Raw genomic sequence first — 57,671 nt, 5'->3', positions numbered from 1 at the left:
CCGGTTTTGCAAGTCACTTCCCACCTTTCTTGTCCATATGAATGCCTTCAATGTAACAAAGCGTGACCACCAAGTCAAAACCTGGTGGTCACGCTTTTTATTGTTGATTTAATGCCGCACTATCTGGCTGTCCAACCACCATCAGCTTTAATTACGTCACCGTTAACAAAATTGGAGTCTTCGGAGCCTAAGAACACCGCCACTGCGGCGATCTGTTCCGGTTGGCCCATTGGTGAGTCGTTCGCACCAGTGGCCGCAATTGCTTGGCCGCCTAACGGATCCGGATCGGTAATGCTGTTCCCAATGTTTGTGGCAACGCTCCCCGGTGCAATGGCGTTGGCACGAATATTGCCGAAGGTGCCATAAGTTGCTGCAATATTCTTCGTTAATCCTAATAGGCCATGCTTAGAAGCGGCGTATGCTGCCCCACCGCGGGCGCCAAACAAACCACCGACCGACGCATTGTTGATAATCACGCCGCCGTGCTCCTGGTCCTTCATGACATTGATGGCTTCCCGGCTAGCTAAAAACGGCCCTGTCAGGTTAATGGCGATGACTTTATTCCAGAGATCATCTGAAACATTGCCCACCGTCTTAAAGTTGTCCATGATACCGGCGTTATTGACAAGAATGTCTAGGGAACCGTAAGTGTCAACAGCCTCTTTGACAAGGTTTTTGATATCATCTTCCTTCGACATATCTGCCGTGACACTGGTTGCGGTGTCCCCCGCTTCTGTGATTGCCTTTTCTACTTTATTTAAGGTCTCCGCGTTAATATCCGCCAGCACAACTTTGGCGCCTTCATGCGCGTAGGCTGTCGCGATGGCCAGTCCCATTCCAGAACCTGCACCGGTAACAATCGCAACTTTATCCTGTAATTTTCCCATAATGAGTTAACCTCCTAAGGTAGCCGATAACAGCAATGTATTCGTTTTCATAATCTCACAATACCATTTTTACACGCCAAAGTGGACCAACATGCACTTAAATCTGTGATGTTAAACCACAGTTCACGAATCATGTTGGTTAATCTGGGTAAGTCCCCACCATATTGTTTCACGTGAAACACATTATTTAAGACAACTTTTAGGACTATTACTCTTTTTTTAACGTACACTAGACATAATAAGTATCGATAGTAAGGGGAGAACACCATGGAAAAAACAGTACTGTTGGTTGAGGATGAGCGTGGATTGGTCGCTTCACTGACCGAAGAATTTCAATTTGAGGACTACAACGTCATGACCGCATACGATGGCGAGGAAGCCGTCGAAACTTTTCACGACAACCTCAGTCAGATTGATCTCGTCATTCTGGATTGGATGCTGCCAAAGTTAGACGGGCTCGGCGTTCTGCGTCGAATTCGCCGGGAAAGTGATGTGCCGATCATCATGCTGACCGCCCGTGACTACACTGGTGACAAGGTAGCCGGACTGACTTCTGGTGCGGACGACTACGTCACGAAACCCTTTGACATCGAAGAACTGTTAGCACGCATGCAAGTTGTTTTACGCCGCCCACGCCAATTAGCCGGCAGCGGCACCGATGACGTTTACCAGTTAGACGATCTGGTCGTTGACACCACCAAGCTGCAGGTCACTCGCGGTGATCACAATATTCAACTGACCCAGCGTGAATTCAATCTGCTTTTGGAGTTAATGAAAAATGTTGGCAAAACATTCACCCGCGACGAGCTGCTCGATGCTATCTGGGGTGTCAATTTTGACGGTCAGTCAAACATCGTGGACGTCTATATTCGGTACCTTCGTAACAAAATTGACCGGTTCCCAGATAAGACAAAACTGATTCACACGGTTCGCGGCGTGGGTTACGTGCTATCCGTAAACGATTAAGCGAGGTGTCGCCCATGACAAAATTCAAACAAAACAGTTCCGCCATTATGCTGCGAAGCTTTCTGTTTTTAGTCACGCTGATCATTCTGTTGTCCAGTTTGACCACCGTTGTCGCAGTGGGTCACGAATTGTTAGAAACAAGTGCGTTGAACTCGCAACACATTATTAATAGTTTAAAAAACACGGTCATTGATGGCGACGATGATTGGGAAAACTGGCGCCTCAACAGCACACTGGATACCAGTACCAGTCACGTCCGGGTCCACAATATGCGCAAGGATGCGGACGCCAAATATTACTACTCTCCCGGCACCAAAAATTTATTGGCCCACAAACGCCTCAGGATCCCGCTGACACGCCACCTGTATTACGTTGGCGATAGCGGTTTTGAATACTACAACAGCGGTCACGCCAAAGGCATTGATTACCAATTGTGGGTCAGCCTGGATACTCAATTTGTATTGCTGGCAAGGGTCATCTTGGTTGCCATTTTCATTTTAATTTTGACACTGATCATTACCCCCATTTATATTAAAGTCGTCTCACAGCGAATTACTAAGCCGCTGAGTGCCCTAACAGATAGTGCTGGCGCCGCTTCAACGGGCGATCACCAATCATCGTTTCAGCTTCCAGTACCCAACCGGCCAACGGAGGTCACGGACTTGGCGAATAGTTTCAACCGCTTGCTTGGCCGTCTGTACAAACAATCAGAGCAAGAAAAGCTCTTCATATCCAACGCGGCTCACGAACTGCGAACGCCCATCGCCACTATCCGCAGTCACGCGCAGTTGATTCAGCGGCGTGGGAAAGAACACCCCGAGGTCATCGCCAAATCGGTCAACTATATCAACGATGAGTCGCATCAAATGCAGTCCCTGGTTGAGGAACTTTTGACGTTGTCTCGGGCCGACAGAGCGGTACTTCCGCTGACATCGTATAATTTTAGCGAGGCGCTCAACGATATTGCCGATAAAATGCGGCCACAGTTAAAACAGCCCCTCAACACAACTATCCCAGCTGGCATCCACATCACCGCCCACGCCGACAGCATTGAACAGATCATCATTAACCTGCTCAATAACGCGGGCAAGTATACACCAGCCACCGAACCGATCCAGCTGGTACTCTCAGCCTCGGAAAAGCAAGTCCGCGTCCAAGTCATCGACCAGGGCACCGGGATTACTGACGAGGATAAAGCCCATATTTTTGAGCGGTTCTATCGCAGCAGCGACATCCGCGGCACGATTGCCGGCACTGGCCTAGGGTTGGCCATTGCCCGTCAATTAGCCGAATTGAACCACGCCCAGTTAACGGTGATGGATAACGTTCCGCACGGCAGCATTTTCTCGCTGATATTTGATTACGGTAAGGAACCTCACAGTGAAGAACAAAAATTAGAATAAAACGCAAAAAGGAACCGTTACGGGTTCCTTTTTTTGCGCTCTTCTTCTGTTGTGGACCTGTTTGTTGACCCATTTAGCTGGAATGGCGGCAACTTATTGATGTGTTGCAGGTTTTTGACTTGGTGCCTTTGTTTGGTGCCTTGTTTTGGTGCTTCGTTATAACCTAGCCGAAATGTGCTTCGCAAGGCAGGCGGCTACTTCAGAAGCGACTCTGGGCACAAAAGTCAGGCCCGGACTTTTCTGCCCAGAGTTGCTTCTGCCCCGCCCCCTTGGCGCCTTGCTTTGCACGCTACAACTTTATCGGTGCCGTCGCGTACTTCTGTTCCAACGCATTAATATCATCCAAACCAATAAACTTGTTGAACTGCGGAAACGTGACCATTTGATCCATTTGGTTCTTAGTCGTTCCAAGGGTGACCATATCCTTTAACAACCGTTCTGTGGCAAAGGTTTCCGTGTAGACCAGGACGTTCGGGTGCACGGCGATTGAGAAGCCCATTTCATGAATTTCTTCGTTGGTCATCAACGGCGTCTTCCCGTTTTCGATCATGTTTGCCATCACCGGCACGTCTGGGAAACTGTCGGCAACTTTTTGCATATCTGCCTTGGTTTTCGGTGCTTCGACAAACACGAGGTCGGCGCCCGCTTCGTGGTAGTGGCGGGAACGGTCGATAGCGCTTTGCAGGCCCGTAACCGCGTAGGCATCCGTCCGTGACATAATCAAGAAATCATCGTGCTGACGGGCGTCAACAGCGGCCTTGAGTTTGTTGATCATAACGTCTTCGGGCACGATGGTCTTACCGTCCATGTGACCACAGCGTTTTGGCCAGGTCTGATCTTCAATAAACAAACCGGCTGCACCCATGCTTTCATAAACACGTACCAGACGGGCAATGTTTTGTTCATCGCCATAACCAGTGTCAGCATCAATGAACACGGGAATATTAACGGCGTTGATAATTTCCCGGGCACTGTTGCTCATGAGGCCGAAGTCAGCGATACCGCGATCAGGCTGGGCTAACTTATTAGCTGAGGTTGCGTAACCGGCTTGAAAAATCGCTTTAAAGCCTGTCCGCTCAGCAATTTTTGCGCTCAAGGCATCCGGTGCCACCACCAAATTGACCAAGTCGCCACTGAAACACATTTGTTTAAACGCTGCTCTCATTCGATCTGCTTTTGTCATTAGTTAGCCTCCACTTCTGCGTTAAATGCTTGAACTGCTTGCTGTTCCGCCTGCTTACGAGCTGCTGAAACGGTCCCAGTATGGAAGACCGTTGTAAAATGGGTCTCCTGTTGCGCGTCAAAATAGCTGTCACGCACATCGTTGATCACAGCGCCAATGGACTGGGTCACTGCCAGGGCATCAACGTCGGCAAACGCTTCTTCGCTGACGTGGCCCACCACAATAACATCGGCGAGCTGGTGTTGTTTCAAATAAGCCACGCGCTTTGCTAAACCGTCAGCACCGTAATCTTTAACCCCATCGAGTTCCGCAAACAACAGTGTGTCTGGGTCGTCGAAAGCGTCCTTGGCCGCCTTTAACTTCGCCACAAAATCACTGAATTCAATGCTTTCCGCTTCGTCATTTGCCGTGTGCGCTGGGAAAATCTGGTCGTTGATCACGATGCCGGCCGCGCCAGAACGTTCCAGATCCTGAACCACGAAATAGGTGGTCAATTGATTCCCAAATCCAGATTGAGCGTCCACGATAACCGGACCAGCAACGTTTTCCTTCACGTGGCGCAATACGTCGCTGACCTCTGATGGTGAGGTCAACCCTTCGTTTGTTTGGGCTATTTGCGCCTGCACAACGTCATAGCCGTTGAGGTATGCGGCTTCAAAGCCGGCTTCTTGCACCGTCTGTGCAGACTGTGCATCCGCAACTCCGGGAACGATGACTTGTTGCTTACTAGTAAAACTTGCTGCTGAAATTGTCATATGTATGCCTCCGTTTATTAAAAACAAATTAGTGATTGTCTGCAATTCTAACGAGTAATCCACGCACAAAAAAGGTCACTCTTTCATCATGACGTGATGAAAAAATGACCCTTCAAAGTCGAAATGTCTTTAGTGTCGCCCAATCACGGCGATTCGGCGGTGTATTGATTGAAATTAACGGTTGACTGACGGCCATATCTAAGTTAGAAATCACAAGCTCACTATCCGCGCGCCGAGCAACAAACCGCACCGCATATTGGTCAGCAAGCTGGGTCATGATTTCTTTTTCCAGCCAAACCCGGTAAGCCGAGGTCGCATCCAGTGCCAGAAAAATGTTAAGTGTCGGATTTAAGACGCTTGTATCAAAATAGCGCAGCACTAGCGGCACCAGGGTAACGAGCAGGTACGATTGGTTTTGAAACGCCGGATTACCAGTCGTTTGCAGTTCATTCAGCAGTGTGGTTAATTCAGCCACCAGCCACGGTCGCCGCTGTTTCAGTGTTTGCACCAGCGTGTCACGTTCTAAAATCAGGCCACCTGTTTGAAAAATCAAACTGTAACTGTGGTTCAAATTAAGTTGCGTCATCATCGTTTCTGCGGCTACAGGATTCAGTCCTTTACCAAACAGGCTCTCCAATTTTTGCAGTGTCTGCCGGGAAGCCGCCTGAACCTGCTGACCCACCTTAAGCACGACCGGCTGTTGGTGAATACAGAAGAACGCCCAGCAATAGCTCAGGAAAACAGCTTCCTGACCCGTCGCAGCCAATGGTGCCATCCACTGGGCAATCGACTGGTCCTGAACCTGCGCCTCTAAAACGGGTTGCGGCAGCTCAATTTGATGCCCCTGGCGTTGACGCTGAGTCATGATCACCCACCAATAGGCCAGTTGAAGCTGAGCCGCTTTGCCTAAGTGAATGCGACGAGCATGCAGCCAATTTTGAATTTTGTCAATAATTGCAGTCTGTGAATACTGTGGAAAAGGCCACTCAAAGTGTGAATAAGTCTCCCAATAAACCCGATAATAGCACAACCGCACCATCGCCTCATCTCCCACCAGTTCATGACTGGCGGGGGAATAGTGCAACCCAAACAACGCCAGATGGGACTGCAGGTCCTTTACATGGCGCTTCGCTGTCGAGTCACTCACAAAGTTCAAATCATTGAACTGGCCAAGACTGTGAAGAACACCGTCAAACGTTGATTTCACAAGTTTCGTCATTAACGATTCATCCGTTAGTAATAGCATGATCTGATTGAGATTAACGGTCGCCCGTCGCTGAAATTGTACGCCAGCCTGTGCTGAAAAGGTCAGTGTCATATCGGTTGTGGAAAAGTGTTGCTGAATCAACGTTTGCAGCTCAGCAATGTGGGTCTTCACCGTATTGCGATCAATCGATAGAGCCTGCGCAACCTGCCCAAGCGGGACAGCCTCTAGTTGATCATCCAAATACCGAATCAGTTTCACATTTATGGTGTCGCGGCTCATAAACGGCTGCATGGCAACACTTCCTTCCTGTATCCAGAGACACTTTTGCCACTATTATACTTGATGTGAACGCTACTCGAAAGTCAGTACAGGTTAGATCCTATTAATTAGCATCAGCACCCTCAAGCTGTTTCACCGTGACAATGTGCTGAAACGGCTCACAGCGGTGACGTTTCAGTGACGATTTCAACACCATACCAAATCGCCCAACACGATTAAAGCCAAACCGATATCACAGAATAATTTGTACACGAAATGAGAATATAATTAGAAAAAGGTTGACTTTTCTAATTGAAAACTAGTAGAATAACCCCAGTTAAGTTAATAGTTCGTGATGAAATGTGATTCATGGAGTAACGATGAGCGTCATGCTAAGCGAGCGCCGGTGGTGAAAAGGCGTCATGACCTTGTTGTCAAAGATGAGTGACAAAATTAGCTTTTTCGAGAGCTAGTGGTTGGACCGCCACTATCAGGTCGGAGTATGAGTACGTACTCGATGAGGCAACTCGTGTGAACGGGCTGCGAACTAAGGTGGTCACCACGCGGAAGCGTCCTTGAACGATTTAATCGTTCAGGGGCGCTTTTCTTTTTTCATCACACATTTACATTAAGGAGGAATAATACATATGTCAGATCGCGCAATGTCAGCACCAAGCTCTACCGACGCTTACCAGCCAAAGGTGGCCGGTGAATTATTACATAGAATGAACGCTATCCAAACTACAAAGACGTTCCGCCGCATCTTCTTTTTAACAGCAGCTGGGCTCTTCTTGGACGCCATGGATATTTATCTTGCCAGTGGGACGATGAGTTCGTTTACAGCAACACGGTTTGCGACCACTGCCCAAACCTCAGTCTTTTTGTCACTTGGGTTTTTAGGCCTGTTTATTGGGTCAGTGGCCGCCGGCGTCATCGGCGATACCAAGGGCCGAATGAAGGCCTTCCAGTGGAACCTTTTACTGTTTGGAGTCTTTACCTTTATCGGGGCCTTTGCGCCAAACATGACCATCTTGATTATCAGCCGGTTTATCAGCGAAATTGGTTTGGGTGCCGAACTGGTTACCAGCTTCTCCATTATTAATGAATTCGCACCCGTTAAAACCCGTGGAAAATGGTGCACCACAGCCTCGTTCATCGCCAATATTGGGGCGCCAGTCGCCATGGTATTGTGCCTGGTCATCATCCCCCACTTCACTTGGCGTGGTATGTTTTTCATTAGTGGCATCGCCGCTATTATTTTCAGCTACTTCCGTCACAATTTGCCCGAATCACCACGCTGGAACATCGAGCACCGGCACTACGACGCTGCTTCTGAAACGTTGGACATGCTGAATGCAGAAATGGACGCCGAGCACAAACAACCAGCCGAAGTTGTCGAACAGACGAGCACTCAGGAAAGTGCTGACGTCAATAAACATCTCGGCCGCAACACATTCGTTGCCATCGCCCTCGCCATTGCAGCCATGGTGTGCCAGTACACGTTCACCTCATGGGCACCAACCCTGTTGGTTAAACAAGGCATCAACATTTCAAGTTCACTGGTCTACTCAACGCTGATGATGATCGGTGCGCCAGTCGGTGCCTTTATCGGGTCACGGTTGGTTGAAAAAATCGGCCGGAAACTTAACATCATCATTGCCTTTTCACTGGTTGCCATTTTTGGGATCACTTACGCGCACCTCAATTCACCCGTTGGCATCGTCATCGTCGGTTTCTTGCTGACCTGCTGCTTCTATGTCCTTAACGCCACCATCATTGGTGTTTACGTCACTGAACTCTTCTCAACAAAGTACCGGTTCCGTGGTTCAGGTGTGGCAAACGGATTGGCAAAATTAGCAAACTTTGGGATGCCGTACCTGGTTGTTTTCTTCCTGAGTGTCTCATCCGTCAGCATGGTACTCTACTTCATCGCCGGTCTGGCAGTCGTTGCCGCCATCATTACGTTCATCTGGGGTCCTGAAACCACTGCAAAACAGATCAACTGACCCACTTATCGCAAATCAGGTTCTTGGCAAATCGCAGGTTGGTCTTTCCATATTTGGCGGCTTAACTTAGACTAAATTTATCGCGCTGGTTCTCACGGCAGTCCGAAGCGGGTCGCGCCAGAGCCTGCACAGCCGACCAGCACCACTTCACAATATGTATACAATGGGCACGCGCCCCAGCATGACTAATAACGGCTGGGTTACCCGCATGCGAAGCGTCCAGCCATTGCCCATTTTGATTTCAAAAAAAGACGCACACAATAAAAGGCCACCGAGAATTTTCAAAAATTCTCGGTGGCCTTTTTGTGATTTTTACGAGTCCGAGGTCTGTGAAGATCCCCGTCATATCAGTGCTGATCCAGTCAGATCCACCCATTCTGAAAAAATCTCATTTACCATTTATTTTGCCCCACTTTTTTCAACAGGTACCGCCCCTTATGATTATCAGTGTCATCAAGAATACAAATAAAAACTTTCAAACGAGATTACTGAAAAGGGGCAATTACTATGATCACTGCGTTACTCGCATCTATCTTGAATATGCATCACCTGTTGCCGATGCTCATTAGCCAGTACGGCGCCTGGGTCTACCTCGGCCTGTTTGCCGTCATTTTTATTGAAACAGGTCTGGTTGTTTTCCCTTTCTTGCCGGGCGACTCGCTCCTCTTTTTAAGCGGGTCGCTAGCAGCCATGGCAACCCATCCGTTAAACCATTTGGTGCTCATCGGGCTGCTCTCAATCGCAGCCATCGTGGGTGACAGTCTGAATTTTAAAATCGGACAGCGGTTCGGTCACCGGCTATCATCTCCAAAATGGCAACGTTGGATCAAGCCGCAGCATTTGGCTGCCGCACAACATTTTTTCGAAAAGCATGGCAACAGTGCCATTTTCCTTGGCCGGTTCATGCCAATCATCCGCACGCTGATTCCATTTACTGCCGGTATTAGCAAAATGCCCTATCACAAATTCATTCTGTACAACGTCATGGGTGGCGTCGCTTGGGTCTCAATCGCGATCCTTTCGGGTTACTTCTTTGGTAACATTCCAGTCGTACAGGCACACTTTGAGCTGATTATGATTGCTATCGTTGTGGTATCGATCTTACCAGCAGTCATCATGACGCTCGTTAAAAATCGTAAAGGAACTGATTTAAATGCATAAACAGACGACGTGGTTGGTAGTCGGCAGTACCGCACTCGTGATTTTTCTTATCCTCATGGGTGGTGTGTTGACCGATGCCGCTTGGTTACAATTATTTGATACGCATTTTCAAACCCTGCTGGCACACTTTGACAGTGCCAACCGCACATTTACATTAAAGGAAGTCTCGCTGCTTGGCAGTCCTGCCGTGAATCTGGCAATTGCTGCCGCGCTAGCAGGGTGCTGCTGGATGATTCACGACCGTTTCAACGCCATCTGGATCATCTGCGCCGAAGTTGGCGCTAACGGCATCGCATTTGTTGCTAAGGAACTTGTCAGGCGCCCACGACCAACTGGTCAGCTGGTTCCGGATACCGGCTTTAGTTTCCCCAGTGGCCACACCATCAGCACCGCAACGCTTGTGCTCATCGTTATTTTCGTGCTGGTCCCCTATTTCAAGGATCAGGAAGCCCAACTTGCGATTTCTCTGCTATCAGTGATTTGGCTGGCAGTCATCGCCTTTGCCCGAGTCTACCTACGCGACCATTATCCAAGTGACGGCATTGGTGCGATTCTGCTAGCCCTCGTTTGGTGGGAAATAATGCGCGTGAGCTACCTGTACCTTGTAGCGCCGCGACTGCATCAACCGCAGTTAGAGGAGGAAGTCCATTAAATGGAAAAACTAACAATTGTGATACCAGCCTATAACGAAGAGGAAATTCTCCAGGACAGTCTGCGTACGCTCATCAAAATCGAAGATCAGCTGATTCAAAGCCAGTTGTTTGATTTTAAATCCAATATTTTGGTAGTGGACGACGGCTCGACTGATCGCACCTGGGAAATCATCCAGGAGATGCATCAGTTCAATTCGCGAATCGCCGGCATTAAATTCAGTCGTAATTTTGGCCACCAAAACGCGCTGATGGCCGGCATGCAAGAAGCTATTAAAACGGCCGCTGCGGTGGTGACCATCGATGCTGACCTGCAGGACGACCCTAACGCAATTCCAGAAATGGTCGACCAATTCGTCGCCGGCAAAGACATTGTGTATGGCGTGCGCAACAATCGTGAGACCGATACTTGGTTCAAACGCAATTCCGCCCTGTTGTTCTATCGCACCCTGGCCTTTCTCGGTGTGCGCATGGTCCAAAATCACGCTGATTTTCGGCTGATGTCCCGACGTGCCGTCAAAGCACTCTTAACTTATCAGGAGCGCAACCTGTTTATTCGCGGTGTTATCCCAATGCTGGGGTTTCCGTCAACCAACGTGTATTACAAACGCCGACCGCGAACGGCTGGCAAATCGAAGTATCCCCTTAAGAAAATGATAGCTTTCGCCTGGGAAGGGCTTACATCACTGTCAATTGCACCAGTTCGTGCTATATTGTTTCTTGGAGTAATCACCGTCCTACTCGGTGTCGCAGCGTTGGTTTATTCATTACTTTCCAAATTCCTAGGGCTGGCCGTTCACGGCTGGTCGTCACTGATGATTTCTATATGGATCTTGGGGGGCTTGCAAATGGCAAGTCTGGGGATCATCGGCGAATACATTGGTAAGGTGATGACCGAAGTTAAACAACGCCCGCGTTTCACAATTGAAACAACAGTTGGGGGCAACTCATGATTAAAGGAAAACCAGTGATGAACATCCTGCCGCTATTATTGAGCGGCGGCGTTCTGATTGGCATTTTGTCGAACATTATCTATCCAAAGAATTTCTGGGTCAGCTGTTTGGTCTTGATCGGTTGCGTACTGGTCTGGGCCTTTTGGCGCCCTTTTAAGTTACTGACGAAACGCTTAACGTATCGTCAGATCACACTTATAACCGGCGCCGGACTGGCACTGATTTTCTTGTTTCAACTGCTAGAACTGCACTTTTTTCCAGCCACAATTTATCACGATCCGTTTCGGGTCATTTACCAAGCGGAACTGCTGAGCCGCGGCCATTACGATTGGGGCCGCACCGTGTACTTCTGGCGCTTTCCAAACAATGTTCCAATCACCTACATGCTGGCGGAGTGGCTGAAGGTCACCAACGTGTTTCACTTGACCACTAACACGGCGATCCATCTGATGTCGATTGGGTTTCTGGATGGGTTCATCGCCATTTGCCTGCGTACCATCCACCGGTTCAGTAAGCGAAACGACTTAGTGCTTGGCACGCTGCTGTTCTTTCTCTGCAGTCCTTTTGCGTACACCTACTACTTGCAGGTGCTGTATTCGGATCTGCCGATTCTTTTCTGCCTCGCGGTCAGTTTCAACATTATCGCGCGCTGGCAACAGTATCAGCGCTGGGAAAAATGGCTGGCCGGACCCACACTATTTCTCACGATTGTTCTAGGCCAGCTGATCAAGCCAAACCTGATTGTCCTGGCCATCGCCACCGTATTGATCATCATCGCCCTGCTCATTAAAAGCCGCCAACGACTGGTCAAATATGGGCTCCCGCTGGTCATTGTTTTACTGGGGTTTGCTGCTTCCGTCCCCGCCCAAGCCGGTGTGCTTAACGCCGCCCGTTTCACCAATAATCCCAAGTATGAAGTGCCAACGACCCACTGGATCTGGATGAGCTACAACCCGCAAGGTACCGGTAAATACATGTTTAACGATGTGCAAACAGAAGCCAGACTGCCAAACAAAGCGGCGCGGCAAGCCTTTCTCAAAAAAGCCCTGCCCGCTCGTTTAAAACAGCTGGGGCCGGTCGGGGTCGTTAAACGCTGGCTGCAAAAGGCCGCCATTTTGCTGAATGTCGGTGGCATTCAACAGGCTTATACAGGTGGTTTCCGGCAGGCACCGAGCTGGTACCTCAACCATCAGCACCGGATTCATTTCCTAAGCGAAGTGCTCATGCGCGTCTATTTTGTCACGTTTGACAGCTACATTCTTATGAAATGCATTGCGCTGATGAAACGGAAACAAAGCCTGACCGTTCCAGTCATGGACCTCGCAATTTTGACGGCACTGGGATACCTCGCTTTTCACACGTTCCTGTGGGAAACCGAAAGCCGTTATGGACAAGCCATCTACCCGTTATTGCTGATGATCATGGCCCTGCCAACACCGGTCTTACAGTATCCCGCTTGGGTCAAACGGCCCAATAGCCGGCAAACGCTAACCTGGGGTGCGGCAATTTTAGCTAGTGTCGTCATGGTGCTGTCAGTGATCCCACTGACGTCGCATAAGCGGGTCATCGTTGCCGCTCAGCGCAGCCAGTTATCGCTGCAGTTTGACGCCAAGCCAACCGCAATCAAAGCAGGCGTTGAGGTACATCAAACGATTACGGCAAACCACGCCATCAATGACTTTACCGTTCAAAAAATTCCCCATTCTCTAGTTCAAGCATCGCTAGTTAATCAAAAAACGCATCAAAAGATCGCCCTTGTTTCCGGAAATGACAACTACTACACCAAACGAGCCTTACCAGCTGGCCAGTACCAGATTCGGCTTCAAAACAATACAGACAAGGCACAACTCGTATCACTCGTCAAAATGCAGCGTTACCGGTTGGCGCCGGCACCATTAAAAATCGGAAACAAATCCTACCCGTACAGCAGTCTTATTTATACAGCTGCTGTACGCCCAACGTTAAACCAATAAAGAAGGAATTTTATGACCAAAATCAAACAATTGTGGCAGCAATATGCCAGTGTTATCAGCTATTTAGTTTTCGGTGTGCTAACCACCGTTGTAAACATCGGTGTGTTCGATGTCCTGGACACCTATGCCCACTGGAACTACCAAGTTGCCACGGTTCTCGCCTGGTTTATTTCAGTTTTATTCGCCTATATCACCAATAAGCTTTGGGTGTTCAATTCCAAAACAACAACCTCCCAAGCATTAATGACAGAGTTAGGGTCATTCTTTTTCTTTAGGATCCTGTCACTCTTCATGGATATGGCCATGATGTGGCTAGGCATCTCAATCCTGCACGCCTCACCGTTATTAACAAAGGTCGTGGATAATGTCGTGATCGTTGTGGTTAATTATTTGTTTAGTAGGGTGTTTATTTTCAAGAGAGTGGAACAAGGCGATTAGGGGGCGGAGTGTAAGGGACTTTGGGCAGAAAAGGCCGGGTTTGCCTTTTTTGACCAAAGTCCCTTACGCGGTAGCCCCCTGCCTTGTGTAACTCGTTTCCACTCGAGGACAGGAAAGCAGAATACCAGCGACACATTTACACAACTGAAAAAGCAAAGTACAAAAAGTCAAACAAGCCTCTCAAGCGGTAAGTCCCTGCCCTGAGTAACTCGTTACCACCCGAGGACAGGAAACCAAGATGTCCAAATCATTCTGCGAAAAAAAAGAATCTAAGAAGCCCAAAACCTTCTAAGATTCTTTTTTATACCCAAATGAACCCTAAACCCGCGTCAAACAAAACAGTCATCAAGCATCTAGCGTATGTGCTATAATGGCATTAAAACAAGAAGGGAGCGTGAGGGTCATGGCTCAAACCGCAGCTCAAAAACGGGCGCAGCAAAAATATAACGCTAAACATAAGGAACAGCGTAAACTCATGTCGTATCGCAACACAGCGCGCGTGTTTATTCGCAGTTACGCCTCAAACGATGATTTGGCTGAATTACAGGAATTGATGATGTCACGAACACTTGTTAATCGAGAACGGGAACAGTTACCGACAATTGAATCCTACATCACTCAGCATGATTTAGCTGATAAACTGATTATTTGGGACCGGCCGGAAGAATTGCTAACCGCACGTCAGAAAACTGACGAGGAGACAGACTGGCAGGATTGGTTTGACCAGACAATCACACCGCACTTCAACCGGGACGAACCCGTGATTGAATTTAAAACGGCCAACCAATCGAAATACTACAGCTGCACGCAGGCCATTGCCATTTTGGATTGGCAACGTCAGGGGGCACAGTCATGAAACCGCATGTGTTGATCGTTGGGGCAACTGGCGGGACCGGCGCCGCAATCGTGGCTGCCTGTTTGGCACGTGATCTGAGTGTCACGGTATTTGGCAGATCACTCACTAAACTGAAAGCTCAGTTCCCCGTCAGTGTCGCATATGCGCAGGGCGATGTTTTTGACAGTGCCAGCATTGTTGCAGCTGGCCAGAACAGCAATCTGGTTTTCCAGTGTGCCGCGGTACCATACCACGAAACCGTCTCGCGCCAGCTTCCCTTAGCTGAATCGGTCATGACAGCTGCGCAACAAATTGGCGCTCGGGTGGTTTACATTGACGGTATCTACGCCTATGGTGCCAGTACTGGCCAACCGATGACGGAATCAGCACCGATGCGCCCCATCTCTAAAAAGGGGCAAATCAAGGCTCAACTAACCCAGTTATTGTTCAACGAACGCTTCAGTGCAGTACCAACTTGTCTGATCAGACTACCCGATTACTTCGGTCCGAGCGCTCGTGCCAGCAGTTATCTAGGCTTAACAATGATGGGAATCGCAGCTTGCAAGCCCACATTTTACATTGGCAAACGCAGCGTCGCTCGTGAATACATCTTTTTGCCGGACGCGGCCGAAATGATACTCAATATTGCACTAAGTGACACGCATTTTACTGGAGTTTGGAACATTCCCGGCCAACAAATCACGGGCGACAAGCTGCTGAAACTGGCAAATGATGCCTCAGGTAATCACATGCCGCTGTTTACCTTAACGAAACCAGCATTGCGTTTTCTTGGTTTGTTTGATGCCGACCTGAGAGAAATCGTTGAGATGTATTATCTGACTAAAAAGCCGGTTATTTTGGACAGTCATAAGTATCAGACTATCTTTGGAAAACCAGTTAAAACCCCGTTTGAACGCAGTATCCCGTATACAATCGGTCAAATTGCCCTCGCTCATAACCCACATTAATAAAAAAACCATTTATCATTTGATAAATGGTTTTTTAGTTACTATTCAATGGCTCAGTTCAACGCCAAAACGGCCGCTGGAAGTTCTGTTGGCGACGCAATAATCTGTTCAGACTTAGCAGCCTGCAATTCAGCCAAACTGCCAAATCCATAGGTTACACCGATTCCCGCTAGTGCGTTACTGTGTCCACCAAGAATATCACTATCGCGGTCACCTACCATGACCGCCTCACGCGAATCAGTAATGCCAATGTCATTAAGGGCATAACCAATTATGTCTGCCTTTTTGATCCGTGTTTCGTCAAAGGTAGCACCATAGATTCCCTTGAAATAACCATCAAGATGAAAGTGATCAATAATCTGTTCAGCAAACGATTCAGGTTTGGCCGTGGCAATGTAGAAATCATATTGTTGCTGCAAGTCCCCCAAAGCCTCCGGAATGCGGGCATAAACCTCATCCTCAAAAAGGCCGCTGTCTCGATAGTATTCCCGGTACGCCTCGGTTGCCTCCACGGCCTCCTCGTGGGTGTAACCCGCAATTGTTTGAAAGCCACCCACAAGTGACGGCCCAATGAACTGTCGCAGTGTGGCGTCATCCATGGTCGGCCGATTCAGTTTATGAACCGCATACTTGATTGCGTTTAAAATGCCCTGCTCTGAATTGATAATGGTGCCGTCTAAATCAAAAAGTACTGTTTTAATCATCATAATCGCTCCTCGCCGTTGCCGTTAACTCATCTTAACAGGATGAAAACAGTTATGAAAGGATTCCCAAAATTTTCATTTGTTTACATATATTTTCAAATGAAAAGGCCGATTTCACGATTGATCATTGAAAATCTCCTCAACCGTGATTCCAGCCCTAATCAGCACTGACTGTGTATTGTAGACACTGGCCAGCTCTGAATTCTAACATTACGTTCAACATATATTACCCACGCATCATTTCCCGGGAAATCACTTCACCACGGTCAGTTCATCAATGGTCTGACCATCTGCGCTAACCAATTGCAGCCAGCTATTCGTCCCGCCGAAGTAGAGAAAAAGGCCGACCTCATTGACACTCTTTAAATGAACATCCTGAGTCGTGACAAAGGTTTCGTCAAACGTATCGGCGTTCTCATCCCGCAACTGTTGGGAGAATCGCGCTGAAAATCCTAATGATCCATCCTTATTCAAGGGTGCTTCGGCCTTCATTTGCGCGCCCGCCTTGATGATAAACTCATTACGTTTGGCCCAGAAAACCGTTGCTTTGGCACCGTCATGATCAACCTTGAACGGCATGGTTGCTAAGGCTGTCTGCCAATTGTGCCGTGGTTTACCACCCTTTTTTACAACTGGAGCAACTAAATGTAATCCCATAAACGCCAGGACTGGCAGTACCTCATCAAGATAAGCACGGGTGGGCTTTACCAGGTTCTGCGGTACTTTTTCTGTTGCAGTATCCGCCTTCAGTTTAACGCCAGCAGTAACCGCATCATCCGCAATCATTCGTGCCAAATACTGGTAGGGCACATCCGGACCCGGCGTGATGCTGACCAGTCGATCGTACTTACGATTCTTAGCCAATGCCGTCACGCCCACCAATTGGCCAGCCTTAAAGAACAAATTGACGGATTTTGCAATTGGTTGCGCATCGCCATTTCCTAAAACGATTTCCCCCTGCGCATCGTCCAGTTGAATCGTAAACCGATCCGTTTCGTAATTTCCCGTAAATGATTGTGACATGCCTGCACCTCCGAAGTTGTTTCCCTAATGATGGGCCGAAGCACCAAAATAATCAAGTTATGGCCACCCATTCTGGCTATAACACTCGTTGGCCCTCACGCCATTTTACGGTCAGAATACAAAATTCTCCGCATTTTCAGCAAATTTTGAGAGCCCCGTCACAGGCGAGATTGCAGGCTCTTTTCAGCAACCGATTACATTAGCGGTGCTACAATAATAGTGTCGAGAAACTAATCAATTATCGGAGGTGCGCTCATGAAAGATGTCTTCGTTATCACTGGCGGAACCGGCGGCATGGGATTTGCTGCAGCTGAAACCCTTAGTGACCGAGAAAATACTGTCATATTACTAGCAGATTTAAGCAGTGACGCGCTCGCAAAGGCGAAACAAGCGCTGGATGAACATCAAGCTGAAGTAGCAACTGTGACCTGTGACATTACTTCAGAGGCCGACGTGACCTACATGGCTGACACAGCTGTTCACTTAGGCCACATCACCGGTGTTATCCATACTGCTGGCGTGAGTCCCAGCATGGGCGACTATCGCAAGATTATCGCCATAAACGCCGTGGGAACTGTAAACGTTGACCGGGCGTTTATGGAGCTGACCGACCACCGGTTTAGTTTGGTCAACGTTGCCTCCATGGCGGGCTACATGCTGCCAAAATTAATGATTCCAAAACACGCCTATAAAACAGTTAACCGGGATACAGAAGTGCTTTATCACAGGTTGGTACAACATTGCCAGGTACTCCCCAAAAAGAATCGGTCGCAAATGGCGTATCCGCTGAGCAAGAATTTCGTGATGTGGTACACCGAGCACATTGCCCCGATTTACGGTTCTCGTGGTGCCCACGTGGTGTCCGTCTCGCCGGGATCGTTTGATACGAAGATGGGGAAACTGGAAAAAGATAAGGGTGCCGGAGCCATGGTCAACTACGCCGCAATCAAACGCTTTGGCACACCCCAGGAGGTCGGCGGTTTTCTCGCCTACTTAGTGACCGATGCCCCAGCCTATCTCACAGGAACTGACATTTTAATTGATGGCGGTGTAGTGGGACAGTTGCGGTTAAGGGATATGTTGAGGCCAGAGAGTGGAGCAAGGCGCCTAGGGGGCGGAGCGTAAGGCACTTTGACCCAAAAAGTCTGGGTCCGGCTTTTCGGGTCAAAGTGCCTTACGCAGGAGCCCCCTGCCTTGCGTAACTCGTTTAGGCAACGAAGCCTAGAACCGCGTCGCAAGCACAACACTGTAAAATTTAAGAAAAAGCCCAAATTCGACTTTTTGGAGCAGAACCCACTTTGCAGCAGTCCGTGGCTCTGTAAATTTGTTTCCACTCGACCACAAAAAACGAATGGAAATAAAAATGCTTGATCAAACGTTGCACAACTACAGTTCTGAGTCCAAAACTTAAGGCACCCCAGATTAAAATCCTGAATTGGATAATAATCTGAGGTGCCTTATACTGTCGGTATCAGCCGTTTATGACACGTTGAGGCATCAGGTTCCAACCGCAACGCGATATTATGGATTGGCTCAGTGTAACTGTTCACGAATATCTACGGCACTAGCACAATTCGTTTGCCCTTATCCTGACCCATTTCTAACGTTTCATGCGCCCATTGTGCGTCATCAAAATGTTTCACAATAATCTCATCGTCCAGCAGCATCCCGCGACGAAAAGCGGCGTTGATGGTTTGGGCCGCCTGACGCAACTGTACGATTGAGGCGTGACTAATCACAAACCCGTTGATGTGTTTTTGATTCATGTAAAAATGCCGAACGTTGAAGGAGAAAAGGTTGCTCTTTGGGGCCGTAATCAACGTGATTTCGCCATTTTGTGCCAAGAGATTGATGTTCGTTTGAAAGTCGGCATTTCCTGACGTATCAATGATGTGATCAACGCCATTAGAGAACAAGCCAGTCACTTTCTGACCAAAGTTTTCCCTGTAATTGAAAGTGCCTTGGCTGCCAAGTTTGGCCAGATTTGTAAAATCGCGTTCATTTGACGTGGTGAGGATGTCAAGCCCCATTCGTTCCGCCAGTTGGACTAGTTTCGTGCCCACGTGGCCAGCCGCGCCCTCAATCAGGATCGACTGACCCATGCGGACTTGCATGACATCGCTCAACACCAGCACGGCAGTTGCGGAAGAATGAACCGAGGCAATCAGTTGTATGTGGTCGACACCCCTCGGCACTGGTGCAAGTCGATCTGAAGACACTGCCACCAGTGTACTGGTCACACCCTGACGACCATCATAGCCCATCGAATTCGTCCAAACGCTGTCACCGACTTTAAAGGCAGTCACTGCGGAACCAACTGACACCACTTCACCGACCATATCACGACCGATGACGTGCGGAAATGCCATGTCTGTTTGATAAGCACCGCTGCGCACATACGTGTCGACCCGGTCAACCGCGACCCCTTCAACCCGAACAAGCACGTCTTTTTGATAGACTTCTGGATCAGGTAACTCCCCAATTTGAATACTGCTGGCGTCGCCAAGCCGTTCAATATATGCCGCCTTCATCATTAATAGCCTCCCTGATTGCATCTGTTTACAGTCGTGAACCTGTTGATGAGCAGTGATCACGTAAATAATTGTTATCCTTATTTTAATACGTAAGCACGTTTTTGAAATGATTATTTCCAAATTTTTAACAGTTAGAGTTGACCCAGGCCGAAATTGACCTTCAATCATAAGTCGTTGTAAACTAAAACCAACAAAAACGAATGATAAGGAGTCCTTTGCATGACAACTGAGTGGGAAAAATGTCTCAATGGTGACTTGTACGATGCCCATGATGCCACGTTTAAAACGCACAAACAGCAGGCCTATACATTCTTGAAGGCTTACAACCAAACTGCGTACGACCACGGTGATGAGCGCCACGACTTGCTAACGCGCTACCTTGGTGGAATTGGTCACGATGCAACGATAGGCACACCCTTTTTGTGCGATATGGCTGCCAATATCTACCTTGGCAGCAAGGTTTCAGTTAACATGAACTGCAGTTTTATGGACTCCAACCTGATTACTATCGATGATGAGACAATGATTGGTCCCAACGTACAAATCTATACCGCTACCCACCCAGTCACAGTGGCTGAACGGTTAAATCCTAATTGGGATGCTCATCCAGAACAGCATTTCGTGCGGACCAGAGCGGTGCCTGTTCACATCGAGCATCAATGCTGGCTAGGCGGTGGCGTGATTGTTCTGCCCGGCGTCACGATTGGTGCTGGTTCAGTAATTGGCGGCGGCAGTGTTGTCACCCATGATATTCCAGCCGGTGTCGTGGCTGTTGGGAATCCCTGCCGAGTCGTAAAAACATTAATTCAAAAGGCTTAATTTGACTGTTTGGCCATTAATGTTGATCCCCAATACTAGGTCACTGCTTTGATTGTTCTTTAATTTTGAATAGCCTGTTAGGACGGCTAACGGCAGTCACACCTCACACATTAAATTTTTGAGTTTCAACGGTCTGTCGTGTAACCGTAACCTGTTAATATGCAGGCAAAGCAGTGATAATTGACGGTAGAGACAAGCATTGCCGGAAGTCACATACACATGTTAAACTGAATGGTGTGACCGTCACAGGCCATTTAAGCGCGATTTAGAGGGGTGAGCATTATTTACTTAGTTGGCATTGGCACCATTGTGAACACCGCCGCGGTTTTAGCAGGCGGTGTTATCGGATACATATTTCAGCGGCTATTAAACGATAAGCTGCAAAAAACCATTATTCAGGCCATAGGTGTCGCCGTAATTTTTATCGGCGTCGCAGGCGTATTGAGTCAGATGCTGGTCGTCAAAAACGGACAGATCAGCACTCACGGCACACTCATGGCGACTATATCATTAGTCATTGGGGCGTTGATCGGTGAATTAATTGACATTGACCATCAATTTGTGAAACTAGGTGATTGGTTGCGCCGTAAGGTTGGTGCTAAAAGTGATTCTTTGTTCATCGAAGGGTTCGTTAGTGCTACTTTGACGATCTGCGTTGGCGCTATGGCTATCATTGGATCATTACAAGACGCTATCAATCATGACCCGACCATGCTGTTTACAAAGGCAATTTTAGATGGTGTGATTGTGGCCATTTATGCTGCAAGTTTCGGTGTCGGTGCAATTTTCAGCAGCCTGCCACTGTTTATCTTTCAGATGACGATTACATTGCTGGCGGTGTTTATTGATCAATTTCTGACTACCGCTATGACTAATGGTATCTCGTTGGTCGGCTCAATGATGATTTTCTGCATCGGTATCAACCTGTTACTGGATACCAAAATTAGAGTGGCCAATATGTTGCCTGGGTTGTTAGTAGTGATCGGGTATGTAGCACTGATGTAACACAGTAAGGCATTCAAGGCTGTACACTGAGAAAACCACGCACCTCGTAGTACGCGTACGGAACTTTCCGAAAAACGCAAAAAATAGCCGTCAAACACAGTTTTAGCAGTTGCTAATTCGGTATTTGATGGCTTTTTTATGCACTAATGAGATTGGGATGTTCGCCGAGATCGCGGGAATTATCGCAGTCATTTAAGAATCTCGGTAGTCGGTTGTGTGGTGATGACAATGCGATTTCTAGGTTATGTAGCCGACACGAGTTCCGCAAGGCAGAGGCTCCTGCATAAGGCACTCTGGGTCAAAAAGTCAGGCCCGGACTTATTCTTTCAAATTCGTCTGTGTGGTGATTGCGACGTGGTTTTTTGGTTATGTCGCGGAAATGAGTTCCGCAAGGCAGGGGGCTCCACTCTCTGGCCACAAAAAAAGACCCTCCGGTACCTAGCCATCGTGTCTTTTTTATTGTTGGTCCCATGTCTGAGACGCGCTTATGTTAAGCTTCTATTCGAAAACCTTTTTAAATTACACCCTCGTTGAATAACGACCCCCCGTTATTCACACAAGATCCCCCGGATAACTCCAATTATCCATCTTGCAATGATGTGACTCATTTCAAAGGTCAAAGTAGTGCTTTATATAAGCCAACTCCTATGTGATAAACCTGAATCCTGACAACTCGTCGTTGCTTAGATTCAATTCACTATCACTTTATGTGTCTATCATATCGAGAAGTTGGGGTATCTTCAACCAACAATTCAATTAGAAATGTTTCATTTTGAACACACGAAAAGTCAAACAAATCTACACATAACGCGGGTTTTGGCGGGATAAAACACTTGTTAAAAAACATTCTAATTTATTTTGTCTGTGACCCCTGTTGCCCATCATTATCTGAAACTTCTTTGAGAATCTGCCACGGACCGTTTAAAATCAAGCGTTTCATATTCTGTTCCAGCGGCACCACGAGTTTTGGATCAGGATTGGTGGCAATAAATCCAATGGTGTACATCACCGCACCACTAAGGGATGATTTAGCAAAATTTGCCGACATCGAGTCCATCGCGTTTTTTGTTTTTAAGTTGAATTTTGTTTCAACGGCACGATCAATTTCCTGTCGCAACCGGCGCTCAAAACGTGGGTCACCATTCACACTCAGTAATGTGCGAATAGTCACCGCGTGGGCCCGGCAAAATTCAAATTTAGCTTCCAAAGCATCATTTTCCAAATTTAAGATCCCGAATTGTTTACGGAATACCATGAATTTTTCGATGAAATCATCCTCAACATTGCGGATCAAATCATATTTATCATCATAGTAGCGGTAAAAGGTGCTGCGGTTAAGGTGACTCTGCTTAACCAAGTCGTTTACGGTAATGTTCGCAAACGGCTTCGAAGTCAGTAACGCGAGCATCGCTTTTTGCAGCTCACGTCGCGTGTGATTTTTCTTTAACATCTTCGTCCCGCCCCCTTTGTTGGTATTCTTACTGTAACACGTCCTCAGAGCTAGAAGTGCCACAATTATACAGTTTGTGTCCAATATCTATCAATTGATAGGTCTATCTAACTCAACTATACCACGACCAGTGAACGTGGGAAAGAAGATACAACATGTGTCAATTCGTGATTAAAGCGGTGCTGAACACCATTCGTGCCATGAACTTTCGCGGATTCAACGTGGGACATTAGCGTGGTACATTAAGAATCATCTAACAGCTGTCGGAGCCTGGACATGCCCCCAAAGGTCAACAGAATGCTAACCGCCACCCATTAAGGTGATTACCCGTCCGAAAAAACCACACGCCAATCCCCCATCTGCATGCAACATCTGACAAGTCCACGTAAAAACCCCATCGCTCAGTTTCAAATCGAAATCTGGCAACAGGGTTCATATCCTTCTAATCATTAATCGCTGACGCTTGCTAATAGCAGCGCAATTTGCGGTCGCATGGTCTGTGCCATTTTGTCGTCCAACTGCCGATCATTTTTAATCAATAATTGATCATAGATGACTTTTTGATAAATAGCCAATAACACTTGCGCCAATGTTTGGGTGCTTTCGGCTGGTATTTTAAACGTTCCGGTCATGTTGGCCAAACCGTCGCCTAGTTGTTTTCGTAAATTATCGAGTGTGTCTAACAACCAGTTAGCCTGTTTGTCGGAAAGCAGCGGCCGCTCGCGGACCGTAATCATAAACGACTGGTAGAGTTGTTCATCATCAAAACTTGCCCAAATGTTTTCAAAACTCGCCATCAGAGCTGTCTCCAGATCCGCAGCTGAGTTGATGTTTTGAAACACAAATTTTGCCTTGCTTAGCCGAGCCATGACTCCTTCGTAAACGATTGTATCTAAAATTTGCCGTTTGCCATGCGGAAAATAGTAGTACATCAACCCTTCCGCAATACCGGCTTCCTGGTTGATTTTCCGGGTTGTCGTTGCTTCAAAGCCGTTCGTTGCAAACATCTCTCGCGCAATTCGGACGATTTTTTCTTTCTGGGCGTCACCCTTTGAATCAGTCTTTATCATATCTTAGCCTCTGTCCTTCCATGATTGTCGCTGTGTTAGGCTAGTCAGGTGTTACAAGAAAAGCCAGAGTGAAGGATGTCAGCTCTGACTTCTCGTTAATTTTACATGAGTCCCGTAATGGTTTCCCCAAGCAGGTACACGTTTAAGCCAATCAGGACGATGGTTGCGAACCAAGCTGCGTACTTGACCCAGGCGTGGTTAGCAAATTCACCCATGATTTTCTTATCGCTGGTGAAGATCACCAATGGAATAATGGCAAACGGCAACGCAATACTCAAGAACACTTGTGATGCTGTCAGCAGGCTTTCAATCTTGGCTTCATTTCCCTTGTAGATAATGGCGAAAATCAGCACTGGTGTAACGGAAAGCAGCCGAGTCACAAGCCGTTGAACCCAGAGCGGTACCCGTAATCGAATGAACCCTTCCATGATAATTTGACCGGAAAGGGTACCAGTAATCGTAGAACTTTGACCTGATGATAACAGGGCGACGGCAAACAACATACTGAGCATTGGACTGGCAATGGCGCCAACCACTTGACTGTTGCTCAACGCATTGAACAAATCAACGAACCGACCGAGCGAGCTGTTCGTTCCGAAGAACAAGGCAGCCCCTAAAATCAGTAACAAACTGTTGACGATGAAGGCAATGAATAATTGCATATTCGAATCGATTGTTGAAAACTTAATTGCTTTCTTGATGTCATTACGGTCTGAACGGTCTAATTGACGGGTTTGTGAAATTGATGAGCCAAGGTACAAATCATGAGGCATGACGGTGGCACCGACAATCCCTAATGAGAGATATAACATGGAGTGGTTGGTCATGATTGAACCACTTGGCACATATCCCTTAAGAATCCCGCTCATACTTGGGTTGGACAAAGCAACTTCATAAGCAAAGACTAACAGAATGACAGCAACCAAGGTTGCTACGATAGCTTCGATTTTTCGGAAGCCTAACTTCATTAAAACTAACAGTAACAATACATCGCAGGCGGTAATTAGGATCCCGATAATCAACGGAATCTTAAACAGCAGTTCCAATGCGATCCCAGAACCAATAATTTCGGCAACATCCGTTGCCATAATAGCTAATTCAGCAATCACCCAGAGAACGATTCCCATTCCCTTGGATGTCCGTTCCCGTGTGAGTTGGGCCAGATCTTTTCCGGTAACAATTCCCAGCTTAGCAGACATGGCTTGCAGTAACATCGCAATCAAACTTGAAATCAAGATCACTGAGAGGAGCCGGTACTTGAACTGAGCACCACCAGCAATTGACGTGATCCAGTTACCTGGATCCATGTACCCCACGGCAATTAAGATTCCTGGGCCTGTATAGGCCATCAGAGTCTTCCAGAACCCCGCGTTCTTTGGCACCTTAACACTGCCATTAACTTCGTCCAAGCTCTTCCCTTCGCCAGAAACGCCTTGCACAAACGTGTTGTGCTTTGCAGTATCGTCTTTCATCATTATAGAACCTCTTTTCTATGGGCTTAGAAATTCGGTTGGCCAGCAGCAAAGTAAGTATTGATCTAACATTAAGCACACCTGTTTAAAATCATATCAACAACCTATTTCACTGGTCCAAACATTCAAAGCAAAACCTATTATATTTTCAAACTGACTGAGCGCATGCTCAAATTCCATAACTAAATATACACCCTTTAAAATTAAACACAAGCATTTTTCTCACCTTTTTTCATGTTTATTTTTCTGGATACCTAAACTTCGTGTAAGGCGTAACCGATTACATTCAATATATGTCAGCAAATACCGGTGTTGTGCGTCTAAAACGGTGTCTGGTTCGGTCGGGACTATCATTCTGAGACTCTGAAAATGGTATTAAAAAGTGATCAAATTAACCGCCCTTTTTTAATTCTACTGCGTCTTTTACAACTAAATTCAATGAATAATTGCAGCAACTTCATTCTTGAGTGCAGGAACCACTTCCGCCTCAAACCACGGATGCCCTTTCAACCAACCATAATTTAAAGGTGACGGGTGCACGATTGGAAAATAATCCGGCATGTAGTCGGCATAGTGTTTGACCGTTTCCGACAGATTTTTCTGCCGGCGGGCTTGCAGGTAAAATTTTTGAGCGTATTGCCCAATCAGCAGATTCAACTTAACGTTAGGCATGAGTGCGAGCAAGGGGGCGTGCCACTTTTCAGCAAATCCTTGTCGCGGCGGCAGATCACCACGGTCACCTTTTCCCGGGAAATAAAAATCAAGGGGCAGGATCGCAATCTTCCCCGAATTGTAAAACTGATCACGGCTCAAACCCATCCACTCGCGTAATCGATCACCGCTGGGGTCGTCCCAAAACAGCATTGATTCCTGTGCCCGACGGCTGGGTGCCTGACTGGTAATCAAAATTTCAGCCTCTGGCATAACCTGATATAACGGCTTGATACCAGTCTGTGTGTAAACCGCGTTTTGTGGGTCAGCTTGAATGGCTTTAAATATAGCTTCTGCCTTTGTGATGACAATCACCTCCATCAATTAGCTTCATTCTATCAAGCCGTGCTAAAAGGGGCAAATATAGGCAAATGTGTCAATTGTATTAAATTTAGATTTTAATTATAATAACGATTACATTTTATTGACTTTCTGGTAATAAAGACTATCGTAATTGGTAATGTGTTTACGCGCGATACGCAAACATGATACCCGATTGAAAGCTGGCGCACACATGAACGTCCTACGCAGTACCTTTTCTTCACTTCAGAACCGAAATTTCCGCTACTTCTGGTTTGGTCAATGTATTTCCGTCATGGGCACTTGGATTCAGCGAACCGCTCAGACGTGGCTGGTCTACCAGTTAACCGGCTCAGCTTTTTTGGTCGGCGTTTTAACCGCCTGCCAATTTGCGCCGATTCTCATCCTAACCCTAGTTGCCGGCACTGTCATCGACCGCTTCCCAAAGAAACAAATTCTACTCTTAACTCAGTTCGGTTTTCTATTACTTGGACTACTCATTACCATCCTGACTTACACAAAGCTTATTCAATACTGGGAAATATTGATCATTGCCGTTGTGTACGGGGTTCTTCAAAGCTTTGATACACCGACCCGGCAGTCTTACGTTGTTGAACTGGTTGGTCAAAAGGATTTAATGAACGGCATTTCATTAAACTCCACCCTATTTAATATGGCCAAAATTGTTGGGCCTTCAGTAGCCGGCTTGCTCATGGCCCGGTACAGCGTCGCTTTTTGTTTTCTCGTAAACACCATCAGTTATTTAGCTGTGTTACTTGGTCTCTTTTTGATTCACCAGACAAACACACTGGCATCCCACTCTCGTCAGCGATTGTGGTCAGATGTTAAATACGGACTCAGCTATGTTTGGCACCAGCCCAACATTCGTTTAAGCGCCGAATTAATGCTGGTCGTATCCACACTAAATTTCAATAACAACGTGATCATTCCGATTTTTGCCAAAACAGTCCTTCATTCCGGCGCCCAGGTCTACGCAAACCTGCTCTCCGCTAGTGGGGTCGGTTCGCTGATAGCTGCCTTTTTGATGAGTTATCTCTCACGCTTTGGGTTGCAGCGAAACATCTACTTGTTCGTGACGGCCGGCACGGTCACACTGCAAGCCCTCATGCTGTTTGTCCATACTTACTGGTTAGCCATGCTGGTCATGGTGTGCGTCGGCTTCTGCAACATGATTTTCCTGAACCAGTCCAACGCCTCGTTCCAGTACAGCATTCCCGACAATCTGCGGGGCCGCGTCATGAGCGTTTACGTCCTGCTGAATCAAGGCACGACCCCCATCGGCAGTATCTTCGTCGGCGGAGTCATGGACATCGCGGGCGGTATCTGGGGCTTCCCATCCTGTGGACTTTTGGCAATTGTGCTGCTTATTCCGGTGGTTCTTAGTCAGCGAAAACTGATCAATAAGTGGATTCACGGTGCTTCGGAGGAAGCTAAGGCTTAACCCTTCCCCTTAATATACGATATGTAAAAGACGCCTCAGTATTTAATTTGCTGAGACGCCTTTTTTATTCAATGATTAAGTTGTTGCGGTGTTGATGTCGGCACAGTCGCTCTGCCAACTTGGCGTCTAAACGTGCTCCCAAAGGCAAGGAGTTGCACCTAGTGGACTTCGACCGCAAAAGCCAGAATCGGGCTTTTGCGGTCAAAGTCCACTAGGCTCCACTCCTTAAGCGCCTTTTTCCGCACTCTCTTTAATTAATCTTCCGTTTCGGATTCAAAATTCCCATCGGATCAAACAACGCTTTGATCTGGTGTTGGATCTGATCAACGTCTTCGCCGAGTTCTTCATTATTCCACTGGTTCTTTAGCATGCCGACCGCGTGTTCACCGGAAATCGTGCCACCCAGTTCAAGCGTCTTGTGGAACATGAGTTGCAGCGCTTCAACGACAGCTTCAGGCGTTTCAGTTTCTTCCTTCGGCCAAACAATTGTCGGGTGGACATTACCGTCACCGGCATGCCCGGCAACGTAAATCTTCAGATTAAGTTTTTCGCCAACTTCACTGATGTAGTCCATCATTGGGGCGAGTTTAGACAAAGGCATTGCCATATCTTCCATGATATGGTTCTGACCAGCAAAAATTGCTGGCAACATATCCCGTCGTAGTTTTTCAAGACTGGCTTGTTCAGTCGCGTCTGTCGTAACCTGGACATTCTTTGCCTCATACTTGTCCAGCAGATCATTTAACACTTTGACCGTTTCAGGCGTGCTGCTGTCGATCTTAAAAATCAGCATGGCACCGCTGTTAACACCGTAGTTTGTACCTTCGTAAGTGTCCAATGCTGAAATAGTGGCACTGTCGAGTGCTTCCAACATCGTTGGGTAAACACCTGAAATACGAATAGCTGCAACGCCTTTAGCAAGTTTGGTCATGTCATCAAAGAAGGCAATGCCCATCGTTGGTGTGCCAAGTGGGATCGGCAGCAATTTCACAGTGATTTCGGTGATAATCCCAAGTGTTCCTTCAGAACCAACGAAGAGCTGCGTTAAATTATAGCCAAAGGCCTGCTTTAAAGTCCGACCGCCCAGCTTAATTTCGCGTCCGTCAGCCAAAACGACCTTCATCCCGAGGATGTTGTCCTTAGTCGCCCCATATTTCACAGTGCTCATCCCACCGGCGTTGGTTGCGGCGTTACCACCGATACCAGAGATTGGCTTTGAACCAGGATCCGGTGCGTAGAACATGCCTTCCTTGCGAGCTGCCTTATCCAGGTCGCCATTAATGACCCCGGGCTGCACAACGGCTAATGAATCAGCCTTACTGATTTCAACAATTTGATTCATTTTTTTCGTAGAGAGAATAAAACTCCCGGCTACCCCATCGGCACCAATGACCGTTGTAGTGAATTGGTCTTGCGGGATGACTGAGATGTGATACTTGCGGGCAGCCTTTAAGACGCCCTTTACATCATCCGAGTTAGCCGCTTCAATGTAGGCCAGTGCCAGCCCACTGTCGTCATCGGTCAGTCGTGAGCTGAATGACTGCTTTTGAAGGGTGGCATCATCGGTATAAACGGTGCCGGCCTTGACTTGATCCTTCAGGAAAGCAAGAATTTGATCATCTGAAAATGCTTTGAATACCGTCATTTCAAAATTCCTCCTTGTGTTAAACGCAATCGCGCCTCTCTGCCATGTAGTGCAAACGGCGGCAACAACGTTTAATGAGCAACATCACGATTGATGGCACAACATAATTTGTGCAAAGTTAAGGTAATTGTGATATTGTTTCTTATGGAAACAATATCGCGTTTAATCGGTAAAGTCAACTGATAAGGAGGCCGCCTTTTGGAAAAATTAACCTACTTTAAAACCGTGATCGATCCAAGCCTCGTCACCCTTGCGAGCCAGTTAGCTTCTGGCGATGCGTTTGAAAAGGCTTGGATCAGTTCGCGGTTGGCTGACCCAGAACTTGCCACAGTTATTAACCAGTTATCCATCGTCAACATGCACACCCTTAAAGCCATCGCCGTCCACCATTTGATCAATGGTGTCGCCCTGTCTGAAAAACTAGGTGTCACCCGAGGAACCATTTCAAAATCCACAAAGAAATTATTGCAGCTGGATTTAATTCAACAAGAGAAACATCCTGATAACCAAAAGGAAATCCACTACCGGTTAACCGCAGCTGGCAAAGCCATTAATGAACAGCACCAGGCACTTGATCAGTATCTGGATGTGCAGTCACAGCAGGTCATCGGCCAGTTTTCAGAAACGGAATTGCAAACCGTTGCCGCATTTTTGGACAAAATGAGCCAAATTCGTAAGCAGCATTAGCTAGCAAAAAAGACATGGTACCGAGAGTAATTTCTCTGGTTCCATGTCTTTTCAGTCTTCACTTATCTTAAAGCGCCTGATGCACCATCTTAATGTGCGGTGTACTGTTAAAGATAAACGTTTCCCCGGCAGTCTCAAACTCAAATTTCCGGTAGTAACCCTGGACTTGAACCTGGGCCTCAATTGCAATCGTCAGGCCGGCATCATGCTGTTTAATAACGGTCATGATCTGGTCCATTAAGGCGTTGCCTAACCCAGTGCCTCGGTGCGCATCATCCGTGACCACCCGACCGAAAGTAACGGTGTCAGCATCCGTTTGAAAGACCCGCGCATAGGCGATCACGTGTCCATCTTCCCAGTCAAAAATATGAATCGCTCTCGGGTCGTTGTCATCGACTTCCTGATAGATTCGTTTTTGATCCACAACAAAAGTCTTCACCCGAAGTTTCAAACATTCAAAAAATTCAGTAACGGATAGCTCTGCAAATGGTTTTGCTTGCCACATATCAACACTTTCTCTCTTATAATTATCATTTAAATAGTAACTGATTCAATGTTTCAATTGCCTCGTATGCGTGTTGCTGATTATCCGCAGATAATGGCTCAAAAATGGTTCTCAGTTGCGCATCGGAGAGGTCATCCAACTGCTGATTGAGTGTTTTTCCCGCCGCTGTCAGGGACAGAATAATCGCTCGCGAATCAGTTAGTGACGCTGTTTTGACAACTAGTCGAGCAGCTGTCAGCCGTTTAATAATTCGACTGGTGTAACTGCGGTCAAGCGCCAATTTTGCCGCAACATCCTTGGGGCTTATCGGGGTCTCGACAGCAATCAGCATCAGAATCCGAGCCTCTGGCCAGCTGAGTTCCGTATTGAAGACCCGCTTGTTTAAAATACCCAATAATTCCGTATAGTCACGGTTAAATGCCCGAATCTGGTGCAGGTTCTTCTGTGATAACGGCATGTGTGTCGCCTCCAATATAATGGCTTTTGTCCATTATATTTCGTGACTGTAAATTTGTCTAGTCGAAATGATCATTTCACTAAAAAAGCTGGAAATCTTGTGACTTCCAGCTTTAATGTGCCGTGTATTTCCCGATGACTGCGATCCACTTAAATAAATGAAAGTTTGCCGTTTTGGTTACTGCCTTGAAATGCGTGATGGATCACGAAAAACTACGCAAGCGCAGCTTGATTGTCTGTCGCTGGTTTTATATTAACGCAATTTTTTCTTTCAAAACTGCTGCCATTCCGTCGGCCGGTCGCCCAATAATTGTCTCAAAATCATCAGAGACAATATCTAAAAAGCCCATTTGACCCGCTTCAAATAACGTCTTCAGTGCGAAATCGTCAGTTTGGAAAGAATCACCAGTCGGACGTTGCTGCACTGGTGCTGGTTCGTAGCCAATCTTTTCCCCTGTTGTCATCGTTAAAACATGTGCCAATTCAGGCATTGTTAAACTACTTGGCTGCGTTAACGTATAGCTTTGTCCTTTACCGTGCAGCATCGGGGTAACTGCCACCTTAGCGATAGCTTCCGCACTGTTACTCAGACTGATAAAGGACAGTGCCTTGTCTCCAACTGGGTAAGTCAGGGTCGCGTTTCTAACTAATTCAGGTAAGTGTGGGATAAGGCGATCCGCATACAACGCGTTTTTAACGACCACATAGGGCATTCCTGTTGTTGCCAGGCGACGAGTCGCGTACCCATAAAACGGTGTCAGAACAAATGGGTTATGTTCCTGATCGGCAAAGAAACTAACGAAGATGAGCTGTTTTACGGCGGCATTTTTAGCTGCCGTCAGCATCGTTTCAAATTCACCGATGCACCGCTGAACATCATACGTTTCACTCGGTATATACACGAGAACATCCGTGCCCAAAAGCGCCCTTGTTTGCGTTCCCTGATCTTGATAATCCGTCCGGACGACTTGGACGTGCTGTGCTTTCAAGTTGGCAGTCTTCCCACTTGAATATACGATAGCTTGACAATGCGTTGCGCCTGCATAACCCACCAGATACCGCATTAAATAACACCCTAAATCACCCGAAGCCCCAATAATCGTGTAGTTCATAAAATGCCTCCTATTTTTGATTCCAGTATGTATTTTTGTATAAAAAAGATGCTTAGCGAGCACGCATAAGCAACGATTATGTGTTGGTATGATTTTGTTATAATTTCGACACATATGCCGTGTTTTGTTGCTAAACTCATTATACGTCATCTTAAAATTGATACAACCACCTTTATCTAATTTCGGGGAACGAAAAAAGCACCAAAAAAATAGCGTTCAGAAAATCGGGTACTTTTCTAGACGCTCCAAAGTGTTATTTAGTTGATAAAGTGTGCAATTGCATCCGCAACACCGCGCTCATAATCATTTTCAGTAACGTACTTAGCCACACCTTTAACCGAGTCAATCGCGTTCGCAACCGCAACCGGCATACCGACTACCCGCAGCATTGCCAGATCATTGTCATTGTCTCCAATGGCAATCATTTCGTCAGGCGCAATCCCTAGTTTTTCGCCTAAATCTAAAACGGCCTGTCCCTTATCAACGCCTAAGTGATTCGCTTCCACGTAAATACCGGAAGAGTAAGTGCAATTGATCTGGTTGTTAAACCGTGTCATCACTGCTTGGTAAAGTCTGTCTTGAACGTGACGCTCCGGGTTCATGGCAATCACTTTCATGATTTGATCATTCTTAAATGCTGCTAATGTCGGCGCATCAAATTCATCAAAATCCACCCCACGCGTTTTAAGATAAGCCTGATCATCAGTCCGTAAATGATAAATGTACAAATGATCCAGTGTGTACACATGAATGTCGGTGTCATCAAACTCACGCATGATAGCAAAGACCTTTTCCGCCTCTTCGTGGGGCATGGCGTTGCTGACAACTACCCGATTATTTTGATTTTCAACGACCGCGCCGCCGTTATATGACACAACGTATTCGTCCGGCTGTTCGAAGAGTCCAATTGTCTGTAACAGCGGTTGAATCGTTAGAAAACTGCGGCCGGTATTTGGGACAAATTTTACACCGGCATCCACCGCCGACTTGATGGCAGTCACATTAGCTGCAGAAATGGTACCATCTTTACGCAATAGTGTTTCGTCGAGATCACTCGTGATTAGTTTGTACATACTGGAACCTCCCTTATCAATTCCTGTTCTTCTCGTTTTTATTCTACCAAGTTATCTCGCAAAATTCGATTACTTGGCACACCTGTCTATAAAAAAGAAAAGACCAATTCAAAATTCAGTGCTGAATTTTGAATTGGCCATAAAGTATTATGAATTTTAATCAATCATTTTTTGATGAACTATCCGCAATAATGCACGGCTTTGACACTGGCATGCATGATACAACCGCTATGTTTGTACCAAATGTGTGTTGCCTCGCCTAATATATCAGTCAAAGTCAGTTTTCAAAACTAAATTTAATTGTCTGACAAATTAACGAGAAACCCAAAAATCGAGGCGGAATTTTCTAATAAAAGTATTCCAAATCACTCTCAGCACTCGGATAAACCGGCATCCAGCTTTCAGCTTCAGCAGCTGATTCATGTCGTGTAATGATTCCTGAGAACGTATTGATCAATTCTTCAGCATTGACTGCAAGGACCACTGCACCCACTAACTGATTCGTCTGCTTATCGAGAATCACAGTGACCCGCGCCGTTTTATCCTGCAGCCGGTTGTAAGTGTACCAACTGCCAACCTCGGCTGGCCGCACAACGTAGGCATCTGGATGGGCAGCAGCCATCGTTAACGTAACCCCGACCTGTGCCAATTCCGGTCCGGCAAAGACAGTATGCGGAATTGGCGGGTAGCTGATGGCTGCGTGCTGCTGACCCAGTAACAAATCAGCGACATAGTGCCCTTCAAACCCAGAAACTGGCGTTAATTTGGGGACCGTTTTGGCAATCACATCACCAATGGCGTACACGTTAGACGCAGCGGTCTGCAAGTGATCGTTGACTTCGATGCCCTTTGCCGAGGCAGCAATGCCAGCTGCTTCTAAATGAAGGCCGGCAATGTTTGCTGGACGCCCTGCAGCGGCAAAAATCGTATCGAGGGCAACATCCTTGTTGTCGGTATGGACGATGACACCAGTCTTAGATTCAGAAACACCGGTAACAGCGGTGTTCCAATGAAACTGAATGCCCTTAGCGGCCAACGTGTCGCGCAAGACTGCCGTATCCGCTTCTGGAAAACCACGTAACAATTTGTCATTATGTTGAAAAATGTGGACGGTTGCTCCTGCTTCTGCTGCAATGTTTGCCAGTTCGATGGCTACGTACCCCGCACCAACGAACCCGATTTCGTGCGGTAACTCGGGCAGTGACAAAAAGTCTGTGCTGGTTTGAAACAGTGCCTTCCCTGGAACGTCTGGAATCGCCGGTTTAGCACCAGTAGCAATGATGATCGATTCACCAGTCACCCGTTTGTCGTTGACCTCAAGCGTATGAGCATCAACAAACTTTGCTGTGCCAAACAGCGTGGCAATACCAGAAGATGTCAGCCCATCATGGGTGCCGCTAGGAATTTTATCAGTATAACCGTGCTTAAACGCCATCAATGCCGGCCAATCAATGTCGACCTTGCCTGTAATACCGCTTTGGCCATAACGCTGTGTCTGCCGCTTGGATTCCACGACACCATACAACATTTTTTTGGGGTCGCAACCGAAGTTCGGACAGGTGCCGCCCCACAAATTATTTTCAATGACTAAGATTTTTTGTTTGCGTAACAGTGCGTAGGCTGCGGCCAACCCGCCAGGCCCGCCGCCAATAATAATTGTATCGTAATCGTAAGCCACATGAATGCCTCCAGTCGAATTGGGTTACCTTGATTCTAACCGCTTTCGTCAGTGCCGTCATTTAAAACGCCCTCGTACTTGTTTCACATGAAACATTACCTGCGGCGCGTCACGATTTTTCCCGCTACCACATCGTAAGCATTGCGTTGCCGATCTTGCCGTGGTGTTATCTGCCAGGTAGTTTGATAGTTGCGATTAAAACTGACCGCATCCTGAAACCCGACTCGTAGGGCAATCTGTGTCGTTGTCAATTGACTTCCAAGAACCAGTGGGCGCGCTACTTCACACCGAAATTGATTCAGGAGGGGTTTAAACGTCAACCCAAAATACGTCAGCAGGCGATTGTTAATTGTGTCCTCTGAAAAACGCAGCGTCTGCGCGACTTCTGGCAACGTTAACGTCTCGGCACAGTGTTCAAAAAGATACACACCAATCGTCCAACCATCACTGTTGCCTACTAGCTGATGACGTGTTTTCAAATCATCCCGATAAGCTTGTGGAGACGTCTTGTTAATTTTTTCAAATTGATAGTAAAACGTACTGATCGTGCGGTAGCCGCAGATAGCAGCAATGCGGCGAATGCTTAGTTCCGGAAACTGAAGCAAACCCGCCGCATTGCGAATACGAACCTGATTCAATAATTGGTTGAAATTAAACCCGGTGAGGGAAATCAACGCCGTTTGTAATTTCTTAGGTGTCGTTTCGAACACTTGGGCCATACCGGCCAGCGTTAAGTGAGACGGATGATGAAATTGGAGATACCGCAGCCAAACCCATGGTGCTGCGTCCGGTGACACGCCGACTGCAACGTGCGGTTCAACGTGAAATAGGTAAATCAAATAAGATGTAAGTGCGAGATTTAAGCTCTCAGTGTTCGTCATATGATGCTGTTTTTGTCGCACAGTATTGGCACAAAACTGTGTCAAAAACAATTGGTTTTCCGCGGCTAAGTGAATAACTGGAAAGAAATGTTCCGCGTTGCGCAACGCGATGGCATATTGTTTTTCATCGTTGGAAGACAGCAAGAGCAACCCCATCGAAAGCCGAATCGCATATAACGTCAGTGACATCCCCGTTTCAACTGAAAGTCGTCTGATCTGGTGCGGCATTAGCTGAACCACGTCGCCGGCTGTCAGTTGAAACGCTGTCCCGTTGATTTCCACGGTTGCGGTGCCCGCTGTCACGACCCAAAATTCTGCTTCATCACGAATATACGGTGCCACATCAGCGGCTATCGCTTCTAAAGAAATACTCAGATCTTGTGGCCGATAATGACTGGAAAGGTAATTGGTACTCACATATGGGTAATCTGAATTCATCGTAAACTCCTTTTCGAACATTTAACGGAAAAATAGGCACAAATCTTGTTCAGCTCCGATTATACTAATTGTGAAATTAATATCAAGCAAGGAGATGGCATCATGTCAAAAGTATTTGTTTTAGGTGGCACGGGATTTCTAGGCTACTACACGATCAAGGCCTTACTCACACGAGGGTATCAGGTCAAAACCATGGCGTTGCCCCCGTTACCAGCAGATGACCTCATACCAAACGAGGTTGAACTCAGTCTGGGCAACATTAATGACTTATCAGACACTGATATCGTGCATTTACTAGCTGATTGTGACGGGTTCATGTACGCAGCGGGGGCAGACGAACGCGCACTGCCAGACGCACCCGCGCTGAGTTTCTACTACCATGCCAACGTATTACCTACCCAACGTTTAGCACGCTTAGCGCGTCAGGCCGGCGTAAAGAAATTCGTCGTCTTTGGGTCCTACACCGCAGAATTCGCAAGCTTGTGGCGCGACACCTATCCCGAATATCAGCAGCAACCCTATCCGAACACGCGCTTGCTCCAGGAGTAGGTTGCATTTGCTGAGGGCGAAGGTGCCATGGATGTCACTGTGCTGCGACTCCCCTATATTTTCGGCACGATGCCAGGTCGACTGCCGCTTTGGAAAATGTTCGTTGATCAAATTCGCGACCAACCCGTTTACCCCGCACTCAAGGGCAGCACATCCGCCGTTACCGTGGAACAAGTTGCCGAGGCGGCTGTCGGTGCCATGGTCCACGGCGAGCATCGGCACACCTATGCAATAAATGCATATAACTTGGCTTACAAAGATTTCTATGACATGATTGTGGAAGCGCTTAATCAAACTGGAAAAACGCAGGTACCGATTGTCCCATTTGAGCAGTTGAGACCGCAATTTGAGCAACTCGACGCCCAAGCAGCAGCTGCCGGGAAGGAACACGGCATTCACATTACGTTATCTGAGCAATTACAGGAAGAGGCGCAGTGCACTGCGCCAAAAGTGACCCAGGCTGTTTTAGGATTTAAGGACCATGATGTCCTTGCATCAATCAAGCAAACCCTCGCCAAGTGCGTACAAAACGAAGAAACCGTCAAATAGAAAGGACTTGATCATTATGGGTAAATTAACCGGAAAGGTCGCTGTCATTACAGGTGCTGCTCAGGGAATGGGAGCCGCCCATGCCAAATTGTTTGTTGCTGAGGGTGCCAAGGTTGTCTTAACCGACCTGAACGAAACAGAAGGTCTGGCAACCGCTGAGAAATTGGGCACCAATGCCATTTTTGTTAAACAAGACGTTTCAAATGAGAACGACTGGCAAACAGTCGTTCAAACCGCTCTGGAAAACTTTAACCAGATCGATATTCTGGTTAACAATGCGGGAATCACCTACGCAAAATCACTATTTGACGTGTCGGCGGACGATTATTTGAAAATTTTCAAAATTAATCAACTGAGTGTGTTCTTGGGTATGAAGTTTGTTGCCGCTGAAATGAAAAAAGCGGGGCATGGAAGCATCGTCAACGTATCATCCATCAACGGGTTAGTTGGCGGAGCTATCGGCTATACAGATACTAAGTTCGCAGTTCGTGGGATGACAAAAGCGGCTGCGCTTGAACTGGCTCATTACGGTATCCGTGTCAACTCAGTTCATCCAGGTGTGATTTCAACGCCGATGATCCACCAGGGCGACACAGACGATGCCGTTGCCCAGTTTGCTAAAACAATTCCGTTGCAGCGAATTGCAGAACCAGAGGAAGTGTCAAAAATGGTCCTGTTCTTGGCCTCCGATGATGCCAGTTATGAAACCGGTGCTGAATTTGTAGTCGATGGCGGTTTGACCGCTCAGTAGTACCTGCCGAAACCACCGAACCGGTAAAAGACGTTTTTGGCTTAATCACTCGTCCAAAGTATCAAATGGTCCCGATATTTTCGTGAGGTGGAGGCAAACTTGCAGCTCATTTCGGTGCCGTACTAGAATGACTGCATTATCGCGCCTCATTTATCTTGCGCAAACATGCATTAAACAGCGCTCCCGCAAAGAATCCCAATGAGGATTCTTTGCGGGAGCGCTTATATTCTGAAGACAAACCGTTTTTGTCCCGCGTTTTAACTTTTTAAAGTGTCGACACCCGGGCAACCTCATTGGCTGCCATGAGTGCCATGGTCACCGTGCGCAACGTTTCATCAGTCACGACGACATCGCGCCCAGCACCAACGTGCCGGTCCAACCAATCTGAATTAATGAAGTTGGCGGTCACGCTGGTACCCGTTAATGACTGCCGCAGATCAATCGTAAACTGATTCACCGCGGCCTGTGATGCCCGATATCCGGCTCCGGCAGCATGATTGTGCGTCATTCCGGCTAGATGGCCGGTCAGGTTAATAATCTGGCTTGTTGACGCTTTTTTCAACAATGGCAGCATAGCCTGCGTCACGTCGACGAGCCCAAAAAAGTTGGCTTCAAAATCCTGACGCATGACAAAGGAAGAAAGTGTCGTTGGGTTGAAGTCATGGTCATAGGAGGTACCGCCATTGTTGATCAACGTGTTCAAATACCCGTAGTTGGTGTCGATATAGTCCTTGGCACCATTGATCGATGCGCGGCAAGTGAGATCCAGCTGCACAACATCCGCGTGAATGCCCTGTTTTAACAACTCTGCAGCCATGCGTTCCCCCCGCTGACTATCATGGACCCCAAGTAAAAGCAGCTGCCCTGCATGCCCCAGCAGCGTCGCAATTTCGTACCCCATCGACTGATTCGCATTCGTAATCAACGTAATCGTTTTATTTATCATATACCAATGCTCCTTTTATCATAATCATGCGTCTTTTTTAGTATTACAGCCCCATGTTACCACTTACGTCATGAAATATATACCCAATGTAGCGTTTTTAATCGGTATATTCCACTTATTTATTATATCATAAATGAGATAGACCATTTTTATTAATTTTGATTACAAACAATAGTTACCGCTTCCATTTCGCGGTAAACTAGACCTAGAACCCAGCACTAGGAGTTGATGTGACATCAAGACGCAGACAACCAAGTGGAAACTAGCAGCCGCCCTTAAGGCTCTGATGGCAACCACGCCGTTTAATAAGATTACGATTGAATTATTGACGCAGCAAGCGCATGTAACGCGCAACACGTTCTACTACCACTTTGAAGACCTGTTCGCCCTCTTGGAATGGACGTTTCAACGTGAGATCGTGGACCAGTTAAGCGAGCACTATTTACGTGTCAATCGTTGGCAGGACGGCTATCGATTGATATTAACCTACATTGCCGACAACCGTGAATTGTGTTTAAAAACGTTTCATTCGCTGGCTAGGGACATTCTCGAAAACACCCTCTACGACGTCGCCAGTAAAATGGTCAACGCCGTGGTTCTGGATGTAGATGCCCATGTTCAGCCAACGTTGCGTGATGCAATCGTCAATTTCTTTGGCTGGGCATTGGTCATGCAGCTCGTCCAGTGGTTAGCTAACGGTTTGGCAGAACCGCAAGAAGCCGTGGTCAAACGTGCTGAGTTGGTGTTGGACGGTTCGGTTGCGAACGCGATTCAAAACGGACAAAAATTCACCGATTTTGGGCAAATGAACTGAGTTGACCATTTTTAGTTTTCTGCGTACCAGTTACAATAAAGATGACCGCAATGCTTGAAAAGTAAAACGTGTGGGCAGACACGATCATACTAATAAGTTACCGCATTGCGAACTGATACACCGTACCTGTGACATCACTCAATTTAGAACTTGGAGGGATTACTATGGTAAAACGTAAAGCAATCATGATTGGGGCCGGCCTGGCAAACATGGCCGGAGCCGTTTACTTAATTCAAGAGGCACACTGGAAGGGTGAACAGATCACCTTTTATTCAATCGATGACCACGGCTCAAACGACGGGTCTACAGCAACGTCTGCTAAGGGCGAGTATTGGAACACCGACTACCCAGTTGAAAACCATACCGGTTTCGTCGCTCGTGGCGGTCGGATGCTGAACTACCGGACATACGTTGACCTCATGGATCTCATGGGTCGAATCCCATCCGCCACTGAAAAAAACATGACCGCAGCCGAAGACACCCACGATTTTGACGCCCACCACCGGACCTTTGATAAGGCCCGACTGCTGCAGGGCGGCGTTGGTATCGTTAACGGCAGTCACTTAGGCTTAAATAATAAGGACCGCTCCCTGCTCACAAAATTGATCTTGATGCCGGATAAGGAAGAAACTCGGCTGGATAATGTCACCATTGCGGAATACTTCAAGGATGATCCGCACATGTTTCAAACGAATTTCTGGTACATGTGGGAAACCACCTTCGCCTTCAGGGTGCAGAGTTCTGCGCAGGAACTGCGGCGTTACATGCACCAAATGATCTATGAATTTACCCAAATTGAACACTTGGTCGGCGTTAACCGGACACGTTATAACCAGTATGAAAGTATGATGCTGCCTCTGATCAACTACTTGAAGGAACAGGGCTGCAAAATCGTTTTGAATCGCCGGGTCACCGACTTCACCTTTAAGGACACCGCGCTGCAAGACGAAATCACTGTCACCGGCTTAGAGATGGAAAACACAGAGACCAACGAAACGGAAACGGTCGCTGTGGATGATGATACCGCCGTCTTCTTTACCAACGGGTCGATCACCGACTCCGCTACTTTGGGCGACTTCAACACCCCGGCATCCGAAAACATGGACTACGGTGCTGCTGCCAGCTTGTGGAAGAAAGCAACGGAACACTTCTACAACCTTGGGAACCCCGACAAGTTCTTTGCTGACCGAAACGCCAGTGAATGGTCAAGCTTTACCTTAACGACGAAAAACCACTTACTGTTAAACGAGATTACCCGGATCACCACGCAGTTGCCAGGTAACGCACTGAACTCGTTCCTGTCTACAAAGCCGATTACACCGCTGGGCCAAAAAGATGTCAATATGTCCATTGTGGTCCATCATCAACCGCACTTTACCACGCAAAGACCAAACGAGTCGGTTATCTGGGGCTACTTCCTTTACCCGCGTCGAAAGGGTGAATTTATTGAGAAACCTTACATCGAAATGACCGGGAAAGAAATGGCTGAGGAACTGATTGGTCAACTGTCGAAGGTCGATCCAGGGCCAACGAACATTATGGACAAGAAAGACGAGATCATGGACAGTATCATCAACAACGTGCCCGTTTACATGCCATACGCTTCAGCATTGTTCAACAACCGGGCAAAGACGGACCGGCCTGAAGTGATCCCCGCACATTCTACTAATTTGGCCTTCACCGGTGAGTTTGCGGAACAACCTTACCAAATGGTCTTCACCGAACAGAGTGCCACCCGATCAGGTGAAATCGCCGCTTACCACTTCACCGGCATTTCGATGAACAATTTGGTCGACACCCCGCGGTATGATAAGGATATGAAGACGCTTGCTAAGGCGACAAAGAAGCTCTTCTCTTAGTCGTAACCGTTAGTCGTGCGGCATCAAAATTTGTACACGTTAAAACACATCAATAAGCGCTTGGAAAATCTCGACATTTTTCGGGCGTTTTTTGATGACTAAATAGAACTATTGGCAGGGTTAATATCGTACTTTATAATGATTGGGAAAGTAGTGAATTTCGTAGGAGGAATTATCATGTCACATTGGGAACAACTACCGCTTAAAATGAAAACGGTATGGCGTTTAAGTGCCATTGGATCAGCAATTGCCTGGCTGGTCATCTTGGCCATTTTGTTCGTTTGCCATACTATTTGGCACTGGCCACTCTGGATAATGGCTGTCATTCTGGGTTTGGGCGTCATTGAAGTGATTGTCGAACTCGTCATCATTCCCTACCGTTACCGGTTTTGGCGCTACCACATCGCCGACAAAGCCGTGGAAATTGAACGAGGGTTCTTTTTTCACAAACAGACCGCCATTCCAATCAACCGAATTCAAAATGTCACGCTAGAAGCTGGCCCGTTACTGCAATGGCAGCAATTAAAGGCCGTCAGCATTGAAACGGCATCAACCACCCATGAAATTGAGGCCGTCTTGCCACACACCGCTGAACACTTAAAGCAACAAATCATCGCCCTTGCGCAGGAGGCCCGCGATGACGCTTAAACCGCAGCATCTTCATCCGCTGGCACTGATTCAGTTCAGCACCCGCACTATTCGGGATACCTTTTTATATGTTGTGCTGGCAGTTATTTTTTGTAAAAACCAACTTCAGCCGGCCAGCTGGATCATCATTGTGTGTGCACTGATTGGTTTAGCCATTGTCGTGGCAATTTTACGCTACTGGCGGTTTACCTATCAAATCACGCCCACTGACATCAGTATTAACAAGGGCCTCATTTTCCGAAAGCAACTGCAGATTCCCTACTCGCGTATCCAAACGCTGCAGGTCAAACAGTGGTTTTATCTCAAACCGTTTCACCTCACTGCGGTGAGCATCGAAACGTCCGGTCACGACGGCGATGACGCGGACGCCTCACTGCCAGTTGTGTCACAGCAGATCGTTGATGAACTTCGCCGGTTAAAACGGGCTTCTGGGCAGCTAGAGCAACCTAAGCAACCAAAAATCATCAAAAATGCAGACCCCACCTACGCTATTAACTGGGCAGATCTCAACACCTATGCCTTAACATCAATGGGTCTGGTTCCAATTCTGCTAGGAATTTGGGCACTGTACAACAAACTAGACGACCTAGTCCCTGAACATTTCAAAAGCCAAACCATTAACAGTCTTGTGCATCTTGGCACGCTCATGCTGGTGGGCGTGCTGCTTGTGGGCCTACTACTCAGTCTGGTTCTGTCTTACTTATCCATTATTCAGCGCTATTATCATTTCAAATTGACGTTGCGCGGCCATGAACTGGTCACCGAAAAAGGATTCTTTCAGCGTAATACGATTACAGCGGCTCAAAATCGTATTCAAGCGGTCGTGTTGCGGCAAACAATATTGCGCCAACTGTTCCATTTGATTTCGGTCCAAGTATTGTTAGCGTCAACAGCCACTACGGATGAGGACAATGACAGCCTGGTCATCCTACCCGTGATTTCTGAGACAAATGCAGCTGTTGTTCGTCATTATTTACCAAATTTACCTGAGAATATGCCGAGGTATAACCGTATCACTAGAGGTGGAAAATGGCGTTTAATTCGTAACGCAATGCTGGAAGCACTCGTCCTCGTAGTACCCATTTGTTGGTTTTTCCGACCGTGGGGACTACTCAGTCTTCTTCTCTTTCCGCTGGCCTGGTTATTCGGTTGGTATGCTGGGCGTAATGCTGGTGTGGTCTGGGATAGCCGGTTACTATTCCTGCAAATTGGTAAACACCTGCATCGGGAAACCTACGTTGTCGAACAATCCAAGATTCAGTCAGTGACCCTAAAAGAGACCTTTTGGATGAAGTCTGCAGGGTTCATGCATGTTGTCGTTAATATCCGTCAAGGGAACGGTAACGCAGCCGTTGAAGTGCGCTATCTGCCCACTGCTGTTGGCCAGCAGCTTTACGACTGGTACCGATAACTGTCATCGAAAAAACAGCGTGTTTAGGCTGCAGTGCAGAGTAGCTCCCTGCCTTGGGAAGGTTGCTCTACTCCGTTAAAAATAATGTACAACAAATTCGCGCATCAAATAGCAACCTCATCGTAGCAAAGAACCTGCAATAGACGGCGATTTTGCTTCCACAATAAAAACGACCCACTCAAAAATCTTCAATAGATTTTAGAGTGGGCCGTTGTCTTCATTAGAAACAGCCGTTTATCTCAGGTTTAGGCTGGGCAATCAAGGTGACATTAAATGTAAAAGGCTAACGTTATTTATTAACGGTTGATACTGTTATCTCAACTCCTGTTTTGGTGTCACAATAATCATTAAGAACTCTAATTGACCGCCATTCGTCCCGCATCGATTTTGCCGACAGCGGGGTCGATCTCGAAACGCAACAATGCTGCGACATCGGGACCATAACCGTCAATGTATACCTCACGATGGCTGTCCTGATGCACCTGTTCGAGGCCCAATTCAGAAACCGCATCGGTTAACGTTTGGACCGCTTGACTGCTATTCGTTAACGGTGTCGCGCTAAAACTCTGAATTTCGGTACCTTCCGCCAAATTTTCAAACGCCACTTGATCGCCCAATTCTCCAAGATTTAACTGGGTCAGCGCTTGTTTTGCATATTCTGATTTCACGAATAACGGCTGTTTTACCCAAAGCTTAAAATCGTGTCGGTCATCAATCGTGTCACCACCAGACCATACGGCTTGTAACGGGTATGGTCGGTAACTGCGGTAACGGTCGATCATAATACCGGCACCCGGCCCCTTGCTGATTTTTGCCGCAACGGCCTTCACAACATCCGCCTTGGCCTGAAACTCAGGGTCGCGTATCCGGTTTGGCGCGTGGCCTGTAATCGTCAAATAACTTCGGGTCGTCAGCGTCACAAAACTCGGCTCAGTGTCGTGCGAATACTCTGCCGTTTCAACAATCTGCCAATCAAATTGAACCATGATGATCCCCTCCATTTTTATAGCAATAATTGATGGTTGCATTATGCGCCCTCTTGACCGAGAACCCAACTAAAGCGCACTCAAAAAGCGGTTTAATTTGAAAGAAATCAAACCGCTTGAAAAATTGTTCCACGTGAAACATTTATTAAATTGACCTGATTTTGGTTCTAAACAACCCGCTAATGATCAAACCGCTAAACTGTTCCATTAGTGCTATATAGTCTTTTTCGGCAACGCTGCCGCTATTTGTCAGTAATTCGTAGTCATCACCCATTTCGGTCAGCATTAAATGCGTTGACCGAAAACCGTTCTTGTAGTAAAACTGGCGGCGTTTCTGCCGTTGTTCAAGATTGGGGGCATCGGGAGTGACTGGTTCGATGTTCAGCATGATTTGCTGATTCACATACCGATCCTTAATGGCCGCTAGAATTTGGGAACCATAACCCCTGCTGCGGACTTTTTCAGTCACTGCCAGGTACAGGACATAGGTCTGCTGCCGGCGCGAAATCGTGTAGCTCGCACCGACAAGCTGACCATCATCCGTAAACCCTAAAAGTTCAACGTTTGGTCGTCTAAGCCGCCACATGAGAAACGGCATCGGAATCTGTTCATAGAACGGGAAAGCCGTTTTAAACAATTGTTTAATTTCCGGTAACAGCTGTGAGTCACGAGTAATCAATTCTGTAGTTAGCATCTGTCCAGGCTCCTTGTTTTAGTAGTACCTTATCATGGCAATTATTATAAAGCCCGTTTTCTGCCTGGTCTTAGGAAATCCTTTAGCATCTCACATACGAACGTATTTTCGTTTCATTTTCAATCAGAGTTTAGTAAAATAGTGAGGTAGTGATTTATTTCAGATGGGGTTACGCGTCACGCACGCGAACGATGTATTCAAAAAAGGAAGTTATTATGACTGATTACGCCATTTTATGTGAAAAAGCCAGTGCGGCGAAAAACTTTGCCAGCGCCCTGGGCGGCACCAGCGGCAGCTTCAACGGCAAGTCATACACCATCGTCCATTCACACGGTCATCTATTGGAACTTGTCGATCCAAAGGACCAGGTACCGGACGAAAAGGTATCAAAATACCGTTCTTGGAAACTGGAACACCTCCCGTGGGACGTTAACGATTTTAGCTGGGAGAAAAAGCCTATCGCGGCTGCCCCTCATCGTGGCAGTCACCAAAGTTCTGCCCGCAAATCATTGACCGAATTAAAGACCGCGGTCAAGGGCTGTGATGCCATCGTCATTGCTACGGACGTGGATCCATCCGGTGAAGGCGAATTACTCGCCTGGGAGATTATTAATGCTATCAAGTGGCGCGGACCGGTAAAGCGATTGTACTTTGCTGATGAAGAAAAGCGCTCCGTTCAAACCGGTTTTCGTGAGATCAAGGACATCACAAGTCAGCAGGAAGACGGCGATTTTTTAAAGTCTGACGCCCGCAGCAAATGGGATTTTCTGTCCATGCAGCTGACCCGGATCGCCACCACCGTTTCTAAACAGGCCGGCTACCCGGTCATGGTTGTTCGTGAAGGCCGACTGAAATCACTGATCGTCCGCCACGTCTACGAACAACTGGAAGCCCTGCGCAACTATAAGCGCAAACCATTCTACGAAGTCAAATTCCAAGACCCGCACGAGCACGTGTTTACCCGCAAGTTTAAGGACGCTGACGCCGCGGCAAGATTTCGGTTCGAAACAAAAGCTGCCGGCAATCAGGACGCTGTGCAGTACCATACCAGCGCCGTTGCCAATATTAAAACAACGCGCCAGCACTCTGCTCCGCCTAAGCTGCTTGACCTCTCAAACCTGGCGTCCATTTTGGCACCAAAGGGGTACAACGCTAAAGAGGTTCTAGCAACTTATCAAAAAATGTACGAAGCCAAAATTGTCAGTTACCCGCGGACCGATGATTCAAAAATTTCATTGGAGCAGTTCAAACAGCTGTACCCACTCGTGCCGGCAATTGCCAAGGTCGTCAACGTTGACCAGAAATTACTGACCCACACTGCACCGCGGTTCACCCACGTGACCAAGGGCAGCGTCGATCACGGGGCCAACCGGCCGGGAAACAAAGTACCGGCTTCGTTAGGTGCCCTGGCCCGTTTCGGTAAAGCCGGTCCCGCTATCTATGAAGTCGTTGGCAAGAACTTTCTCGCCATGTTTGGCGAGGATTATGTTTTTGATCACACCACGGCGGATCTGGCAGACTATCCCGACTTTAAGACTGCCTTTAACGTGCCTGTTGCGCTTAATTACAAACTGATTTTTGATAGCGCTAAACAGATCAAAGATGACGATACTACCGAAGGGAACCAGTCTGGCGCCGTGGGGCCTACTGCAGACCCGTTCGTCTTTGAGGGTGCGAATCCAAAACCGGTCAAGCCGACTATGAAATGGCTGATGAACTACCTGCAAAAACACAATATTGGTACCGGGGCTACTCGAGTATCCACTGTGTCACAGATTACTGCTGGCCGAACCGCCCTCCTGCACGAACGTCGCGGGACCTTTTCCATGACCAATACGGGTATCGTGTCCGCCGTGCTGACAGAAGGCACCATCATCAGCAGTACCAATGCCACCAAACGCTTATTTGATTTGATGGATCAGGTTGGTAAGTTTGAGCTGCCACCGGCGCAACTACTCACAACCGCTACGCAAACAGTCACCCACGACATGCCGATCATGGTCGAAAATGCTGATAAACTGCACGCCCGATTAGGCGATCCTGAAAAACTGGTCAAGAAATACCCGAAAAAAGAAAAAACATCCGGGACTACCAGTGCTGGTAAAGAAGTCAAGTTCAATCAAGTTTGGGGCGGGCACCACTTTACCGAAGACGAAGTTGCTGACCTGTTGGCAGGCAAAGATATCTCGTTCAGTATTAAGACCAAACGCGGTAAGAACATGGACGTCCATGGCACGCTGGCGCAACAGACCTACCGGGGACATAAATTTTGGGGCTTTAAAGCCGCGGACGATGTGTTTACGAAGACCAAAAAAGCGCCTCGAAAGAAAGCTGCTAAAAAGATGACCAAATAAATAATGATTTAAAACGTGATATATAAAAATGACGTCATAATAAAAATACCGACTCTTCCGTCTTAGAGGAGAAGTCGGTGTTTTTTTTAGTTGATGTCCTCTTTTGTTAAGTGCGCATCAGGCACTGTTTGCTGAATGGCTTTGGCCAAAAGTGCGCTGAGTTGGCTTACTTCAGCGCCATCCAACCCACTCAAAGCAAAGGCGTTCGCGTCCGTCTGTATCTGTTTCAGAGCGGCATACGCTGCCGTGGCTTGGTCAGTGGGAAACACATTCCGCCGTCGTTTATCATTCGGGTCCGTGCGCATGTCGACCCAGCCAGCTTTGATCAGCGTTGTGACTACTTTTGTCACGATGCTTTGCTGCCGGTAAATGCCATTCACCAAGTCTTTTTGTGCCATTCCCGGGTGTTCGCAAATGATCAAAATATAGTAAAAATTACTTTCATTTAATGGCCAATCCTTCAGCCGTTTATTGAGGTATTCCCGGATCGACCGGTTATACATCGAAATGAGTTTTTCCACCTGAAGCGTCATCGCGGTGTCACTCCCTTAACGTAAATATGATCTACCTACTAATAATAACAGTCCCGTACACAAAATGGTCAGCCAAATCGCGAGATGGGTACCAACAACCAGGCTGGCTGGCGCCGTGGCAATCAGTACCATAAGCGTATTAAATCCTGAACTGGCAATCTGACGCAGCGCGTTATTTAATGCTGTACCATGAGAAATTTCAGCGGGTTCCAAGTCCTTCAAGCCCTCCGTGATGGCAGCCGACATGATCATTGAAATACCAACCATCCGCAACATGTAGGCCACAATCGTCACCCATAAGCTCGTGGTCGTCGTCATCATCACCAGCGGAATACTCGTGACTAAAACAATGAGACCGCCTAAATAGATGGGCAATTTAGCACCGTGCGCATCATAGTACCGACCGACAATCGGTGCGGTCAGGGCATTCGCAATTGCGCCGGGCAGCAGGATAAGTCCCGCAACCAAACTCGATGTTCCCCGTGTATCTTCAAAGAAAATGGGCAAAATAGCTTCCGTCCCCATCATGATACCAAACACCAGCACGGTTACAATCAGCATTTTTGTAAAACTACGCTTCTTAAAAACGGCCATGTTTAAAAGTGGCGTCGCTAGTTTTGTCTGACGGCGGACAAAATACCAGGTGATCAGGATGCCGCCAACCAGCATAAAGGTTGCTAACACAGCGTTACTCGAAAACAAACTGATACTGACAAGGACGGCCCCCAGCCCAATCATCGAACTGGCAACTGATTTAATGTCGATTTCAACGTTTCGCGGCTTCGAAAAATTCGGCAATGTGAAAATTGCAACCAGTAAAACGAGCACGATAATCGGCATGATGACGTAAAACAGGGATTGCCAGGCGAAAAATTCCAGCATGAGTCCGGCAAAACTGGGACCGATTGCTGGTCCAGCTGAGACCACTAGTGAAATCAGTCCCATAATGGTACCTCGTTTATCAGCGGGATACAGCGCAATCAGGCTGATCTGAACGTAGGTGATCAAAACGCCGCCGGCAGCTGCCTGAAGCAGCCGAGCAATCAGCAGAACGTAAAAGTTGCTGGTCAGCGGCCCAAGAAACGTGCCAACTAGAAAAACCGCGACCACGCCAATAAGGACTTGCCGACTCGTGTATTTATCAGTCAAGTTAGCAGAAATGGGTGTCGCCAGTCCCAGCATAAGGACGTACCCAGAAGTCAGCCACTGGGCAAGATTTAGCGAGAGGTGAAACGCTTTGGTAATGACGGGAAGAGCCGTAATCATCACCGTTTGGTTTAGCAGCGTCACAAAGGCGGTAACCAGCAGAATCGTTGCAATTAATGTGCGTTTTTTAGTACTCAAGATGTTGCCTCCATTTTTATATTCAAGTGAATGCTTTTTATAATACATTCATTTGAATGTAAAAGCAACCTTTTGTGTCCACACTGAAAGAGTGGCGCAAATCGGTTAAAGACTGAAGCAATGTGGGACAAAAGGCCGTTTGTCTCCCAGAATATAAGCGCCCCTAGCTAAAAATCGCGAACGAGATTCTTAGCTAGGGGCGCTTAAATTCTTGAGTGGCCATCTGGCGCACGTTTAGATGAAATAATCAGGGCATACTAAAATGACACTATTTATTCTTCAACCCAGCCTCTTGGCGACACTTTAACGTCCTGGCAGCGTTTTAATATACGGATCAACCAGCGCGTTTGCCCGCTTCTCCGCTTCAGCAAACTGCAGTTCACGACTGATGATATCACCGGCGTTGGGCGCGTCATAGATATCAAGTTTATAGTCGATCTCTTTGAGATTTTCGGAAAGGATCCGTTGCTGCTCAAGAATTTTTTCACGGTGGTCGTGCAGTAACTGCTGCCGGTCCTCAATGCTGTCCGGTCCCGCCATAACATCACCAATGTACTGGCGAATCTTACTAATTTTCATGCCCGTATTCTTCAAACAGCAGATCGTATGAATAATATTTAGATCGCCGTCCGTAAATTCACGATACCCTGCCTCGTTCCGGGCAACGAACGGTAACAGACCCTCCTTATCGTAATAACGAAGTGTGTAAATAGATAGTCCGACTTTCTCAGAAACTTCTTTAATGGTGTAGGTCAATTCGTCGACCTCCTTAATTAATCACACTTTAGGCTTGCCCTAGAGTATTCTCTAGGGTTTAGGATAGCCTTATCATAAACAATCGTTATTACAAACGCAATGAAAAAGGAGTCGATAATATGGTTCAACACGTTCTCGTGACCGGTGGTAATGGGTTTCTTGCCCAACACATCATTTTAAACTTGCTCAATCAGGGTTATCTAGTTCGCGCCACTCTGCGCGATGTTTCTAAAGCGAATCAAGTTCGCCAAACAATGGTAGCAAACGGGGCCAAAATCACGCACCTGACATTCGTTCAGGCCGATTTAAGCCAGGATACCGGCTGGTCCGCGGCGATGCAGGGAATCGACTATGTGTTAAGTGTTGCCTCACCAGTTTTCATGACGGTGCCTGATGATCCGTCAGCGGTCAGCCAAGCTGCAAAGGTCGGCATCTTACGAATTTTAAAGGCCGCTCAACAAGCCGGTGTTAAACGTGTTGTCATGACGGCGAACTTCGGTGCAATCGGGTTTAGTAACCATGATTTGCACTCCGTGACGACGGAAGCTGATTGGACAGATCCAGACGAACCTGGTATATCGTTGTATGAAAAATCAAAATTATTGGCGGAAATAGCTGCCTGGGATTACATTCACCAACCGGATGTTGACCTCGAATTTACAACAATCAATCCGGTGGCAATTCTCGGTAAGGGATTGGACCATCACCTTTCTGGCAGCTTTGGTATCGTTAAAGGGTTATTGGACGGGTCGAGGAAACGGGTGCCCGACTTGCCGCTCAACGTCGTGGACGTCCGGGACGTTGCCGACCTGCATGTGCGGGCCATGGTCTCGCCAAACGCAAACGGTGAACGATTTATCGCCACGGCAGACGGTCAAATCTCATTACTGGAAATCGCAACGTTGATCAGAGAAAAACGCCCAGAATTAGCTGATCGCATTACAGATAAAGTCTTGCCAAAGTGGTTGATCGACCTCGCTGCCCCGTTTAATCACACAGCTGCTGAAGGTAAACTGATGATGACTGTAAACCGAAACGTCAGCAATCAAAAAGCACGTGACTTGCTTAAATGGACGCCAATCAGTGATAATGAGGCCACCATTTTGGCGACTGTGGATGCAATCATGGCTTCAGAAAAATAAAATACGCGTTGAGCTTTGATTGTCCGGCACGCATTGTTTTCAAATACGCTGTAAATTTCAACCCATATTTCTCAACGACAGAAGTTTCATCGACGTATTTGAACGTTATGTTTTCATGTATTTCTTGATAAATTCCCTCGGTTTTTGTTTGGAGTTCATATGAGCCATCTTACTTGAGACTTTAAGATTGCCGTCGTGCTGATTAGATCGTTCGACATTATCGAAGTGCTTTTTGTGCAACAATCAACTTCAAAAAGACCTTGTTTTCGGTTGTCACCAATAATATTTGTACAAATTAATTTTTCTTGTAAAACGCTTACAAATAGTGTAACGTTAACCCCATAATAAGTATTTCACTTACTGGAGGTAAGATATTATGACAAAGGTTGCAATGGTTACAGGTAGTGCGCAAGGTATTGGTGCAGAGGTCAGTCGTCACTTGGCAAAGGACGGCTACGACATTGCGTTAGCTGACTTACCTGCTCAAGCTGAAAAAGCAAAGACTGTCATTGCTGATGTTGAGGCTGCTGGCCAAAAGGCAATTTTTGTGCCTGTTGATGTTACCGATCAACAAGCAGTTGCTGATGCTGTAAATGAAGCTGCTGAAAAATTAGGCGGTTTCGATGTCATGGTCAACAACGCTGGTGTTGCCAAGGTCGATAAGCTGGAAGACATCAAGCCAGCTGACTTGGAATTCAGTTACAAGATCAACGTCTTCGGTGTCATCTATGGTATCCAGGCAGCCGCAAAGAAATTCAAAGAATTAGGCGTTCATGGCCGGATTATAAACGCCTCTTCGATTGCCGGTATGCGGGCTTTCCCTGTATGGGCAACCTATTCATCAACCAAGGCAGCAGTCATCAGCATTACTCAAGCTGCCGCATTGGAATTTGCTGCTGATCACATTAACGTCAACGCATACGCACCTGGTGTTGTTGGCACTACTGGCATGTGGGATGATATCGACAAGAAGATGTCTGAAATTAACGGCAAACCATTAGGCCAAAACAAGAAGGATTACGTTGGCACAATCCCGTTAGGCCGGACTGTTGAGCCAAACGACATTGCCAACATGGTTTCATTCTTGGCTGGTCCAACCTCTGAATTCATTACGGGTCAGACCTATGCAGTTGATGGCGGTGGCATTCTGTAAAGCGTCTCATCAAAAAAATAACTAAGTTCATTTCTGTATGAAATACGTTTCCGGAATGAGCCGCAACAAAAAAGATGCCCTAAAGCGGCATCTTTTTTTGTGGCTATTCTTCGGTTGAAAATCGAATATAACTCCGATCATCAAACGATTTATTTCCTTCATGTAAACCCTTAGTCGATGGAAACTGTTGGTAACACAATGGATCATTTTGAATGACATCCGCCAGCGTTGCTTCAGAGTCCTTGAGCGTACTTTGAATCTGCGGATAACCATCACTTGCCAACCCGATTTCTTGAGGTTCATCATCAAGTTTGACAACGTTGATCAAGCTTTCCGGAATTGGTGTGCCATTAAAGATCGAATAGCCAAAATCCGTCCCGTCTTCGTTGGCGAAATTCGTTGCTTTCAGAATCCAGGGCAGGATTTCAGTTCGGCTTGGATCCTCGCCAGTCATGTAATCTGCTGGTTTGGCATCCGTTGTTTGAAAATTCGTGGTCAGCACTAAGCTGCGCATCTGTGATAGGATCTCGTCACTCTTCTTGGGCGTAAACAACACCTTACCATTGACGTACGCTTGGCAATCACCGATCATCCACAGCTCATTAAAGTGCTTGGAGTAGATAACGCCGACAGCCTGCAACCCTTTGCTGACAATGTCATCAGTAAACGCCACATCGTCGTAAAAATCAGTAAACTGCTGGTTAACCCGGGAAATAATTTCGGGTAATGTCGTTTCTTCCGGACTCTCATCTAACACTTGCGCCACAATTGTTGACGCCCACTTACCCGTTGTTTTTCGTTGGTAACTGAAATCTGATTTAGATGTGACACCGTCAATAATCGCAACAAAATTATCGTTAGCAACAATGGTGTCTTCGCACAGCGTATCGTTGATCTTGCCGCGCAGAAACTGTTCAATTATTTTCAAGTTATCGCCCTCTTTTGTCAAAATGGTTCGACTCCAGCATAGTTGATGCGCGGTGAAATAACCAGTCGTCTGACTATGAATTATGAGATTTGTAACGGATGTAACTGGCCTCTTTGATACCAACAACACCGATCGGTACAAACATCAAAATCAATCCGTTGGCAAACGTCATCCAATGCACCCAAATAAATAGTGCCCCTGCGACAAAGCAAACGACTGCCAGCAAGAAGATATAACCGCGTTGTCGTGACCACTTATCAATTTTTTCACTTTCCGGTAACAAACCGGCAATAATAATGAGCACGCTCATCAGTGCAATGATGTTGATCATGCCCATTAAGAAAACAATGATGTGGTCAACCCCCTGGCTGATATTAAACAGTAACGGTACCATGAACAGTACATCAATACCCATTAACAGCGTTGCAATAGGGTTAAGCTGTTTTAACACATCTTTCTTTTTTAAGTATGTTTTCACGCCCTCATCGTCTTTCATCAACGTATCAAGTGACAGATCATAGTAATCACTCAAAGTTATCAGACTGGCAATGTCCGGATAACTACGTCCCGTTTCCCAACTGGAAATGGTTTGACGCGAAACATTGAGCGTTTCTGCAACCACTTGTTGTGTGAGTTGTTCCTGCAAGCGTGCCTGTTTTAATTGTTCGCCGACTTTCATTTTACGAGACTACCTTTCCCTGTGTGAATGTATTTAATATACCGCTGGCACCGACATTTGCCTAGCCAAGAATACAAGCATGCTGGCATAGCCATGCTTCATGGGCGTTATGGCATGCAAACTCATTTGAAAGTCAGTGTGAGTTTGCACAACACCCGCAATTGCAAACGGTTGCATTAAATGCTACGATGAACAAGAATACAATATCAACTCACAAAATCTATTGTAGAACCGAGACGATTTCCATGACGCAACCATTACCAGCTTACGATCAGAATGGCCAAACCATTACATTAACCTACCCTGACCGCAAGATACAGCTCACAGTTATTACCCAGGAAATAATCCGGATTTTTGAATTTAGAGGTGATTATTCAGCTTCCTATGCCATTGAAGGCAATAAGCAGCTTCTTACCGACTATACGTTCAAAACAGTTGAGAACGGGTATGAACTTAAGACGGCAGCCCTCATGATAAAAATCGATGCTGCCGGCCATCTAGATGCCTATGATGCGCAAGAAAATCCCTTAGCACTTGATTACCGCGGAGTCCGTCATCTACTCGACAAGGGTATTGATAAAGTGCATCAAAAACTGGTTGAAGCTGAGGGGCATAATGTCACCAACGCTAATGCTCACACAAATACTGACTATTACGAAGTCGTTAAGCAGCTTTCAACTGATGAACAGTTTTACGGGTTAGGCGATAAGACAGGCTACCTCAATAAACGCGGGTTTGAATACGATAACTGGAATACTGACAACCCAGAACCGCACCTAGAAAACTTTACTAGATTATACAAGTCGATTCCGATTCTTTATGGACTTAATGCTGGTCACCCGTTTGGGCTTTTCTTTGACAATCCCTATCGCAGTCATTTTGACCTTGGCAAAGAAAGCTCTGATTACTACTTCTACTCCGCTGTTGACGGCAATGTCGACTACTATCTCATCGGTGGTGCCAGTTTGAAGCAGATTGTCACTAACTACACCTATCTGACTGGACGCGTTCCATTACCGCAAAAATGGACGCTTGGTTACCAGCAATCTCGCTGGGGGTATAGCGAAAGCGAAGCCGAAATTCAGGAATTGGCCGACAATTTTGCAAAATACGACCTCCCCTGTGACGCGATTCACTTCGATGTCGACTATATGGAAGGTTATCGCGTATTCACCTGGGATCAGACTAAATATCCCTCAGGTCCGCATAATTTTGTCGCTAGCCTGAAGAAACGGGGTATCAAGGTCATCCCGATCATTGATCCAGGAGTTAAAAAAGATCCCGGTTATCACGTTTATGATGATGGTATTGCGCACAACTACTTTGTGACGACCCCTGAGGGTGAGGTCTATGTCAATAAAGTATGGCCTGGTGATTCTGTTTTCCCTGATTTTGGTCGTAAAGAAGTCCGCGACTGGTGGGCCAATAATCAGCATTTCCTTGTAAAAATGGGCGTTGCTGGTGTTTGGAATGACATGAACGAACCAGCCTCCTTTGAAGGTGAAATTCCAGAAAATGTGGTGTTCAGTGACCATGATCAGCCCTCTTCCCATAAGAAAATGCATAACGTATACGGGCATAACATGGATAAAGCCACTTACACTGGATTGAAACAACTTCAAGGTAAACGGCCATATGTCATTACCCGGGCTGCTTATGCCGGCACACAAAAATATGCCACTGTTTGGACGGGTGATAATCACAGTATCTGGCCGCATCTGCAACTGATGATTCCACAGCTTTGCAACTTGGGGTTGAGTGGATTTAGTTTTGCCGGTACTGACATTGGCGGTTTTGGTTCTGATGCGCAGCCTGAATTGCTGACACGGTGGATCGAAGCAGCCATCTTCAGCCCGCTATTGCGCAACCACAGTGCTATGGGGACACGTCATCAGGAACCATGGATCTTTGGTGAAACGACGTTATCCATTTATCGAAAATACTTGCAATTGCGCTATCATTTCATCCCTTACCTGTATGATTTGTTTGCAATAGAATCAAGAACGGGGTTGCCGATTATGCGTCCACTTGTTCTTGAATATCCTGACGATACCAACACCCGCAATTTAGACGATGAATACATGGTCGGCGATAGTGTTTTAGTTGCACCTATCGTTCAAAAATCAAAAAATAAGCGCCTTGTTTACTTACCTGCAGGCCAGTGGATCGATTTTCGGAATAATCGGGTCTACACCGGTAATCAGGACATCGTGGTCGATGCACCCCTAGATACGTTACCGTTATTTATCAAGAAAAACACGCTGTTACCTTGGGGGAAGACGGTCAACCATATCAGTGAACACCCAGATGTCGAGATGACCTTTACCTTGTTTGGAGACAGCGGACACTACACCCACTATCAGGATAACGAAACTGATTTTAAGTATCAGGATGGCGAGTTTAATCAGTACGAGATTGCCGTCACTGACGGGAAGCCATCTGTCACGTTAACACAGCATGGGTTTGATGCCGTTTACCAGCATGTTATCGTTCAGTTGAATGATCGCGCCGTCAGATTTAAATATGATGTTGAAAAAGGCACTTACGCTATTGAATAATACGTAAAATGTATAAAGCGATAATCCTCCGAATTAGAGGATTATCGCTTTTTTAATCGCTTATTTTGATCTAACGGGCGAATGGCAGAGAGTTGGCATACAGACCACTGCTTAATCGGAGTTGTTTCGCACTCCTTTCTTATTTTATTTCTTAAAAGAGCCCCCTCTGCTTTCTGCTTCTCTGTCCTCGAGTCTAAACCTGCTGCGCAAGGGCAAGGAGTTGGCTTTATGTGCCACTCCTTAACCGCCTTGCTCCGCACGCCACAAAAAAATCAGCCTCTCTGGACTGATTTAGGCTGTAAAATTTCTGGTATTGGTGATCACGCCAATGCCAGTTTTTTATTGTCTT

Annotated in this window: 54 protein-coding genes (1 of these 54 running past the window's edge); 27 read left to right on the top strand and 27 right to left on the bottom strand. The window is 47.0% G+C overall.

All coding sequences use genetic code 11. The features are described from left to right. Together FC82_RS09750 and FC82_RS09745 are read right to left on the bottom strand one after the other, a co-directional pair. Window positions 1–12: the beginning of a MerR family transcriptional regulator gene (locus FC82_RS09750; RefSeq protein ID WP_056996875.1), read on the bottom strand. It extends 807 nt beyond the left edge of the window; only the first 12 of its 819 coding nucleotides appear in the window; the start codon lies at window positions 10–12; the stop codon falls past the left edge of the window. A gap of 107 nt (window positions 13–119) precedes the next feature. Continuing rightward, complete coding sequence (locus FC82_RS09745) at window positions 120–887, bottom strand: glucose 1-dehydrogenase (RefSeq protein ID WP_054759728.1); 768 nt, start codon at window positions 885–887, stop codon at window positions 120–122. 267 nt (window positions 888–1,154) lie between these two features. Here FC82_RS09745 and FC82_RS09740 point away from each other — a divergent pair, with 267 nt between their 5' ends. Then, window positions 1,155–1,853, top strand: a complete 699-nt coding sequence (locus FC82_RS09740) for a response regulator transcription factor (RefSeq protein WP_056996874.1) — start codon at window positions 1,155–1,157, stop codon at window positions 1,851–1,853. 14 nt (window positions 1,854–1,867) lie between these two features. Further along, on the top strand, window positions 1,868–3,256 hold the full coding sequence (locus FC82_RS09735) for a HAMP domain-containing sensor histidine kinase (protein ID WP_056996873.1): 1,389 nt from the start codon (window positions 1,868–1,870) through the stop codon (window positions 3,254–3,256). 289 nt (window positions 3,257–3,545) lie between these two features. Here the strand turns inward: FC82_RS09735 and FC82_RS09730 are convergent, their stop codons facing one another. The 3 genes from FC82_RS09730 to FC82_RS09720 all read right to left on the bottom strand — a co-directional run bounded on the left by FC82_RS09730 (window position 3,546) and on the right by FC82_RS09720 (window position 6,692). Further along, complete coding sequence (locus tag FC82_RS09730) at window positions 3,546–4,439, bottom strand: isocitrate lyase/PEP mutase family protein (protein ID WP_054759724.1); 894 nt, start codon at window positions 4,437–4,439, stop codon at window positions 3,546–3,548. Further along, window positions 4,439–5,194, bottom strand: a complete 756-nt coding sequence (locus FC82_RS09725) for an isocitrate lyase/phosphoenolpyruvate mutase family protein (RefSeq protein WP_054759722.1) — start codon at window positions 5,192–5,194, stop codon at window positions 4,439–4,441. Before FC82_RS09725 ends, FC82_RS09730 begins: the two co-directional genes overlap by 1 nt. Window positions 5,195–5,306: 112 nt before the next feature. Further along, window positions 5,307–6,692 (bottom strand): AcpB/EbpR/MafR family transcriptional regulator, encoded by a 1,386-nt coding sequence (locus tag FC82_RS09720; protein WP_054759720.1) that lies wholly within the window; start codon window positions 6,690–6,692, stop codon window positions 5,307–5,309. A gap of 614 nt (window positions 6,693–7,306) precedes the next feature. Here FC82_RS09720 and FC82_RS09715 point away from each other — a divergent pair. The 8 genes from FC82_RS09715 to FC82_RS09680 all read left to right on the top strand — a co-directional run bounded on the left by FC82_RS09715 (window position 7,307) and on the right by FC82_RS09680 (window position 15,643). Further along, complete coding sequence (locus FC82_RS09715) at window positions 7,307–8,665, top strand: MFS transporter (RefSeq protein WP_235809209.1); 1,359 nt, start codon at window positions 7,307–7,309, stop codon at window positions 8,663–8,665. A 507-nt stretch (window positions 8,666–9,172) separates the two neighbouring features. Then, the gene (locus FC82_RS09710) at window positions 9,173–9,826 is read left to right on the top strand and encodes a VTT domain-containing protein (protein ID WP_082620292.1); all 654 of its coding nucleotides are present in this window, start codon (window positions 9,173–9,175) and stop codon (window positions 9,824–9,826) included. Further along, window positions 9,819–10,478 carry a phosphatase PAP2 family protein gene (locus FC82_RS09705; protein WP_056996872.1) on the top strand — a complete coding sequence of 220 codons (660 nt, stop codon included), beginning with the start codon at window positions 9,819–9,821 and terminating at the stop codon, window positions 10,476–10,478. The genes FC82_RS09710 and FC82_RS09705 overlap by 8 nt, the downstream gene beginning before the upstream one ends. Beyond that, a complete protein-coding gene (locus FC82_RS09700; RefSeq protein WP_054759716.1) occupies window positions 10,479–11,429 on the top strand; it encodes a glycosyltransferase family 2 protein in 951 nt (316 codons plus the stop codon). After that, entirely contained in the window at window positions 11,426–13,402 is a 1,977-nt protein-coding gene (locus FC82_RS09695) for a hypothetical protein (protein WP_056996871.1), read from the top strand. Before FC82_RS09700 ends, FC82_RS09695 begins: the two co-directional genes overlap by 4 nt. Before the next feature lie 12 nt (window positions 13,403–13,414). Further along, the gene (locus FC82_RS09690; RefSeq protein ID WP_054759705.1) at window positions 13,415–13,840 is read left to right on the top strand and encodes a GtrA family protein; all 426 of its coding nucleotides are present in this window, start codon (window positions 13,415–13,417) and stop codon (window positions 13,838–13,840) included. A gap of 403 nt (window positions 13,841–14,243) precedes the next feature. After that, window positions 14,244–14,696, top strand: coding sequence for a hypothetical protein (locus tag FC82_RS09685; protein WP_054759703.1), 453 nt, complete (start codon window positions 14,244–14,246; stop codon window positions 14,694–14,696). Beyond that, the gene (locus FC82_RS09680) at window positions 14,693–15,643 is read left to right on the top strand and encodes an NAD-dependent epimerase/dehydratase family protein (protein ID WP_056996870.1); all 951 of its coding nucleotides are present in this window, start codon (window positions 14,693–14,695) and stop codon (window positions 15,641–15,643) included. Before FC82_RS09685 ends, FC82_RS09680 begins: the two co-directional genes overlap by 4 nt. Window positions 15,644–15,696: 53 nt before the next feature. Here the strand turns inward: FC82_RS09680 and FC82_RS09675 are convergent, their stop codons facing one another. Next, on the bottom strand, window positions 15,697–16,347 hold the full coding sequence (locus tag FC82_RS09675) for an HAD hydrolase-like protein (protein ID WP_056996869.1): 651 nt from the start codon (window positions 16,345–16,347) through the stop codon (window positions 15,697–15,699). Window positions 16,348–16,599: 252 nt separating this feature from the next. Then, a complete protein-coding gene (locus tag FC82_RS09670) occupies window positions 16,600–17,370 on the bottom strand; it encodes a hypothetical protein (protein ID WP_056996868.1) in 771 nt (256 codons plus the stop codon). Window positions 17,371–17,625: 255 nt separating this feature from the next. Here FC82_RS09670 and FC82_RS09665 point away from each other — a divergent pair, with 255 nt between their 5' ends. Then, on the top strand, window positions 17,626–18,495 hold the full coding sequence (locus tag FC82_RS09665; RefSeq protein ID WP_056996867.1) for an SDR family oxidoreductase: 870 nt from the start codon (window positions 17,626–17,628) through the stop codon (window positions 18,493–18,495). A gap of 431 nt (window positions 18,496–18,926) precedes the next feature. On the opposite strand, the gene FC82_RS09660 is transcribed toward FC82_RS09665, so the two are convergent. Continuing rightward, window positions 18,927–19,901, bottom strand: a complete 975-nt coding sequence (locus FC82_RS09660) for a zinc-binding dehydrogenase (protein ID WP_054759772.1) — start codon at window positions 19,899–19,901, stop codon at window positions 18,927–18,929. A gap of 222 nt (window positions 19,902–20,123) precedes the next feature. Here FC82_RS09660 and FC82_RS09655 point away from each other — a divergent pair, with 222 nt between their 5' ends. Next, window positions 20,124–20,723: a sugar O-acetyltransferase gene (locus tag FC82_RS09655; RefSeq protein WP_054759691.1), complete on the top strand. Its 600-nt coding sequence runs from the start codon at window positions 20,124–20,126 to the stop codon at window positions 20,721–20,723. A 273-nt stretch (window positions 20,724–20,996) separates the two neighbouring features. Continuing rightward, entirely contained in the window at window positions 20,997–21,728 is a 732-nt protein-coding gene (locus FC82_RS09650) for a DUF554 domain-containing protein (RefSeq protein WP_235809208.1), read from the top strand. 853 nt (window positions 21,729–22,581) lie between these two features. On the opposite strand, the gene FC82_RS09645 is transcribed toward FC82_RS09650, so the two are convergent. The 4 genes from FC82_RS09645 to FC82_RS09630 all read right to left on the bottom strand — a co-directional run bounded on the left by FC82_RS09645 (window position 22,582) and on the right by FC82_RS09630 (window position 26,752). Then, window positions 22,582–23,178, bottom strand: a complete 597-nt coding sequence (locus tag FC82_RS09645; protein ID WP_056996866.1) for a TetR/AcrR family transcriptional regulator — start codon at window positions 23,176–23,178, stop codon at window positions 22,582–22,584. Window positions 23,179–23,627: 449 nt separating this feature from the next. Beyond that, on the bottom strand, window positions 23,628–24,248 hold the full coding sequence (locus FC82_RS09640) for a TetR/AcrR family transcriptional regulator (RefSeq protein WP_054759687.1): 621 nt from the start codon (window positions 24,246–24,248) through the stop codon (window positions 23,628–23,630). 101 nt (window positions 24,249–24,349) lie between these two features. Further along, a complete protein-coding gene (locus FC82_RS09635; protein ID WP_056996927.1) occupies window positions 24,350–25,720 on the bottom strand; it encodes an Nramp family divalent metal transporter in 1,371 nt (456 codons plus the stop codon). A gap of 435 nt (window positions 25,721–26,155) precedes the next feature. After that, entirely contained in the window at window positions 26,156–26,752 is a 597-nt protein-coding gene (locus FC82_RS09630) for a uracil-DNA glycosylase family protein (RefSeq protein WP_056996865.1), read from the bottom strand. A gap of 193 nt (window positions 26,753–26,945) precedes the next feature. On the opposite strand from FC82_RS09630, the gene FC82_RS09625 reads away from it, so the two are divergent. Then, window positions 26,946–28,193 (top strand): MFS transporter, encoded by a 1,248-nt coding sequence (locus tag FC82_RS09625; RefSeq protein WP_056996864.1) that lies wholly within the window; start codon window positions 26,946–26,948, stop codon window positions 28,191–28,193. A 250-nt stretch (window positions 28,194–28,443) separates the two neighbouring features. Here the strand turns inward: FC82_RS09625 and FC82_RS09620 are convergent, their stop codons facing one another. After that, a complete protein-coding gene (locus FC82_RS09620) occupies window positions 28,444–29,838 on the bottom strand; it encodes an FAD-binding oxidoreductase (protein ID WP_054759685.1) in 1,395 nt (464 codons plus the stop codon). 198 nt (window positions 29,839–30,036) lie between these two features. On the opposite strand from FC82_RS09620, the gene FC82_RS09615 reads away from it, so the two are divergent. Continuing rightward, window positions 30,037–30,525: a MarR family winged helix-turn-helix transcriptional regulator gene (locus FC82_RS09615; protein ID WP_054759683.1), complete on the top strand. Its 489-nt coding sequence runs from the start codon at window positions 30,037–30,039 to the stop codon at window positions 30,523–30,525. 67 nt (window positions 30,526–30,592) lie between these two features. On the opposite strand, the gene FC82_RS09610 is transcribed toward FC82_RS09615, so the two are convergent. The 6 genes from FC82_RS09610 to FC82_RS09585 all read right to left on the bottom strand — a co-directional run bounded on the left by FC82_RS09610 (window position 30,593) and on the right by FC82_RS09585 (window position 36,668). Next, window positions 30,593–31,030 carry a GNAT family N-acetyltransferase gene (locus FC82_RS09610; RefSeq protein ID WP_056996863.1) on the bottom strand — a complete coding sequence of 146 codons (438 nt, stop codon included), beginning with the start codon at window positions 31,028–31,030 and terminating at the stop codon, window positions 30,593–30,595. A 25-nt stretch (window positions 31,031–31,055) separates the two neighbouring features. Further along, window positions 31,056–31,487 carry a MarR family winged helix-turn-helix transcriptional regulator gene (locus FC82_RS09605; protein WP_054759681.1) on the bottom strand — a complete coding sequence of 144 codons (432 nt, stop codon included), beginning with the start codon at window positions 31,485–31,487 and terminating at the stop codon, window positions 31,056–31,058. 247 nt (window positions 31,488–31,734) lie between these two features. Further along, window positions 31,735–32,598, bottom strand: a complete 864-nt coding sequence (locus FC82_RS09600) for an NmrA family NAD(P)-binding protein (protein WP_054759679.1) — start codon at window positions 32,596–32,598, stop codon at window positions 31,735–31,737. 257 nt (window positions 32,599–32,855) lie between these two features. Then, window positions 32,856–33,671: a Cof-type HAD-IIB family hydrolase gene (locus FC82_RS09595; protein WP_054759677.1), complete on the bottom strand. Its 816-nt coding sequence runs from the start codon at window positions 33,669–33,671 to the stop codon at window positions 32,856–32,858. Window positions 33,672–34,017: 346 nt separating this feature from the next. Beyond that, the gene (locus tag FC82_RS09590; RefSeq protein ID WP_056996862.1) at window positions 34,018–35,349 is read right to left on the bottom strand and encodes a dihydrolipoyl dehydrogenase family protein; all 1,332 of its coding nucleotides are present in this window, start codon (window positions 35,347–35,349) and stop codon (window positions 34,018–34,020) included. A 95-nt stretch (window positions 35,350–35,444) separates the two neighbouring features. Then, entirely contained in the window at window positions 35,445–36,668 is a 1,224-nt protein-coding gene (locus FC82_RS09585; protein ID WP_054759675.1) for an AraC family transcriptional regulator, read from the bottom strand. Between the two features lie 102 nt (window positions 36,669–36,770). Between FC82_RS09585 and FC82_RS17175 the strand changes: the two genes are divergently transcribed. From FC82_RS17175 to FC82_RS09575, 3 genes are read left to right on the top strand one after another with little or no spacing between them, the layout of a single operon-like run. Then, window positions 36,771–37,217, top strand: a complete 447-nt coding sequence (locus FC82_RS17175) for an NAD-dependent epimerase/dehydratase family protein (RefSeq protein ID WP_235809207.1) — start codon at window positions 36,771–36,773, stop codon at window positions 37,215–37,217. A gap of 27 nt (window positions 37,218–37,244) precedes the next feature. Beyond that, window positions 37,245–37,766: an NAD-dependent epimerase/dehydratase family protein gene (locus FC82_RS17170; protein WP_235809206.1), complete on the top strand. Its 522-nt coding sequence runs from the start codon at window positions 37,245–37,247 to the stop codon at window positions 37,764–37,766. 16 nt (window positions 37,767–37,782) lie between these two features. Further along, complete coding sequence (locus FC82_RS09575) at window positions 37,783–38,517, top strand: glucose 1-dehydrogenase (protein ID WP_056996861.1); 735 nt, start codon at window positions 37,783–37,785, stop codon at window positions 38,515–38,517. A 265-nt stretch (window positions 38,518–38,782) separates the two neighbouring features. Here the strand turns inward: FC82_RS09575 and FC82_RS09570 are convergent, their stop codons facing one another. Beyond that, window positions 38,783–39,463, bottom strand: a complete 681-nt coding sequence (locus FC82_RS09570; protein WP_056996860.1) for an SDR family NAD(P)-dependent oxidoreductase — start codon at window positions 39,461–39,463, stop codon at window positions 38,783–38,785. 286 nt (window positions 39,464–39,749) lie between these two features. Between FC82_RS09570 and FC82_RS09565 the strand changes: the two genes are divergently transcribed. The 4 genes from FC82_RS09565 to FC82_RS09550 all read left to right on the top strand — a co-directional run bounded on the left by FC82_RS09565 (window position 39,750) and on the right by FC82_RS09550 (window position 44,195). Continuing rightward, window positions 39,750–40,277 carry a TetR/AcrR family transcriptional regulator gene (locus tag FC82_RS09565; protein WP_065101515.1) on the top strand — a complete coding sequence of 176 codons (528 nt, stop codon included), beginning with the start codon at window positions 39,750–39,752 and terminating at the stop codon, window positions 40,275–40,277. Window positions 40,278–40,441: 164 nt separating this feature from the next. Further along, window positions 40,442–42,136 carry an oleate hydratase gene (locus FC82_RS09560; RefSeq protein ID WP_054759667.1) on the top strand — a complete coding sequence of 565 codons (1,695 nt, stop codon included), beginning with the start codon at window positions 40,442–40,444 and terminating at the stop codon, window positions 42,134–42,136. 177 nt (window positions 42,137–42,313) lie between these two features. Further along, a complete protein-coding gene (locus FC82_RS09555; RefSeq protein WP_056996859.1) occupies window positions 42,314–42,784 on the top strand; it encodes a PH domain-containing protein in 471 nt (156 codons plus the stop codon). Beyond that, window positions 42,774–44,195 carry a PH domain-containing protein gene (locus FC82_RS09550; RefSeq protein ID WP_056996858.1) on the top strand — a complete coding sequence of 474 codons (1,422 nt, stop codon included), beginning with the start codon at window positions 42,774–42,776 and terminating at the stop codon, window positions 44,193–44,195. The genes FC82_RS09555 and FC82_RS09550 overlap by 11 nt, the downstream gene beginning before the upstream one ends. Before the next feature lie 356 nt (window positions 44,196–44,551). Here the strand turns inward: FC82_RS09550 and FC82_RS09545 are convergent, their stop codons facing one another. Continuing rightward, window positions 44,552–45,223, bottom strand: coding sequence for a hypothetical protein (locus tag FC82_RS09545; RefSeq protein ID WP_054759662.1), 672 nt, complete (start codon window positions 45,221–45,223; stop codon window positions 44,552–44,554). A gap of 103 nt (window positions 45,224–45,326) precedes the next feature. After that, window positions 45,327–45,875, bottom strand: coding sequence for a GNAT family N-acetyltransferase (locus tag FC82_RS09540; protein ID WP_054759660.1), 549 nt, complete (start codon window positions 45,873–45,875; stop codon window positions 45,327–45,329). 215 nt (window positions 45,876–46,090) lie between these two features. On the opposite strand from FC82_RS09540, the gene FC82_RS09535 reads away from it, so the two are divergent. After that, the gene (locus FC82_RS09535; protein WP_056996857.1) at window positions 46,091–48,229 is read left to right on the top strand and encodes a DNA topoisomerase; all 2,139 of its coding nucleotides are present in this window, start codon (window positions 46,091–46,093) and stop codon (window positions 48,227–48,229) included. An 86-nt stretch (window positions 48,230–48,315) separates the two neighbouring features. On the opposite strand, the gene FC82_RS09530 is transcribed toward FC82_RS09535, so the two are convergent. From FC82_RS09530 to FC82_RS09520, 3 genes are all read right to left on the bottom strand, one after another. Then, complete coding sequence (locus tag FC82_RS09530) at window positions 48,316–48,762, bottom strand: MarR family winged helix-turn-helix transcriptional regulator (RefSeq protein WP_054759658.1); 447 nt, start codon at window positions 48,760–48,762, stop codon at window positions 48,316–48,318. A 15-nt stretch (window positions 48,763–48,777) separates the two neighbouring features. Continuing rightward, on the bottom strand, window positions 48,778–50,106 hold the full coding sequence (locus FC82_RS09525) for an MFS transporter (RefSeq protein WP_235809205.1): 1,329 nt from the start codon (window positions 50,104–50,106) through the stop codon (window positions 48,778–48,780). A gap of 303 nt (window positions 50,107–50,409) precedes the next feature. Beyond that, complete coding sequence (locus FC82_RS09520) at window positions 50,410–50,862, bottom strand: MerR family transcriptional regulator (protein ID WP_054759654.1); 453 nt, start codon at window positions 50,860–50,862, stop codon at window positions 50,410–50,412. Window positions 50,863–50,981: 119 nt separating this feature from the next. Between FC82_RS09520 and FC82_RS09515 the strand changes: the two genes are divergently transcribed. Both FC82_RS09515 and FC82_RS09510 read left to right on the top strand, forming a co-directional pair. Continuing rightward, the gene (locus FC82_RS09515) at window positions 50,982–52,004 is read left to right on the top strand and encodes an NAD-dependent epimerase/dehydratase family protein (protein WP_054759652.1); all 1,023 of its coding nucleotides are present in this window, start codon (window positions 50,982–50,984) and stop codon (window positions 52,002–52,004) included. Between the two features lie 376 nt (window positions 52,005–52,380). Beyond that, window positions 52,381–53,157, top strand: coding sequence for an acetoin reductase (locus tag FC82_RS09510; protein ID WP_054759650.1), 777 nt, complete (start codon window positions 52,381–52,383; stop codon window positions 53,155–53,157). A gap of 103 nt (window positions 53,158–53,260) precedes the next feature. Here FC82_RS09510 and FC82_RS09505 read toward each other — a convergent pair whose 3' ends face one another. Both FC82_RS09505 and FC82_RS16525 read right to left on the bottom strand, forming a co-directional pair. Continuing rightward, window positions 53,261–54,085 (bottom strand): hypothetical protein, encoded by an 825-nt coding sequence (locus FC82_RS09505; RefSeq protein ID WP_054759768.1) that lies wholly within the window; start codon window positions 54,083–54,085, stop codon window positions 53,261–53,263. A 73-nt stretch (window positions 54,086–54,158) separates the two neighbouring features. Continuing rightward, window positions 54,159–54,764, bottom strand: a complete 606-nt coding sequence (locus tag FC82_RS16525) for a helix-turn-helix domain-containing protein (protein ID WP_065101516.1) — start codon at window positions 54,762–54,764, stop codon at window positions 54,159–54,161. Window positions 54,765–55,009: 245 nt separating this feature from the next. Here FC82_RS16525 and FC82_RS09495 point away from each other — a divergent pair, with 245 nt between their 5' ends. Both FC82_RS09495 and FC82_RS17165 read left to right on the top strand, forming a co-directional pair. Continuing rightward, complete coding sequence (locus tag FC82_RS09495; RefSeq protein WP_056996855.1) at window positions 55,010–57,322, top strand: glycoside hydrolase family 31 protein; 2,313 nt, start codon at window positions 55,010–55,012, stop codon at window positions 57,320–57,322. A gap of 81 nt (window positions 57,323–57,403) precedes the next feature. Beyond that, window positions 57,404–57,671 (top strand): hypothetical protein (locus tag FC82_RS17165; protein WP_235809204.1); only part of this gene is annotated, 268 nt, incomplete at its 3' end.

Source organism: Secundilactobacillus collinoides DSM 20515 = JCM 1123 (genome assembly GCF_001435975.1).
GTDB lineage: Bacteria > Bacillota > Bacilli > Lactobacillales > Lactobacillaceae > Secundilactobacillus > Secundilactobacillus collinoides.
Note: the sequence above shows the minus strand (reverse complement) of the source record. Positions and strands in the feature narration are given on the sequence as shown.

What these genes read in the sequence shown, in the direction of transcription:
- FC82_RS09745 (WP_054759728.1), bottom strand. Translation starts at nt 887, where the DNA reads ATGGGAAAATTACAGGATAAAGTTGCGATTGTTACCGGTGCAGGTTCT.
- FC82_RS09740 (WP_056996874.1), top strand. Translation starts at nt 1,155, where the DNA reads ATGGAAAAAACAGTACTGTTGGTTGAGGATGAGCGTGGATTGGTCGCT.
- FC82_RS09735 (WP_056996873.1), top strand. Translation starts at nt 1,868, where the DNA reads ATGACAAAATTCAAACAAAACAGTTCCGCCATTATGCTGCGAAGCTTT.
- FC82_RS09730 (WP_054759724.1), bottom strand. Translation starts at nt 4,439, where the DNA reads ATGACAAAAGCAGATCGAATGAGAGCAGCGTTTAAACAAATGTGTTTC.
- FC82_RS09725 (WP_054759722.1), bottom strand. Translation starts at nt 5,194, where the DNA reads ATGACAATTTCAGCAGCAAGTTTTACTAGTAAGCAACAAGTCATCGTT.
- FC82_RS09720 (WP_054759720.1), bottom strand. Translation starts at nt 6,692, where the DNA reads ATGCAGCCGTTTATGAGCCGCGACACCATAAATGTGAAACTGATTCGG.
- FC82_RS09715 (WP_235809209.1), top strand. Translation starts at nt 7,307, where the DNA reads ATGTCAGATCGCGCAATGTCAGCACCAAGCTCTACCGACGCTTACCAG.
- FC82_RS09710 (WP_082620292.1), top strand. Translation starts at nt 9,173, where the DNA reads ATGATCACTGCGTTACTCGCATCTATCTTGAATATGCATCACCTGTTG.
- FC82_RS09705 (WP_056996872.1), top strand. Translation starts at nt 9,819, where the DNA reads ATGCATAAACAGACGACGTGGTTGGTAGTCGGCAGTACCGCACTCGTG.
- FC82_RS09700 (WP_054759716.1), top strand. Translation starts at nt 10,479, where the DNA reads ATGGAAAAACTAACAATTGTGATACCAGCCTATAACGAAGAGGAAATT.
- FC82_RS09695 (WP_056996871.1), top strand. Translation starts at nt 11,426, where the DNA reads ATGATTAAAGGAAAACCAGTGATGAACATCCTGCCGCTATTATTGAGC.
- FC82_RS09690 (WP_054759705.1), top strand. Translation starts at nt 13,415, where the DNA reads ATGACCAAAATCAAACAATTGTGGCAGCAATATGCCAGTGTTATCAGC.
- FC82_RS09685 (WP_054759703.1), top strand. Translation starts at nt 14,244, where the DNA reads ATGGCTCAAACCGCAGCTCAAAAACGGGCGCAGCAAAAATATAACGCT.
- FC82_RS09680 (WP_056996870.1), top strand. Translation starts at nt 14,693, where the DNA reads ATGAAACCGCATGTGTTGATCGTTGGGGCAACTGGCGGGACCGGCGCC.
- FC82_RS09675 (WP_056996869.1), bottom strand. Translation starts at nt 16,347, where the DNA reads ATGATTAAAACAGTACTTTTTGATTTAGACGGCACCATTATCAATTCA.
- FC82_RS09670 (WP_056996868.1), bottom strand. Translation starts at nt 17,370, where the DNA reads ATGTCACAATCATTTACGGGAAATTACGAAACGGATCGGTTTACGATT.
- FC82_RS09665 (WP_056996867.1), top strand. Translation starts at nt 17,626, where the DNA reads ATGAAAGATGTCTTCGTTATCACTGGCGGAACCGGCGGCATGGGATTT.
- FC82_RS09660 (WP_054759772.1), bottom strand. Translation starts at nt 19,901, where the DNA reads ATGAAGGCGGCATATATTGAACGGCTTGGCGACGCCAGCAGTATTCAA.
- FC82_RS09655 (WP_054759691.1), top strand. Translation starts at nt 20,124, where the DNA reads ATGACAACTGAGTGGGAAAAATGTCTCAATGGTGACTTGTACGATGCC.
- FC82_RS09645 (WP_056996866.1), bottom strand. Translation starts at nt 23,178, where the DNA reads ATGTTAAAGAAAAATCACACGCGACGTGAGCTGCAAAAAGCGATGCTC.
- FC82_RS09640 (WP_054759687.1), bottom strand. Translation starts at nt 24,248, where the DNA reads ATGATAAAGACTGATTCAAAGGGTGACGCCCAGAAAGAAAAAATCGTC.
- FC82_RS09635 (WP_056996927.1), bottom strand. Translation starts at nt 25,720, where the DNA reads ATGAAAGACGATACTGCAAAGCACAACACGTTTGTGCAAGGCGTTTCT.
- FC82_RS09630 (WP_056996865.1), bottom strand. Translation starts at nt 26,752, where the DNA reads ATGGAGGTGATTGTCATCACAAAGGCAGAAGCTATATTTAAAGCCATT.
- FC82_RS09625 (WP_056996864.1), top strand. Translation starts at nt 26,946, where the DNA reads ATGAACGTCCTACGCAGTACCTTTTCTTCACTTCAGAACCGAAATTTC.
- FC82_RS09620 (WP_054759685.1), bottom strand. Translation starts at nt 29,838, where the DNA reads ATGACGGTATTCAAAGCATTTTCAGATGATCAAATTCTTGCTTTCCTG.
- FC82_RS09610 (WP_056996863.1), bottom strand. Translation starts at nt 31,030, where the DNA reads ATGTGGCAAGCAAAACCATTTGCAGAGCTATCCGTTACTGAATTTTTT.
- FC82_RS09605 (WP_054759681.1), bottom strand. Translation starts at nt 31,487, where the DNA reads ATGCCGTTATCACAGAAGAACCTGCACCAGATTCGGGCATTTAACCGT.
- FC82_RS09600 (WP_054759679.1), bottom strand. Translation starts at nt 32,598, where the DNA reads ATGAACTACACGATTATTGGGGCTTCGGGTGATTTAGGGTGTTATTTA.
- FC82_RS09595 (WP_054759677.1), bottom strand. Translation starts at nt 33,671, where the DNA reads ATGTACAAACTAATCACGAGTGATCTCGACGAAACACTATTGCGTAAA.
- FC82_RS09585 (WP_054759675.1), bottom strand. Translation starts at nt 36,668, where the DNA reads ATGAATTCAGATTACCCATATGTGAGTACCAATTACCTTTCCAGTCAT.
- FC82_RS17175 (WP_235809207.1), top strand. Translation starts at nt 36,771, where the DNA reads ATGTCAAAAGTATTTGTTTTAGGTGGCACGGGATTTCTAGGCTACTAC.
- FC82_RS17170 (WP_235809206.1), top strand. Translation starts at nt 37,245, where the DNA reads ATGGATGTCACTGTGCTGCGACTCCCCTATATTTTCGGCACGATGCCA.
- FC82_RS09575 (WP_056996861.1), top strand. Translation starts at nt 37,783, where the DNA reads ATGGGTAAATTAACCGGAAAGGTCGCTGTCATTACAGGTGCTGCTCAG.
- FC82_RS09570 (WP_056996860.1), bottom strand. Translation starts at nt 39,463, where the DNA reads ATGATAAATAAAACGATTACGTTGATTACGAATGCGAATCAGTCGATG.
- FC82_RS09565 (WP_065101515.1), top strand. Translation starts at nt 39,750, where the DNA reads ATGGCAACCACGCCGTTTAATAAGATTACGATTGAATTATTGACGCAG.
- FC82_RS09560 (WP_054759667.1), top strand. Translation starts at nt 40,442, where the DNA reads ATGGTAAAACGTAAAGCAATCATGATTGGGGCCGGCCTGGCAAACATG.
- FC82_RS09555 (WP_056996859.1), top strand. Translation starts at nt 42,314, where the DNA reads ATGTCACATTGGGAACAACTACCGCTTAAAATGAAAACGGTATGGCGT.
- FC82_RS09550 (WP_056996858.1), top strand. Translation starts at nt 42,774, where the DNA reads ATGACGCTTAAACCGCAGCATCTTCATCCGCTGGCACTGATTCAGTTC.
- FC82_RS09545 (WP_054759662.1), bottom strand. Translation starts at nt 45,223, where the DNA reads ATGCAACCATCAATTATTGCTATAAAAATGGAGGGGATCATCATGGTT.
- FC82_RS09540 (WP_054759660.1), bottom strand. Translation starts at nt 45,875, where the DNA reads ATGCTAACTACAGAATTGATTACTCGTGACTCACAGCTGTTACCGGAA.
- FC82_RS09535 (WP_056996857.1), top strand. Translation starts at nt 46,091, where the DNA reads ATGACTGATTACGCCATTTTATGTGAAAAAGCCAGTGCGGCGAAAAAC.
- FC82_RS09530 (WP_054759658.1), bottom strand. Translation starts at nt 48,762, where the DNA reads ATGACGCTTCAGGTGGAAAAACTCATTTCGATGTATAACCGGTCGATC.
- FC82_RS09515 (WP_054759652.1), top strand. Translation starts at nt 50,982, where the DNA reads ATGGTTCAACACGTTCTCGTGACCGGTGGTAATGGGTTTCTTGCCCAA.
- FC82_RS09510 (WP_054759650.1), top strand. Translation starts at nt 52,381, where the DNA reads ATGACAAAGGTTGCAATGGTTACAGGTAGTGCGCAAGGTATTGGTGCA.
- FC82_RS16525 (WP_065101516.1), bottom strand. Translation starts at nt 54,764, where the DNA reads ATGAAAGTCGGCGAACAATTAAAACAGGCACGCTTGCAGGAACAACTC.
- FC82_RS09495 (WP_056996855.1), top strand. Translation starts at nt 55,010, where the DNA reads ATGACGCAACCATTACCAGCTTACGATCAGAATGGCCAAACCATTACA.